Annotated in this window: 51 protein-coding genes; 16 read left to right on the top strand and 35 right to left on the bottom strand. The window is 61.2% G+C overall.

All coding sequences use genetic code 11. The annotated features are described in order from the left end of the window. Positions 1-119 precede the first annotated feature (119 nt). From A462_RS26650 to A462_RS26690, 9 genes are all read right to left on the bottom strand, one after another. Positions 120-884, bottom strand: coding sequence for an ABC transporter ATP-binding protein (locus A462_RS26650; protein WP_008432141.1), 765 nt, complete (start codon positions 882-884; stop codon positions 120-122). Positions 885-897: 13 nt separating this feature from the next. Further along, positions 898-2,016, bottom strand: a complete 1,119-nt coding sequence (locus A462_RS26655) for a succinylglutamate desuccinylase/aspartoacylase family protein (RefSeq protein WP_008432138.1) — start codon at positions 2,014-2,016, stop codon at positions 898-900. Between the two features lie 9 nt (positions 2,017-2,025). Beyond that, complete coding sequence (locus tag A462_RS26660; RefSeq protein ID WP_003209532.1) at positions 2,026-2,736, bottom strand: ABC transporter permease; 711 nt, start codon at positions 2,734-2,736, stop codon at positions 2,026-2,028. Then, positions 2,733-3,461: an ABC transporter permease gene (locus A462_RS26665; RefSeq protein ID WP_008432134.1), complete on the bottom strand. Its 729-nt coding sequence runs from the start codon at positions 3,459-3,461 to the stop codon at positions 2,733-2,735. Before A462_RS26665 ends, A462_RS26660 begins: the two co-directional genes overlap by 4 nt. A 57-nt stretch (positions 3,462-3,518) precedes the next feature. Continuing rightward, complete coding sequence (locus A462_RS26670; RefSeq protein ID WP_003213667.1) at positions 3,519-4,298, bottom strand: transporter substrate-binding domain-containing protein; 780 nt, start codon at positions 4,296-4,298, stop codon at positions 3,519-3,521. Between the two features lie 329 nt (positions 4,299-4,627). Then, the gene (locus A462_RS26675) at positions 4,628-6,262 is read right to left on the bottom strand and encodes an ATP-dependent DNA ligase (protein ID WP_008432132.1); all 1,635 of its coding nucleotides are present in this window, start codon (positions 6,260-6,262) and stop codon (positions 4,628-4,630) included. After that, on the bottom strand, positions 6,259-7,263 hold the full coding sequence (locus tag A462_RS26680) for a ligase-associated DNA damage response exonuclease (RefSeq protein ID WP_008432130.1): 1,005 nt from the start codon (positions 7,261-7,263) through the stop codon (positions 6,259-6,261). Before A462_RS26680 ends, A462_RS26675 begins: the two co-directional genes overlap by 4 nt. Positions 7,264-7,462: 199 nt before the next feature. Then, positions 7,463-9,904, bottom strand: coding sequence for a penicillin acylase family protein (locus A462_RS26685; protein WP_008432127.1), 2,442 nt, complete (start codon positions 9,902-9,904; stop codon positions 7,463-7,465). A gap of 233 nt (positions 9,905-10,137) precedes the next feature. Continuing rightward, positions 10,138-10,782 carry a glutathione binding-like protein gene (locus A462_RS26690; protein WP_003213676.1) on the bottom strand — a complete coding sequence of 215 codons (645 nt, stop codon included), beginning with the start codon at positions 10,780-10,782 and terminating at the stop codon, positions 10,138-10,140. A 96-nt stretch (positions 10,783-10,878) separates the two neighbouring features. Between A462_RS26690 and A462_RS26695 the strand changes: the two genes are divergently transcribed. Further along, complete coding sequence (locus A462_RS26695; protein ID WP_008432123.1) at positions 10,879-11,430, top strand: cysteine hydrolase family protein; 552 nt, start codon at positions 10,879-10,881, stop codon at positions 11,428-11,430. A gap of 168 nt (positions 11,431-11,598) precedes the next feature. On the opposite strand, the gene A462_RS26700 is transcribed toward A462_RS26695, so the two are convergent. The 5 genes from A462_RS26700 to A462_RS26720 all read right to left on the bottom strand — a co-directional run bounded on the left by A462_RS26700 (position 11,599) and on the right by A462_RS26720 (position 17,813). Further along, positions 11,599-12,387 carry an ABC transporter ATP-binding protein gene (locus A462_RS26700; RefSeq protein WP_008432120.1) on the bottom strand — a complete coding sequence of 263 codons (789 nt, stop codon included), beginning with the start codon at positions 12,385-12,387 and terminating at the stop codon, positions 11,599-11,601. Continuing rightward, positions 12,384-13,442: a FecCD family ABC transporter permease gene (locus A462_RS26705; protein ID WP_008432118.1), complete on the bottom strand. Its 1,059-nt coding sequence runs from the start codon at positions 13,440-13,442 to the stop codon at positions 12,384-12,386. Before A462_RS26705 ends, A462_RS26700 begins: the two co-directional genes overlap by 4 nt. A gap of 161 nt (positions 13,443-13,603) precedes the next feature. Further along, positions 13,604-14,719, bottom strand: coding sequence for an ABC transporter substrate-binding protein (locus A462_RS26710; protein ID WP_008432116.1), 1,116 nt, complete (start codon positions 14,717-14,719; stop codon positions 13,604-13,606). 28 nt (positions 14,720-14,747) lie between these two features. Further along, positions 14,748-15,428 carry a Fe2+-dependent dioxygenase gene (locus A462_RS26715; protein WP_008432114.1) on the bottom strand — a complete coding sequence of 227 codons (681 nt, stop codon included), beginning with the start codon at positions 15,426-15,428 and terminating at the stop codon, positions 14,748-14,750. A 3-nt stretch (positions 15,429-15,431) separates the two neighbouring features. Next, complete coding sequence (locus A462_RS26720) at positions 15,432-17,813, bottom strand: TonB-dependent receptor (protein ID WP_008432111.1); 2,382 nt, start codon at positions 17,811-17,813, stop codon at positions 15,432-15,434. Positions 17,814-18,009: 196 nt separating this feature from the next. On the opposite strand from A462_RS26720, the gene A462_RS26725 reads away from it, so the two are divergent. Together A462_RS26725 and A462_RS26730 are read left to right on the top strand one after the other, a co-directional pair. Further along, positions 18,010-18,720, top strand: a complete 711-nt coding sequence (locus tag A462_RS26725; protein ID WP_003213692.1) for a response regulator — start codon at positions 18,010-18,012, stop codon at positions 18,718-18,720. Further along, positions 18,717-20,108 carry an ATP-binding protein gene (locus A462_RS26730; RefSeq protein ID WP_008432109.1) on the top strand — a complete coding sequence of 464 codons (1,392 nt, stop codon included), beginning with the start codon at positions 18,717-18,719 and terminating at the stop codon, positions 20,106-20,108. Before A462_RS26725 ends, A462_RS26730 begins: the two co-directional genes overlap by 4 nt. A gap of 140 nt (positions 20,109-20,248) precedes the next feature. Here A462_RS26730 and A462_RS33095 read toward each other — a convergent pair whose 3' ends face one another. The 4 genes from A462_RS33095 to A462_RS26750 form a co-directional block, all read right to left on the bottom strand. Beyond that, on the bottom strand, positions 20,249-20,449 hold the full coding sequence (locus A462_RS33095; protein WP_003213695.1) for an SEC-C metal-binding domain-containing protein: 201 nt from the start codon (positions 20,447-20,449) through the stop codon (positions 20,249-20,251). Continuing rightward, positions 20,446-20,946 carry an LEA type 2 family protein gene (locus A462_RS26740; protein WP_003213697.1) on the bottom strand — a complete coding sequence of 167 codons (501 nt, stop codon included), beginning with the start codon at positions 20,944-20,946 and terminating at the stop codon, positions 20,446-20,448. The genes A462_RS33095 and A462_RS26740 overlap by 4 nt, the downstream gene beginning before the upstream one ends. A gap of 61 nt (positions 20,947-21,007) precedes the next feature. Further along, complete coding sequence (locus tag A462_RS26745; protein WP_003213699.1) at positions 21,008-21,478, bottom strand: YchJ family protein; 471 nt, start codon at positions 21,476-21,478, stop codon at positions 21,008-21,010. A 4-nt stretch (positions 21,479-21,482) separates the two neighbouring features. After that, complete coding sequence (locus tag A462_RS26750; RefSeq protein ID WP_008432105.1) at positions 21,483-21,980, bottom strand: DUF6231 family protein; 498 nt, start codon at positions 21,978-21,980, stop codon at positions 21,483-21,485. A 180-nt stretch (positions 21,981-22,160) separates the two neighbouring features. Here A462_RS26750 and A462_RS26755 point away from each other — a divergent pair, with 180 nt between their 5' ends. From A462_RS26755 to A462_RS26765, 3 genes are all read left to right on the top strand, one after another. Next, on the top strand, positions 22,161-22,856 hold the full coding sequence (locus A462_RS26755) for an OmpA family protein (protein WP_008432103.1): 696 nt from the start codon (positions 22,161-22,163) through the stop codon (positions 22,854-22,856). Between the two features lie 128 nt (positions 22,857-22,984). Beyond that, on the top strand, positions 22,985-23,278 hold the full coding sequence (locus tag A462_RS26760; protein WP_003213705.1) for a DUF1145 domain-containing protein: 294 nt from the start codon (positions 22,985-22,987) through the stop codon (positions 23,276-23,278). Next, on the top strand, positions 23,271-24,029 hold the full coding sequence (locus A462_RS26765; protein WP_003213707.1) for a hypothetical protein: 759 nt from the start codon (positions 23,271-23,273) through the stop codon (positions 24,027-24,029). Before A462_RS26760 ends, A462_RS26765 begins: the two co-directional genes overlap by 8 nt. 102 nt (positions 24,030-24,131) lie before the next feature. Here A462_RS26765 and A462_RS26770 read toward each other — a convergent pair whose 3' ends face one another. Then, entirely contained in the window at positions 24,132-24,596 is a 465-nt protein-coding gene (locus A462_RS26770) for a CopD family protein (RefSeq protein WP_008432099.1), read from the bottom strand. A gap of 99 nt (positions 24,597-24,695) precedes the next feature. On the opposite strand from A462_RS26770, the gene dinG reads away from it, so the two are divergent. The 6 genes from dinG (at position 24,696) to A462_RS26800 (ending at position 33,221) form a co-directional block, all read left to right on the top strand. After that, positions 24,696-26,840, top strand: coding sequence for an ATP-dependent DNA helicase DinG (dinG, locus tag A462_RS26775; protein ID WP_008432096.1), 2,145 nt, complete (start codon positions 24,696-24,698; stop codon positions 26,838-26,840). Positions 26,841-26,935: 95 nt separating this feature from the next. Beyond that, positions 26,936-29,263: a beta-galactosidase gene (locus A462_RS26780; RefSeq protein WP_008432094.1), complete on the top strand. Its 2,328-nt coding sequence runs from the start codon at positions 26,936-26,938 to the stop codon at positions 29,261-29,263. Between the two features lie 91 nt (positions 29,264-29,354). Beyond that, positions 29,355-30,500 (top strand): EstA family serine hydrolase, encoded by a 1,146-nt coding sequence (locus A462_RS26785; protein ID WP_003211696.1) that lies wholly within the window; start codon positions 29,355-29,357, stop codon positions 30,498-30,500. A gap of 142 nt (positions 30,501-30,642) precedes the next feature. After that, positions 30,643-31,800: an OmpA family protein gene (locus tag A462_RS26790; protein WP_032898895.1), complete on the top strand. Its 1,158-nt coding sequence runs from the start codon at positions 30,643-30,645 to the stop codon at positions 31,798-31,800. 27 nt (positions 31,801-31,827) lie between these two features. Further along, the gene (gene pdxH, locus A462_RS26795) at positions 31,828-32,475 is read left to right on the top strand and encodes a pyridoxamine 5'-phosphate oxidase (RefSeq protein WP_008432090.1); all 648 of its coding nucleotides are present in this window, start codon (positions 31,828-31,830) and stop codon (positions 32,473-32,475) included. A gap of 281 nt (positions 32,476-32,756) precedes the next feature. Continuing rightward, the gene (locus A462_RS26800; protein WP_003189251.1) at positions 32,757-33,221 is read left to right on the top strand and encodes a glycine zipper 2TM domain-containing protein; all 465 of its coding nucleotides are present in this window, start codon (positions 32,757-32,759) and stop codon (positions 33,219-33,221) included. A 75-nt stretch (positions 33,222-33,296) separates the two neighbouring features. Here A462_RS26800 and A462_RS26805 read toward each other — a convergent pair whose 3' ends face one another. The 3 genes from A462_RS26805 to nhaA form a co-directional block, all read right to left on the bottom strand. Then, positions 33,297-33,632 carry a hypothetical protein gene (locus A462_RS26805; protein ID WP_008432085.1) on the bottom strand — a complete coding sequence of 112 codons (336 nt, stop codon included), beginning with the start codon at positions 33,630-33,632 and terminating at the stop codon, positions 33,297-33,299. After that, a complete protein-coding gene (locus A462_RS26810; protein WP_008432082.1) occupies positions 33,629-34,858 on the bottom strand; it encodes an S-type pyocin domain-containing protein in 1,230 nt (409 codons plus the stop codon). The genes A462_RS26805 and A462_RS26810 overlap by 4 nt, the downstream gene beginning before the upstream one ends. 156 nt (positions 34,859-35,014) lie before the next feature. After that, the gene (nhaA, locus tag A462_RS26815; RefSeq protein WP_008432080.1) at positions 35,015-36,202 is read right to left on the bottom strand and encodes a Na+/H+ antiporter NhaA; all 1,188 of its coding nucleotides are present in this window, start codon (positions 36,200-36,202) and stop codon (positions 35,015-35,017) included. Between the two features lie 213 nt (positions 36,203-36,415). Between nhaA and A462_RS26820 the strand changes: the two genes are divergently transcribed. Then, a complete protein-coding gene (locus tag A462_RS26820; RefSeq protein WP_173406096.1) occupies positions 36,416-37,513 on the top strand; it encodes a PLP-dependent cysteine synthase family protein in 1,098 nt (365 codons plus the stop codon). A 135-nt stretch (positions 37,514-37,648) separates the two neighbouring features. On the opposite strand, the gene A462_RS26825 is transcribed toward A462_RS26820, so the two are convergent. Then, the gene (locus A462_RS26825) at positions 37,649-39,262 is read right to left on the bottom strand and encodes an NAD(P)/FAD-dependent oxidoreductase (RefSeq protein WP_008432075.1); all 1,614 of its coding nucleotides are present in this window, start codon (positions 39,260-39,262) and stop codon (positions 37,649-37,651) included. A gap of 107 nt (positions 39,263-39,369) precedes the next feature. Further along, complete coding sequence (locus A462_RS26830; protein ID WP_003211681.1) at positions 39,370-40,041, bottom strand: COG3650 family protein; 672 nt, start codon at positions 40,039-40,041, stop codon at positions 39,370-39,372. Between the two features lie 172 nt (positions 40,042-40,213). Here A462_RS26830 and A462_RS26835 point away from each other — a divergent pair, with 172 nt between their 5' ends. Further along, complete coding sequence (locus tag A462_RS26835) at positions 40,214-40,573, top strand: hypothetical protein (RefSeq protein WP_003211679.1); 360 nt, start codon at positions 40,214-40,216, stop codon at positions 40,571-40,573. A 16-nt stretch (positions 40,574-40,589) separates the two neighbouring features. On the opposite strand, the gene A462_RS26840 is transcribed toward A462_RS26835, so the two are convergent. Then, positions 40,590-41,189: a short chain dehydrogenase gene (locus A462_RS26840; protein ID WP_008432071.1), complete on the bottom strand. Its 600-nt coding sequence runs from the start codon at positions 41,187-41,189 to the stop codon at positions 40,590-40,592. Positions 41,190-41,293: 104 nt separating this feature from the next. Between A462_RS26840 and A462_RS26845 the strand changes: the two genes are divergently transcribed. Next, positions 41,294-42,202 (top strand): LysR family transcriptional regulator, encoded by a 909-nt coding sequence (locus A462_RS26845; RefSeq protein ID WP_003211675.1) that lies wholly within the window; start codon positions 41,294-41,296, stop codon positions 42,200-42,202. Here A462_RS26845 and A462_RS26850 read toward each other — a convergent pair. The 10 genes from A462_RS26850 to A462_RS26895 form a co-directional block, all read right to left on the bottom strand. Next, complete coding sequence (locus tag A462_RS26850) at positions 42,199-42,684, bottom strand: DoxX family protein (protein ID WP_008432068.1); 486 nt, start codon at positions 42,682-42,684, stop codon at positions 42,199-42,201. The genes A462_RS26845 and A462_RS26850 overlap by 4 nt on opposite strands. Then, the gene (locus A462_RS26855) at positions 42,681-43,457 is read right to left on the bottom strand and encodes an HvfC/BufC N-terminal domain-containing protein (RefSeq protein ID WP_008432066.1); all 777 of its coding nucleotides are present in this window, start codon (positions 43,455-43,457) and stop codon (positions 42,681-42,683) included. Before A462_RS26855 ends, A462_RS26850 begins: the two co-directional genes overlap by 4 nt. Continuing rightward, positions 43,454-44,329 carry an MNIO family bufferin maturase gene (gene bufB, locus A462_RS26860; protein ID WP_008432064.1) on the bottom strand — a complete coding sequence of 292 codons (876 nt, stop codon included), beginning with the start codon at positions 44,327-44,329 and terminating at the stop codon, positions 43,454-43,456. Before bufB ends, A462_RS26855 begins: the two co-directional genes overlap by 4 nt. A 26-nt stretch (positions 44,330-44,355) precedes the next feature. After that, positions 44,356-44,661, bottom strand: coding sequence for a BufA1 family periplasmic bufferin-type metallophore (locus tag A462_RS26865; RefSeq protein ID WP_003211666.1), 306 nt, complete (start codon positions 44,659-44,661; stop codon positions 44,356-44,358). A 260-nt stretch (positions 44,662-44,921) separates the two neighbouring features. Next, positions 44,922-45,623 carry an ABC transporter ATP-binding protein gene (locus A462_RS26870; protein WP_003211664.1) on the bottom strand — a complete coding sequence of 234 codons (702 nt, stop codon included), beginning with the start codon at positions 45,621-45,623 and terminating at the stop codon, positions 44,922-44,924. 1 nt (position 45,624) lies between these two features. After that, positions 45,625-46,392: a high-affinity branched-chain amino acid ABC transporter ATP-binding protein LivG gene (livG, locus tag A462_RS26875; protein ID WP_003211663.1), complete on the bottom strand. Its 768-nt coding sequence runs from the start codon at positions 46,390-46,392 to the stop codon at positions 45,625-45,627. After that, the gene (locus tag A462_RS26880; RefSeq protein WP_003211661.1) at positions 46,389-47,642 is read right to left on the bottom strand and encodes a high-affinity branched-chain amino acid ABC transporter permease LivM; all 1,254 of its coding nucleotides are present in this window, start codon (positions 47,640-47,642) and stop codon (positions 46,389-46,391) included. Before A462_RS26880 ends, livG begins: the two co-directional genes overlap by 4 nt. Continuing rightward, on the bottom strand, positions 47,639-48,562 hold the full coding sequence (gene livH, locus A462_RS26885) for a high-affinity branched-chain amino acid ABC transporter permease LivH (protein WP_003211659.1): 924 nt from the start codon (positions 48,560-48,562) through the stop codon (positions 47,639-47,641). Before livH ends, A462_RS26880 begins: the two co-directional genes overlap by 4 nt. Beyond that, positions 48,562-48,744, bottom strand: coding sequence for a hypothetical protein (locus A462_RS34195; RefSeq protein ID WP_003211657.1), 183 nt, complete (start codon positions 48,742-48,744; stop codon positions 48,562-48,564). The genes livH and A462_RS34195 overlap by 1 nt, the downstream gene beginning before the upstream one ends. 45 nt (positions 48,745-48,789) lie before the next feature. Next, the gene (locus tag A462_RS26895) at positions 48,790-49,917 is read right to left on the bottom strand and encodes a branched-chain amino acid ABC transporter substrate-binding protein (RefSeq protein ID WP_003211654.1); all 1,128 of its coding nucleotides are present in this window, start codon (positions 49,915-49,917) and stop codon (positions 48,790-48,792) included. A gap of 340 nt (positions 49,918-50,257) precedes the next feature. Here A462_RS26895 and A462_RS26900 point away from each other — a divergent pair, with 340 nt between their 5' ends. After that, positions 50,258-50,560 carry a DUF2288 domain-containing protein gene (locus tag A462_RS26900; RefSeq protein ID WP_003211652.1) on the top strand — a complete coding sequence of 101 codons (303 nt, stop codon included), beginning with the start codon at positions 50,258-50,260 and terminating at the stop codon, positions 50,558-50,560. The last annotated feature ends 299 nt before the right edge of the window (positions 50,561-50,859 follow it).

Genomic DNA, 50,859 nt, shown 5'->3' with positions numbered 1-50,859 from the left:
CGAGTGGTGGGGCAAGAGCGTTTTGCTTACTTTTGCGCTGTTCAAAAGTGAGCCGCTGTAAGAGCGGAACCATAAGTGGCCGTTACCTAAATAACGGATATACACCCAACCCCTGCGGGCTACTTCAAATTCCCACTCAAAAACTGCTGCAACCGCTCGCTCTTCGGATTACCCAGCACATCCTCCGGCGCACCCTGTTCCTCCACCAACCCCTTGTGCAAAAACAGCACCTGGCTCGACACCTTGCGCGCAAAGCTCATCTCATGGGTCACCATGATCATCGTCCGGCCTTCCTCAGCCAAACCCTGGATCACCTTCAACACCTCACCCACCAACTCCGGGTCCAGCGCCGAAGTCGGCTCGTCAAACAGCATCACCTCCGGCTCCATCGCCAGCGCCCGGGCAATCGCCACCCGCTGTTGCTGGCCACCCGACAAAAACGCCGGATATTGACCGGCCACCCGCGCCGGCAACCCAACCTTGTCCAGATACCGGCGAGCGCGATCCTCGGCGTCCTTCTTGCTGCAACCCAGCACCCGGCGCGGCGCCATGGTGATGTTCTCCAGCACACTCATGTGGCTCCACAGGTTGAAATGCTGAAACACCATCGCCAACCGCGTACGCAGGCGCTGCAACTCAGCATCATCCGCCACGCGCATCCCATGGCGGTCACTGACCATGCGAATCTGCTGCCCATCCAGCGTCATCGCGCCATCATTGGGCTGTTCAAGAAAATTGATACAACGCAAAAAGGTACTCTTGCCCGAGCCACTGGCGCCGATCAAGCTGATCACATCACCGGTCCTGGCCTTGAGCGAGACACCTTTGAGCACCTCATTGTCGCCATAGCTTTTATGCAGGCCTTCAACGGTCAATTTGTACATGGGGCGTGCATCCTCAAGGCGAAAGTAGGTAGCCGCTGCGATAGGCTTCAGTGCCTGCGACATGGGCAATGACCATCCCGGCAGTGGCCATGCGCCGCAGCGAACGAGCGTAAAGCAGCCCGGCATTGCGGCAATGCACTGGCGTTACGCGGTCGGAAATGGGGTCGATGATTTCGGCGATCAGTTGCCCGGCGTCCACGTATTCCCCAGGCAGCGCGCTGAATACCAGCAAGCCGCCCACGGGTGTGGCCACCGGCTCGACGCCCGCCAGCGGTGTGGCGGGGTAGGGCAATTCCGGCAGCGGTGCCGGCTCGCCGCTGATTGCGCCGAAGTGAATCAGGTAATCGATGATCGCCTGGCAGTCGAGGCTGGCCAGGCCGTGGTTGACGTCGCCCTGGCCGCGCAACTCGACGGTGACGGAAAAGCTGCCCATCGGAATCGGGAAGCGCTCGCCAAACCGTTGTTGCAATTGCCACCACACCAGCGTGAAACACTCATCGAACGACTGCCCACCGGAATCGGTAGCCAACAGGCTGGCTTCCGAACCGATATAGCGCGCCAGCGGCTCCACCTGCGGCCACGCCTCGGGGGTGGTGTACAGGTGTGCAACGGCTTCGAAGTCGCAGTGCAGGTCCAGCACCATGTCGGCATCACACGCCAGGCGTTGCAGCACCAGGCGTTGGGATTCCAGTTGTGTGACGGGCGTTTGCGCCGCCAGGGCCATGGTCAGCGCATCGCGGATCAGTTCGACGTTGTGCGCAGGATCATCTGCCAGCAGGCCTTCGACTTGATTGCCAACCTCGTCGGACAGGTCGACAAACAGGCGGTTGAAGTTCTGCCCGCTTTCCAGCTCGTAGCGGCCCAGGGGGATGTCCATCAACACCTGTTCCAGGCCGGTCGGGTTGGCGATCGGCACCAGCACGATCTCGCTGCGCAGGCGGCCGGCCGCAGCCAGCTCCGCCAGGCGCGCCTTCAAGTGCCAGGCCACCAGCATGCCCGGCAATTCGTCGGCGTGCAGCGACGACTGGATGTAGACCTTGCCTTCGGCCTGCTCCGGCCCGAAGTGGAAACTGTGAATTTGTCGCTCCGTGCCCGGCACCGGCGCCACAAGTGGATGAATCTGATGACGCATGAAGGCTCCTTAGTGGCTGGGGCCGAGAAAGGCCAGCCAGCGACGCTCCGCCAGACGAAACAGACCGACCAGGGCAAAGGTCACGGTCAGGTAGATCAGCGCAGCGATACCGAATGATTGAAAGGTCATGTAGGTGGCCGAGTTGGCGTCCCGGGCGACTTTCAGGATATCCGGGATGGTCGCGGTGAAGGCCACCGTCGTCGAATGCAGCATCAGGATCACTTCATTACTGTAGTACGGCAGCGAGCGGCGCAGGGCCGACGGCATGATCACGTAGGCATACAGCTTCCAGCCGCTGAGGCCGTAGGCTTTCGCCGCTTCGACTTCGCCGTGGGCCATGCTGCGGATCGCCCCGGCAAAAATCTCCGTGGTGTAGGCGCAGGTGTTGAGGGCGAAGGCGAGAATCGTGCAGTTCATCGCATCACGAAAGAACGCGTCCAGCACCGGCTGCGCGCGAACCGCCGCGATGCTGTAGATCCCGGTGTAGCAAATCAGCAACTGGATATACAGCGGCGTGCCGCGAAACAGGTAGGTGTAGAACTGCACCGGCCAGCGTACCCAGCGATTGCGCGACACCCGCGCAATGGACAGCGGGATCGATACCAGGAAGCCGATGAAGATCGACGCGCTGAGCAGCCACATCGTCATGGCCAGCCCGGTGATGTGCTGGCCGTCGCTATAAAGGAAGGGGCGCCAGTATTGCTGGATAAGTTCGATCATCGCACTGCCTCCCGGGAGCCTGCGGAGTAGCGCCGTTCGAGGCGGCGCAGGACGAAGTTGGACGCGCTGGTGATCAACAGGTAGATAAACGCGGCGATCACCAGGAAATAGAACAGCTGATAAGTACTCTTGCCGGCATCCTGCGCGGCCTTGACCAGGTCGGCCAGGCCGATGATCGACACCAGTGCCGTGGCCTTGAGCATCACCATCCAGTTATTGCCGATGCCCGGCAGGGCGAAGCGCATCATCTGCGGGAAGGTCACGAAGCGAAACCGCTGGCCACGCGTGAGCCCGTAGGCCGTGGCGGCCTCCAACTGGCCACGGGGCACGGCGAGGATCGCGCCGCGAAAGGTCTCGGTGAAATACGCACCGTAGATAAAGCCCAGGGTGATCACCCCGGCGCTGAATGGGTCGATCTCGATGTAGTCCCATTCCATAAAGTCGGTAAAGCTGGTCAGCCAGATTTGCAGGCTGTAGAAAATCAGCAGCATCAGCACCAGGTCGGGCACGCCGCGAATCAGGGTGGTGTAGATCTGCGCGGGAATCCGCAGGAACGGCAGGCTGGACAGTTTGGCAGTAGCCCCGAGCAGGCCCAGCAACACGCTGACGGCCAGGGAGAACACCGACAACTTGACGGTCATCCAGGTGCCTTGCAGCAACAGCGGGCCGAAACCCTTCAAGCTGAAGGCACTGAGCCCCAGGGTTTGCAAAAGATCTTCGAACATAAATCAGGACCTATGGCGATAAAAAAGCGCCCCTCCAGAGGAAGGGCGCCCCAGGCATTATTTGCCGCTGTACAGGTTCAGATCGCCAAAGTGTTTCTTCTGGATGGTGGCGTAGGTGCCATCATCGTGTAACGCTTTGATACCTTTATCCAACAAGGCCTTGAGGTCTTTGTTACCTTTTTTGATACCGACCGCAGTTTTGGACGGCAGCAGTGGATCGTCGATGGCCTTGCTGACTTCGTAGTCAGCACCGGCTGGCGACTTCAAAAAGCCCAGTTCGGCTTGCAGCATGTCCTGCACGGAAGCGTCCAGGCGGCCGGAAGTCAGGTCGGCGTACACCTGGTCCTGGTTGGCGTAGGCCTTGGTGGTGACACCGGCCTTGTCCAGTACGGCCTTGGCGTAGGCTTCCTGGATGGTGCCTTGCTCGTAGCCAACGCTTTTACCCTTGAGGGACTCAGGCGTGGAGTAGTTCGCGCCCTTTTTGAACACCAGGGAAGTCGGGCCGGAGAACAGCTCGTTGGAGAAGTCGATCGCCTTTTCACGGGCTTCGGTCACGGTCATCGAGGAAATCACGCCGTCAAACTTGTTGGCGTTGAGGCCTGGGATCATGCCGTCGAAATCACTTTCGACCCACTTGCACTTGACCTTCAGCTCGGCACAGATGGCATTGCCCAGGTCGATATCGAAGCCCACCAGGCTGCCGTCAGCGGCTTTAGACTCAAACGGCGCGTAGGACGGATCGACACCAAAACGCAATTCCTTGTATTCCTTGGCCAGCGCGGAACCGGCGGCCATGCACAGAGCCAGTGCAGAAAGGGTCAGCAATGCTTTTTTCATTATGTAATCCCTGGAAACCAAGATAAGCGCTTGTGGCGCGGTTAGGACTGTTACTGAACGGTGTCAGACCGGACTCAAGTAGCAATTTCTGCACCATAGTTCCGAATGGTCGTTTTAAAAGGTGAGATTAAGGAGTTGTGCCAGTAGGAAATGCCCGAAAATGGGCATTGATCAATCTATGCATTATTTTGGGGCGTGTGAGGTTTTCAAATGTGGGAGCGGGCTTGCTCGCGAATGCGGTGGATCAGTCGGTACATGTATTGACTGACACACCGCATTCGCGAGCAAGCCCGCTCCCACATTGATCGGTGGCGTTCGTGAGAGGCGTGTCAGGCCAGTAAATCCTGCAGGGTCGCCAGGTTGTCGGCTTCCTCGACGGCCTTGTCCTGGCGCCAGCGCAACATCCTCGGGAAACGCACCGCAATTCCGCTCTTGTGCCGCTTGGACAGGGCAATCCCTTCAAAACCCAGTTCAAACACCATGCTCGGCGTGACGCTGCTGACCGGGCCGAATTTCTCCACGGTGGTCTTGCGCACGATGGCGTCGACCTTGCGCATTTCCTCATCGGTCAGCCCCGAATACGCCTTGGCGAACGGCACCAACGTACGCTCAGTACCGGGCGGGCCGTCCCACACCGCAAAGGTATAGTCGCTGTACAGGCTGGCGCGCCGGCCATGGCCGCGCTGGGCGTAGATCAACACCGCATCGACGCTGAACGGGTCGACTTTCCACTTCCACCACACGCCCATGTCCTTGGTCCGGCCCACGCCGTAGAGCCCGTCCCGGGCCTTGAGCATCATGCCTTCCACGCCCAGGCTGCGGGACGCCTCACGCTGCTCTGCCAAGTCTTGCCAGCTATCGCCGATCAGCACTGGCGACGTGCGCAACGTTGGCTGGTCGCAGTCGCTGACCACCAGCTCCAGTTGCGCCCGGCGTTCGGCCTGGGTGTGGTTGCGCCAGTCTTCGCCGTGGTGTTCCAGCAGGTCATAAGCGAGCACGGCGACCGGCGCGTCTTCGAGGATTTTCTTGCCCAGGGTCTTGCGGCCGATACGCTGTTGCAGCAGGGCGAAGGGTTGCACCGAGTCCTTCCACACCACGATTTCGCCGTCGATCACCGTGCCATCGGGCAGGCTGTTTTCCAGGTCATGAAGCTCCGGAAAGCGCTCGGTGACCAGTTCTTCGCCCCGAGACCAGACCCACAAGCGGCCTTCGCGCTTGACCAGTTGTGCGCGGATACCGTCCCACTTCCATTCCACTTGCCAGTCAGCAGGGGAGCCGAGCAAGGCATCGAACTGCTCCACCGGCTGGGCCAGGCCATGGGCCAGGAAAAACGGATAAGGCTGCCCGCCACGCTGGGCGTGTTCGTCGGACGATTCGGCGGCAATCAGCTTCAAGTAGCCTTCGGCCGTCGGACGGTTCGACAGGTCGGTGTAGCCCACCAGCCGCTGGGCCACGCGTTTGCTGTCCAGCCCGGCCATGGCGGCCAGGGCGCGGGTGACCAGCAACTTCGACACACCGACCCGGAAGCTGCCGGTGATCAGCTTGATGCAGAGCATCAGGCTCGGCTGATCCAGCTGTGCCCACAACGCGGGCAGGCGTTCTGCCAGTTCTTCTGGCGGCAGGCCGCGCAAGGGCAGGAGTTTTTCTTCCAGCCACACGGCCAGACCATCGTCCGAGGTGTGGGGCGATTCCGGTAACAGCAGGGAAATGGTTTCCGCCAGGTCGCCTACCGACTGATAACTCTCTTCGAACAGCCACGGCTCAATGCTCGCGGCTTCGGTGGCCATGTCCCGCAGCAACCGGGTGGGTACCAGTTGTCGGGGCCGGCCGCCGGATAAAAAGTACACCGCCCATGCCGCATCTTCCGCGGGCGCCTGTAGGAAATAAGCCTGCAAGGCGGCGAGCTTGGCGTTGCTGGAGGTGGTGGCGTCGAGGTTGGCGTACAACTCGGCGAAGGCTTTCATGACGTGGCCTCCTCTTCGTCATCGCCGTATTCGGTGGTGAATCCCTGGGCATCCAGGCCCTTTTCCCGCAGGTGCCTGACCAATACGCCCACAGAACCGTGGGTGACCATTACCCGCTCGGCACCGGTTTGCTCGATGGCCCATAACAGTCCGGGCCAATCGGCGTGGTCCGAGAGCACAAAGCCGCGATCCACGCCGCGCCGCCGCCGGGTGCCGCGCAGGCGCATCCAGCCGCTGGCGAAGGCGTCGCTGTAGTCGCCGAAGCGGCGTATCCAGGTGCTGCCGCCGGCCGAGGGCGGGGCGATGATCAGGGCCTGGCGCAATAAAGGGTCGGTCTTTTTGAAGTCGCCGGCGTAGAGGGTTTCAGGGATATAGATGCCAGCTTCGCGGTACACCCGGTTCAAGGGTTCGACCGCGCCATGGCTGAGGATCGGGCCGATGCTGGCGTCGATGCCGTGGAGAATCCGCTGGGCTTTGCCGAAGGAATAACAGAACAACACGCTGGCCTTGCCGGCGGCGATATTGGCCTGCCACCAGTCGTTGATCCCGGCAAAAATCTGCGCCTGGGGCTGCCAGCGGTAGATCGGCAGGCCGAAGGTCGATTCGGTGATAAACGTATGGCAGCGCACCGGTTCGAACGGCGCGCAGGTGCCGTCGGGCTCGACTTTATAGTCGCCGGAGGCGACCCAGACTTCACCCTGGTATTCCAGGCGCACCTGGGCGGAGCCGAGGACATGGCCGGCGGGATGGAAACTCAAGGTGACGCCGTGGTGGCGCAGGCTTTCGCCGTAGGCCAGGGTTTGCAGGTTGATGTCCTGGCCGAGGCGCGAGCGCAGGATGCCTTCGCCGGGGGCGGCGGCCAGGTAGTGTTGGTTGCCGGTGCGGGCGTGGTCGCCGTGGGCGTGGGTGATGACCGAACGTTCCACCGGGCGCCAGGGGTCGATGTAGAAATCCCCGGCGGGGCAGTAGAGGCCTTCGGGCCGGGCGATAACAAGGTCCATGGGCGTGCCGTGGAGGTGGGCTTGTTAATTATGAGGCGGGGGCGGGTGGAGAAGTTCTATCGGAATGCATGCAATCAACTGTGGGAGCGGGCTTGCTCGCGAATGCGGTGTGTCAGTCAATAGCTCTGGTGACTGATCCGCCGCTTTCGCGAGCAAGCCCGCTCCCACATTTTGATCCGGTTGAGGCTGGGAAACCGGGTTACTTGCCCGGCACCAGCGTCAACCGCGTCTTCCCGTACACCCCGTCAAAGTTCTGTGGCTGCATCGGGAAGCTCAGGTATTGCGCCTTCAGCCACGGGTCGATGCCATTGGCATAGTTCGGGCTGGCCGGGTTGCCGGATTGGCCGATGCCGCTTTGGCCCATCATCGGTTCCGCCAGGCCGAAGTCGACAATCATCCGCAGCGCCGGCACCTGGGTCGTGTCGAAACTCTGGCCCCAGCTATACGGTGCGCTGTTCAGGGTGTTGTGATCGCCGCCCGCGGCCAGTGGGCCGCGAATGGCCTGGCCGCTGGTGTTCTTCCAGGTGTAGCTGTGCAGTTTGCCCCACTGCCAGGCCTTGTGATCGGCGCCCAGCGCGCTGTCGCCTGCGGTGATCGCGGCGGCCAGGCTGCGGGCGAGGATCGCCGGCTTGTCGGTTTTCTGCCCGGTGCGGGCGTCATTCCAGAACGGGCTGTCTTCGCGCCCCAGCAAGTGGTCGGCCACCGCCGAGTACGACAGGTTGGCGTTACCGATGAAGGCTTTCCAGGTGACGCTGTTTTCCGGACCGAGTTCGTCGAGGAAAATCTGCTTGGCGCTTTCCTGCAGGAACAACTCATAAATCGCCGCGTCGGCGGAGGTGGATGCCAGCCGACCGTCGAAGGCCATCAGGCGGCCCAGTGCTTCCCGCGCCTTGGCCTGGTCTGCCACCGGCAATCCATCGATCGCCTGTTTCAGCGGCTGGGCCATGCCCGGCGCCTGGAACATGCTCTTGAGCTTGGCGGCAAACGTGGTGGTCTGGTCGTACTGCATGGCAATCATGCTGCGGCTGTCATGCTTGCCGCTGCCGGCCAGTTGCGCGATACGTTCGGCGCGTTCCGGCGCGGCCCACGAGTTGGACAGTTGCATGCCGTAGCCACGGGGAATGGTGCGCTGGTTGGCCGTGCCGATCCAACCCTGGGCCGGGTCCTGATCGTAGGGGTGCAGCATCGCGTCGGCGTAGCCATCCCAGTCGAAACGCCCGTCCCAGCCCGGCGATGGCACCAGGCCTTCGCCTTCACGGCGGTTGGGGAACCGCCCGGTCACTTGCCAGCCAATGCTGCTGGCGTCGGCGAAGACCATGTTCAAGGCAATTGCGCGAATTTCCCGGGTGGCGTCAGACGCTTTACCGGCGGTTTGCGCACGGGACAGGTCGAAGAACGCGTCCAGGCTCTTGTCGTCCTTGAAATCGGCGGTTTGCAACGCCAGGCCGTAGCCGCTGGTCAGCGACTGGGCACTGTTGAGCAGCGGCCCGTGGCGGGTTTCGTACACCGCTTCGCGAATCGGCCGCTGGCCCTTGGCGAAGTAGGTTTCGTTGCGCACGATGGCGGGTAGCCATTTGCCGTTGTTCTCGTAGTACAGCGCGTTGCCCTGGCGCTTGACCTTCTCCAGGAATACGTCCTGGGTGTCACCCGAGACCTGGCTCATGCTCCAGGCCACCTTGCCGTTGAAGCCGGAAAGCAGGGTTGGCAAACCGGCGATGGACACACCGGCGGCCTGGTATTTCGGCGAGCGGATCTGCACGTAGTTCCACAGCGACGGGGCCTGCATCGAGGTCGACAGGTCATTGGCCAGCAGGCTCTTGTTGCTGCGGCTGCGCTGCGGGCCGATCGCCCAGTTGCTGGAGCTGGACGTGCCCAGGGTGTTGAGGGTGCCGAGGTGCTCGCTGAGGCTGGTCAGCGCAGCGAGGCCCGGGATCTGGCCCAGGTTGATGCCCTTGAGCTTGTCGGACTCGGCCACTGGCAGCGGTTCATCCGGGTAGCTCGGGGTCAGCCAGGCGAGTTTGTCGGCACCGACTTTTTGCGCGAGCACCAATGACGACAGCTCTTCCTGCAAGTTGGTCGACTCGCTGAAATTCAGCAGGCAGAACAGCAGCGCCGAATCTTCCGGCTTCCAGTATTCAGGCTTGTAGCCAGTCTGGGCCAGGTCTGGCGGCAGCTTGTCGCGGTAGCGGAACAGGTAGGCGTTGACCCCGCGTGCATACACTTCAAAGAAGCGCTTGAGGCGCGGCGACGAGGCGTTATATAGCTCGCCGGCGCTTTTGCGCAGGTTGACCGCCCGCATGAAACGGTCGACATCCAGCACATCCGGCCCGGACATTTCCGCCAGGCGGCCCTGGGCCAGCAGGCGCAGGGTGACCATCTGGGTGATGCGGTCGCTGGCGTGCACGTAGCCCAGGGTGAACAGCGCATCGTGGAAGGTGCTGCTTTCAATCAGCGGGATGCCCTGGCTGTTGCGGCGCACCGAAACGTTCTGCGCCAGGCCCTTGATCGGCTGTACGCCGGAAACCGGAGGCAGGGTGTCTTGGGTGCTCTGTAACTGGCAACCGGCCAGGCCCAAGGCACTGGCAATTGCCGCGGCAACGCCGAACCGGGGAAGAAAATGTGAGAGGGCTGGCGAGGCCATGGCAAAGCTCCTGCGGGGGGTAGCGTCAGTAAAGGCGCTACGTTAGTGAGCGCGGCGAAACGACGCAAGCGGGAGGCGATGCTTATTTCAGGATTTGCGTAAGGTTTCTAGTCGGGCACAAATCAGTGTGGGAGCGGGCTTGCTCGCGAATGCGGTGTATCAGCTAAAAGAGTTGTGGCTGATCCACCGCATTCGCGAGCAAGCCCGCTCCCACATTTTGATCCCGTTGACCTTCAGGATTTTGGCGGATTGACCTTCTGCACCAGCTCATAGGCACGCACCGTCGCCGGGCGTTGCTTGATGTGGTTGAACCAGCGTTCTACATGTGGGAAGTCTTCCAGCTTCTGGCTCTGCCACTTGTGGGAAACGATCCACGGGTAGATCGCCATGTCGGCAATGCTGTATTCCTCGCCGGCCACGAACGTGCGGTCGGCCAGGCGCCGGTCCAGCACGCCATACAGGCGGGCGGTCTCATCCACATAGCGTTTGATCGCGTAGGGAATCTTTTCCGGGGCGAACTGGCTGAAGTGGTGATTCTGGCCGGCCATCGGGCCCAGGCCACCCATTTGCCAGAACAGCCATTGCAGCGCTTCCTGACGACCACGCAGGTCCTGGGGAATGAACTTGCCGGTTTTTTCCGCGAGGTAGAGCAGGATTGCGCCGGATTCGAACAGGGAAATCGGCGCGCCGCCGTCGGTCGGGTTCTGATCGACGATGGCCGGGATGCGGTTATTGGGGGCGATCTTCAGGAAGTCGGGCTTGAACTGATCGCCCTGGCCGATGTTGATCGGGTGTACCTCGTAAGGCAGGCCGGCTTCTTCCAGGAACAACGACACTTTGTGACCGTTGGGGGTGGTCCAGTAATACAGGTCGATCATGAAGCTCTCCAAGGGTGGTGACGCTTGAGCGAATGCCTGTAGGTATAGGTGATGTTAGGGTGACGAAAATTCAATGAAACATTTGGGTCTATCGATATGGAAATTCGTGCGGGCGCAGCGTTGATTCTGATTGACCAGCAAAAAGGCATTCACCATCCCAGGCTGGGACGGCGCAATAATCCGCACGCCGAGGAGCGCATGCAGGCGTTGCTGGCGCATTGGCGGCGCGAAGGCTGGCCGGTGATTCATGTGCAGCATCTGTCCCATTCGCCGGAATCGGTGTTCTGGCCGCAGCAGTCGGGGGTGGAGTTTCAGGATGCATTTATTCCGCAGGCGGGTGAGCAGTTGATCCAGAAACGGGTGCCGGACGCATTTTGTGGGACGGGGCTGGAAGCGAGGTTGCATGAGGCCGGGCTTCGGCAAGTGGTGCTGGTGGGCGTGGCCACCCATAACTCGGTGGAGGCCACGGCCCGCAGTGCCGGCAACCTGGGGTTTGAGACGTGGGTTATCGAAGATGCCTGCTACACCTTCGACAAGGCGGACTTTTTCGGGCAGATGCATTCGGCGCAGGCGGTACATGCCATGTCGTTGGGTAACCTGCACGGCGAGTACGCCACAGTGATTTCCTCCAAACAGTTGCTGGAGTGACCGTTGTGGCGAGGGAGCTTGCTCCCGCTGGACCAGGCTGGACCAGGCTGGAGCTCCAGTGCGAAGCGCTCCCGAGTGCCTCACCTCAGTCCGCCTGAAGACGCGCGTGCACAGATTTTGGGGCTGCTACGCAGCCCAACGGGAGCAAGCTCCCTCGCCACAGAGGATCTAAGCCACCGCGCCGTCCACCAACACCTGCAACGTTTGTTGTGAGCATCGTTCGATGCGTACCCGCACACCATAGACTTCGGCAAACAGCGCCGTATCCAGCACGTCATCCGCCGCGCCACTGGCGTACAGCCGGCCCTGGCGCAGCACCGCGATATGGTCGGCATAGCGCGCCGCGAGGTTGATGTCGTGCAGCACCACCACGGCGATCAGGTTGTGTTCCCGCACCAGGTCACGCACGCAATCCATGACCTTCAACTGGTAGTTCAAGTCCAGCGCACTGGTGGGTTCATCCAGCAGCATCACCTGTGGCCGGCGCGCAATCAGTTGCGCCAGGCTGACCAGTTGCCGCTGGCCGCCGGATAACGTGCTCAATAGCTGATCCGCCAGATGAGCGATGCCAATCCTTTGCAACGCATCAAAGGCCTCGCGCATGCACGCGTCGCTTGAAAGCGCAATGCCCTCGACGTTCGCCACCCGCAGCGCGGCGATCACGCTTTCCATCACACTCAGGCTCAAGCCCGGCGGAAGGTTTTGCGGCATATAGGTCACACGCCGGGCGCGTTCACCGACGGACATTTTCGTCAGGTCCAGGTCACCCAATCTGACAACGCCCTGCATCTTTTCCAGCCCCGCCACCGCCCGCAGCAACGTCGACTTGCCCGCACCGTTCGGTCCGATCAACGCGGTCAAACTGCCGTGGGCCAGGGTTGGCAAGCTCAGGTCATGCACAATCTGGCGCCGGCCATAACTGACCTGGGCGTTCTGAATCGACAGCCCGCTGCTCATAACTGCCTCCCGCGCTTGAACACCAGCAACACGAAAATCGGCACGCCCACCAGCGCGGTGACGATACCCACGGGTACGATCACCCCGGGCATGATCAGCTTGCTGGCGATGGATGACAGCGACAACAGTAACGCGCCGACAAGCGCGCTGGCCGGCAGCAGGAAGCGCTGGTCTTCACCCACCAGAATCCGCGCGATGTGCGGACCCACCAAGCCGATAAATCCGATGGTTCCCACAAACGCCACGGCGGTGGCCGACAGCAGGCTGATGCGCAACAACGAGAAAAACCGCAGGCGCTTCACATCGACACCGAAGCTTTGCGCGCGGTCTTCGCCCATGCGCAACAGGGTCAGGCGTGGCGCGGCCGCGAAGGAAAAGGGCATGACCACGGCGACCACCAACGCGAGGATGCCGAGCTTGTCCCAGTTGGCCCGGGTCACGCTGCCCAGGGTCCAGAACACCAGTTGTTGCAGCACATCTTCGGTGGCGACCAGTTGCAACAGGGCGACCACCGCGTTGCAACTGAACACCAGGGCAATCCCGAACAGCACCAGGCTTTCCACCCCGGCACCGCGCAGGCGCGACATGGCCTGCAGCAAAAAGACCGAGGCGGCGGCAAACACAAAGGCTGAAATGGAAATCGCCGTATTGGCCGACACCCACAGCGTCGTCACCGGAAACACAATCACCAGGGACGCGCCCAACGCCGCCGCCGAGGAAACCCCCAGGGTGAATGGACTGGCGAGCGGGTTGTTAAGGATCGCCTGCATCTCGGCGCCCGCCAGCGACAGCGCACAACCGACCAACACCGCCATCAAGGCGTAGGGCAGGCGCACGTTCCAGATGATCACCTGGTCGGTGGCGCTCAGGTGGGCCGGGTGCAGCAAGCCATCGAGCAGGGCGCCAAGGCCCATGCCCGACGGGCCGCTGGCCAGGTCCACGAGGATCGCGCACATCAGCGCGCCACCCAGCAGGGCCAGCAGCCAGAAGCGGCGGGCGAGCAGGCGGCGATAGCCTTGGCTGGCGGTGGCGAGGTCGAGGGTTTGAGTGGTCATTGGATTCGCAGCCTTGAAAACGACGAAAATCCCTGCCGGTACACGGTCAGTGTGGGAGCTGGCTTGCCTGCGATGGCGATGGTGAATCCAACACCGCTATCGCAGGCAAGCCAGCTCCCACAGGAACCGTGTCCAGGCAGGGAATGGGTTGCGAGCCTTAGTTACTTGGCCTTGCCATCAATCCAGTAAGCACCCTGCAGCGGCATGCCGAGGAACTGTTGGTTCATCGCTTCCATGGTCGCCTTGGGATCCAGCTTGGCGAACAATTCCGGATGCACCCACTTGGCCAGCGCTTCAATCGCCAGCAGGTTGTACGGCGAGTTGTAGAAGTCATGCCACAGACCGTGGGAATTGCCCTCACGAATCGCCCGAAGGTTCACAAACTCAGGGCGGGCCAGCACGGCGTCAAACGCGGCACGCGCGTCTTCGTTGCTCACGCCAGCACCCAGAATCAACCCGGGCTTGTGATTGCCGGTGGCCACATACACATCCGGGTCAGCTTTCAGCGCGTACTCGACACTGATATCTCCCAGCGCCCCCGGCACCACCTCGGCGGCGATGTTGCGCCCGCCCACCAGCTTGATCACTTCACCCATGCCGCTCTTGCCAGTGGTGTGCCCCGGTGCCTGCCAGGCGCCGGCCAGCAATTCCAGGAACACGCTCGGGCGCGGCCCGGCCGGCAAGGTGGCGACGGCGTCGGTGATCACCTTGATGTGCTGGTCATAAAAGTCGAGGAACGCCTTGGCCTGGGTTTCCCGGCCCAGGGCCTGGCCCAGGGCGGTCATGCTGGCGTGGGTGCCTTGCACCGGGTTGATGCGGAAGTCGACGAACAACACTGCAATGCCCGCCTTGGCCAACACGTCCGCCACCGGGCTGTGTTCAGTCGGGCCATGGCCGGAAATGCTGAACACCGCCAGGTCCGGCTTCAGCGAAAGAATTTCCTCGGCGCTGACGCTTTGCTCCGACGCCTGGCCAATCAGCGGAATGTCTTTTACCGTCGGAAATTTCGCCACGTAGGCGTTATAGGTGTGGGCGTCCAACAGTTTCAAATCATTCTGCCAGCCGACAATCCGTTGGAATGGCGCGTCCTTGTCCAGCAAGGCAAAGGCCGAAATCAGCCGGCCTTCGCCGAGCACCACGCGCTGCACGTGGTCTGGCACCTCGACCTTGCGGCCCAGCACGTCGGTGACTTCATGGGCGGCGGCGGTTTCGGCGTGGCCGAGGATCAGCACGGCAAACAGCGCGCCCAGCTTGAGGAAGTTGCGGGGTTTCAGCATGGCGAGAACTCCAGGTGAAGGCGGCGCATCAGACATCGCTCCAGCGCCGCAAAAGGTTGTGATAGGCGCCGCTCAGTTGCAGCAGCGCGTGGTCGTCGGCGTGTTGCGCGGTGAGGCGTTGAATCGCCACGTCCATGTCCAGCAGCAGTTGGCGCTGGCTGTCTTCGCGCACCAGGCTTTCGACCCAGAAGAAACTGGCGATGCGCTCGCCGCGGGTGACCGGGTTGATCTTGTGCAAACTGCTGCCGGGATAAATCAGCAGGTGCCCGGCGGGCAGCTTCACCGCGTGCTCGCCGAAGGTGTCGCGGATCACCAGTTCGCCGCCGTCGTAGCTGGCCGGATCAGCCAGGAACAAGGTGGCGGAGATGTCGGTGCGCACCCGTTCGCGCACACCCTTGAGGCCGCGAATCGCATTGTCGATATGCCAGTCGAAGGCTTCGCCGCCGCTGTAGCGGTTGAACAGCGGCGGGTAGATTTTCTTCGGCAGGGCGGCGGACATGAACAGCGCGTTGTCCGACAGCCGCGACAGAATCTGCTCACCCAGGCGAATCGCTACCGGCGCGTCTTCCGACAGCTGCCGGTTGTTTTTCGCCATGGCCGAGCGTTGCCCGGCAGTGACCTTGCCGTCGACCCACGGTTGATCGAGCAGGGTGGCGACGGCCACCTCGACTTCTTCGGCACTCAACAGGCCGGGGATTTCGATCAGCACGGCTTAAAACTCATAGTCGACACTGGCGGTGAGCGTGCGCCCGGCGCCCGGAATGCCGTAGAGCTGGAAGCCGTCCAGGGACGCGCCGATCTGGCTGTAGTAGAACTTGTTAAACACGTTGTTCAGGTTGAGGTTGACCGTGGTTTGCCTGGTCACTTTGTATTGCGCAGCCACGTTGTTGAGCCAGTAGCCGGGGGCCTTTTCGTGGTCACGGGTGTAGATCGCGTACACGCCGGACGGGCCGGTGGCGTAGCTGCTGTTGTTGTTCAGGCCGCCGACGTATTTGTTGTCGCTGTAGCGGCGGCGTCCTACGTATTGCGCGCCGTAACTCAGGCTCAGGTCGTCGGTGACGGCGTAGGTGGTCCACAGGTTGGCGGTCAGGTCGGGAACGTTCTTGGCTTCCTCGCCTTTGTTGGCACCTTTGGTCTGGGTGCTTTTCAGCGCGGAGAACCCGCTGTACACCGTCCAGCGCGGGCTGATATTGCCTTGCAGGCCCAGTTCCACACCGTCTACGCGCTTGGCGGGGAGGGCGCGTACCGGAGCGCTTTCGCCGTCCTGGTATTCCCAGGAGTTGTCCAGTTCGGTGCGGAAGATCGCGGCGGTGACGTTCAGCAGGTCGTGGGCAATGTCCCACTTGGTGCCGATCTCGTAGGTCTTCGACTTGGCCGGGGTGTAGTTGCTGGTGCTCGCGGCGCCGTAGATCTGGTTGTTGGTCGACGCGCCCAGGGCTGACGGTTGTGCCGCTTCGCTGTAGGACACGTAGATGCTGCCGTTAGGCAACGGCTTGTACACCGCGCCGATCCGGCCGCTCACGGCACCGTCGGTGCTGTCGATGGACGCTTGGCCACGCTGGGTGGTTTTGGCCTGCCAGTTGTCGTAGCGCAGGGAGCCGAGCACTTGCCACTGTTCATTCAGGGTGACGGTATCGCCCAGGTAGATGCCGGCGTTGTCGATCACCGAGCGTGGCTGGCCTTCACCCTTGGTCACTTCGGTGCTGGCAAAGCTGTGGCTCGGGTCGTTCATGTCGAAGAACAGATCGCCGGCCGGCACTTCGGCGTTGCGTTTCAGGCCGCCGTAGGTCTCGTGATAGAACTCGAGCCCGCTGACCACCGCGTGTTCCAGCCCGCCGGTATTGAGCTTGAAGGCGAAGTCGGTCTGGTTGTCGAGGATGGTGTAGCGCGTCGACTGGCCGAAGTCGCTCCCTCGCAAAATACCGTAGGCGGTGTTACCGCTGTTGGCGTATCCCGGGTAGGCATTTACCGTGCTGCCGGGCACTTGGCTGATCGGTCCTACGCCGGTGTAGCCCAAGGTCGCACAGCGCGTGCCGGTGCAGGTTTTTTGGCCATTGCCGTTGGCGGCGAAGAAGCGCGCGGGCGAGAGCACCGCGAAGTTGTCGGTACGCTCCCACTTGGTCTGGTTCTTCAGGGTCGCTTCGTTCCAGTCGAAATCATGCTCGAAGCGGGTGGTCAGCGAAGTGGTTTTGGTCTGCTGGGTGTACAGGTGCGAGTCGCCATACCAGTTGGAGCGCTTGACTCCCGGCATGCGGTCGCCGTCGGTGCCGCGCTGGATCGGCACGCCGCCGTCCGGCGTGTTGTCGTCCTTCTGGTAGAAGGTGTCGATAAACAGGCGGGTGTCGGTGCCCAGGCCGAAGCCGAGGGAGGTCGCGATGCCCCAGCGGTCGTAGTCCACGTCGTCACGCTCGGCCACCTGGTTGTAGTGCTTCATCAGGTTGATGCGCAGGGCGCTGGTGTCATTCAGTTGTTGGTTGAAATCGCCGGTGAGGCGGCGGTAGCTGTCGGTGCCGATGCCGGCCGAGAGTTTGTTGGCATCCCCCAGGTGCGCCTCTTTACTCACCAGGTTGACGCTGCCGCCTACCGCGGAAACGCCGGATTCGATCGAGCCGGTGCCCTTGAACACTTCTGCCTGTTGCAGGTTGAAGGTGTCGGTGCGGGTCGATTGGCCGGCATCGCGCACACCGTCGACGGTCAGGCTCTGCTCCGAGGAAAACCCGCGAATCGAAAACAGGTCGCCCCAGCCCAGGTTGCCTTCGCCGGACATGAAGGTGATGCCCGGCACGTTGCGCAACACTTCCTGCAAGGTCTGCGCGTTTTGCTCCTTGAGCACTTGCTGCGGGACGATGGTTACGCTTTGCGGGGCATCAAGCAGCGGCTGGCTGATTTTTGCCGAGGTCACCCGGTCGACTTTAAAGGTGGAAGTGGCTTCACCGTCGATCTTGATTTCCGGCAGGTTCAGCACTGAATCATTCGACGCCGCCACCGGCGCATCGGCCCAGGCGGTGGGAGAAACGCTGCCGGCGGCAAGCAGGCCGAACATCGGCGCAAGGGTAGATTGCAGCGACAGGGCGCGCGGGGTAGGCAATGGCATTCGGAGTGACCTAGGCTAAATTACAATTAATCTCATTTAGATTCGGTAGTCTAAAGACCGATACCGGCCGCCATGCCGTGGCTTTGTAATGTGGATGCGTGATTACCGCTTCCCACAACATTCCATTACATTTGCGCGTACTCCTGGCTGAAGTTTCGGCTATCTCCTGCCTTTTGAGTTTCGGACGAATTGCCCCATGGCCAAGCAAGACCACCTGCTGATCGTTGATGACGACCCGCAAATCCGCCAATTGCTGTGCGACTACCTGAGTGACGCCGGCTTCCAGGTGTCCACCGCCGGCGACGGCAAGGAAATGCGCCGCCGCCTGGCGCTGAATGTCATCGACCTGATCGTCCTCGACCTGATGTTGCCCGGCGAAGACGGCCTGAGTTTGTGCCGCGAATTGCGCGTCAGCTCCAACACGCCGGTGATCATGCTCACCGCCAAGGGCACGCTGATCGACCGGATCGTCGGCCTGGAAATCGGCGCCGACGATTACCTGCCCAAGCCGTTCGACCCGCGGGAGTTGCTGGTGCGGATCAAGGTGGTGCTGCGCCGGGTGCAGAGTTTTCCGGACCGGGCGCGGCTCGATGAAGCACCGAGCATCAGCTTTGCTGGCTGGCAGCTGGACACCCGGGCCCGCCAATTGCTTTCGCCGGAAGGCGTGGTGGTCAGCCTCGGCAACTCCGATTACCGGGTGTTGCGCCTGTTGTTGCAGCATCCCAACCGGCCGCTGAGCCGCGACTTTTTGCTCAACCACGTGTTCGACAAAGACAGCACGCCGTTCGACCGCTCGATTGATGTGTGCGTCAGCCGACTGCGCTCGCAGTTGCCGGCCGGGTTGATCAAGACCGTGCGCAACGAGGGTTACATGCTCACCGCCGACGACGTGGCGCTGCAATCGTGAAACTGCTGCCGCGTTCGCTGTTCGGCCGGCTGGTGCTGATCCTGGTCAGCGGCATGCTCGCGGCCCAGGCCCTGACCAGCAGCATCTGGTACGACATGCGCCACGGCCAGGTGCTGGAAATCCCCAGCCGGCTGATCGCCACGCGGCTGGCGGACGTGGTGCGGCTGGTACACAGCGATCCGGCGCAGGCGGATCTGCTGATCAAGCTGCTCGATACGCCGCGCTTTCGCCTGACCCTGAGTGACCAGGCCAGTGATGTGACAAGCAGCATCAGCGACAGCGACCAGGCCACCGAGCGCTTGCTGAATAAAGTGCTCTCGGAGAAAACCGGCTACACCCAGAACCTGCATCTGTTGAGCCTCAAGTTGCTGGATGCCGAGGGCCAGCATGCCGGGCTGTCGACTCTGCTCAGCTCCAGGCCTGTGGTGGGGCAATTCCTGATTGACCTGCGTTTGCCGGACGGGCGCTGGCTGCAGGTGCAGGCCACCGAGGAACAAGGCTGGACCAGTACTTCGCCGATGGACTTGCTGTTCGATTACGTGATGCGCATTTATCTGCTGCGGGTATTGGTGCTGGTGATCATTGCCCTGGTGGCGGTGCGCCTGGCCATTCGCCCGCTCAACGCCCTGGCCAAGGCTGCCGAAGCCTTGGGCCGGGACATCCAGCGGCCACCGCTGGCCCTCGATGGGCCCACCGAAGTGCGCCGTGCCGCCCAGGCGTTCAACGCCATGCAGCAGCGGCTGATCGCCAATATCGCCGAGCGCACGCGCTTCCTGGCGGCGATTTCCCACGACCTGCGCTCGCCCATTACGCGCCTGCGGTTACGTACGGAAATGCTCGACGACAACCGCACCAAGGAACGTTTTCGCAGCGACCTGGAAGAAATGGAGCACATGGTTTCCAGCACCCTGGACTTCGTCAGCAGCGGCGAAATCAACGAGAAGCGCCAGAACATCGACATCAACGCCTTGCTGCAAAGCTTGCAGGCGGACCTGCAGGACGTGGGCGAGACGGTGACGATAGAAGGGCGAGCCAAACAGCCATTGCCGGGGTATGCCCGCAGTCTCAAGCGTTGCGTGCAGAACCTGCTGGAGAACGCGGTGCGTTATGGCTCCGAGGTGGTGGTGCGGGTAGAAGACAAGGCGGACAGCTTGAAGATTGTCATCAGCGACCGTGGGCCGGGGATTCCCCAGGAACAACTGGAACAGGTGATGGAGCCGTTTTACCGGGTGGAAGGCTCACGCAATGTGGAAACCGGTGGTTACGGGCTGGGGCTGAGTATCGCGCATACGATCGCCAGTGCCCATGACGGGCGGTTGAGCTTGAGCAATCGGGAGGGTGGGGGGTTGGAGGTGGTGGTGTTGTTTCAACGCAAATCGCAGCCTTGAAATGCAGACTAAATGTGGGAGCGGGCTTGCTCGCGAAAGCGGTGTATCAGTAACAGAGAGGTTGACTGACACTGCGCTTTCGCGAGCAAGCCCGCTCCCACATTTGGATGTGCAGTGTTTCGAGAATCGGGTTTCTTAACTCAAGCCCCGTGGCACTTCTTGAATTTCTTCTCGCTGCCGCACGGGCAAGGATCGTTACGACCCACGTCCTTCAACGTATTGCGCACCGGCTCCTGGTGAGCGTGGCCGCAGTTCGGGCCGTGGACATGGCCGTGGTCGTGATCATGATGATCGTGATCGTGGTTGCAGTCGGGACCATGGACATGGGGTTGCTGAGTCATCGATGTCGCTCCGGAATAAAATCGCCGGGGATTATCTCGCCATTGCGCAACACCTGCACGTCGTTCCCGATAAATAAACCGGTTTTCAACTCGCCTTCAAGACGATAGGGCACGGGATCGCGCGGATTTTTCAGCATGTCGACCACATCGCGGATCTGCGGCCACAGGTTGGTGCGCACCGATACCCGGAAAAAAGCGTGGCTGTGGGGTGGCACGGTCAGCCATTCGTTGGACTCGCCTTCGGTCAGCACCATCGTGCCGAGGCTGACCTTGTAAACCAGGCCGCGTACGGTCAGGTCGTTGTCGTCACGGTTATCCACGCGGAAATACAGCTTGAACTTCTGCTCCAGCAACTTGACCCGCACGGGGTCGACCTTGACCAGACGCACCTCGGGGGCGGGCGTATCGTCGGCGAACCACGACGCGCAGCCGGAGAGCCCCAGCATCAATGCCAGCAGAAGGCTGTAAGTCCTGAATACCCGCGCCTGAGAAACCATGCCGTTACTCCGTGTGAAGAGTCAGCATAGCAAGCGAGAGCCTGTCGGGTATCAATGAATGTCAGAGGTAGCCGGAACAGCACTTCTTGAATTTCTGCCCGCTGCCACACACGCAGGCGTCATTACGCCCGGCCTTCACGTCCACTGTCGGGTCGATAAAGTACCAGTGCTCATTGTTCTGTACGAAAGATGAGCGCTCGCGGTGGCTGTGTTCGCCGGTGCTGTCATGCCAGCGAGCGGTAAAGGTCACGAAGGCGTGTTCCGGCTGGCCGCCGAACACCTCGGAGCTTTCCACTGAAAGGCCCAGCCAGGTGCTTTGGGCGCTCCAGGCGCCGATGGCGGCCGTGTCCAGCCCGGCTTGCTGCGCAGGCAGGGTGGTTGCCACCAGGTAGTCCACCAGTCCCAACACGTAGGCGCTGTAGCGCGAACGCATCAGCGCTTCGGCGCAGGGGGCCGGGTGGCCGGCGTGATAATGACCGCAGCAGGCATCCAGCAGGTTGCCACTGCCGCAGGGGCAAATGGATGTACTCATCGGGTTACCACCAATACTTTCCAAAGTTTTGCGGGTTGGCCCAGAAGCGGGCGTTCAGCCAATCCGGCACCTGTTTATAGTCAAGCAGATCATAGGTAAACAGCGTCAAAACCTGATCGTCGCGCTGGAAACGCTCGCTGGCTTGCAGGGCCAGGGAGAAGAAATCGGTGTCTTTCCAGTGGCAGGCCTCCAGGTCCACCAGCACCGCAATGCGACTGGCATTGAGGTTGCGGATGCCCCCCAGCAGGGTCAGGCCCGCAGGTTTTGACAGGTGTTCCAGGCAACCGACCGCCAGTGCCAGGTCAAAACGCTGGGCCGCGAGGTCGGTGGGCAAGGGGCCGGGCTCGGCGAAGGACACCACGGTATCCGGGTGTGCTTCCTTAAAGGCATCCAGCGCCGGGAACTGGCTGGCGCCCAATAACAGCAGGCGTTTGGGCGCGTGAAGATCAAGCAGCGCAGCGAGCGCTTGCTGGGGTGTACGGGAAGAAATACCGGCAGTCATCGAAGATCCTCACATCAGGACCGTAGAGACTAGCCTGCCTGAGCGTGCGGGCCTAGAGCGGGCGGCGAGAATAAACCGCTCGGCCCAATGAATACTGGGGTGTGACACGCTGGCGCAGATGAAAAGAGCCGTCTTTACTCCACTCGTCGGCCCCCGCCGATCCCCTCAGGAGAAAGTCAGATGAGCATCATGCGGACAGCTCTACCCTTGGTTCTGCTAACCGGAGTATTGACAGGTTGCGCAGGCTTGCAAAAAACCGACTGGCCCACCTGTGCCGCCGTCGGCGGTGTGACAGGTGCTGCCATTGGTGCGACCCAAAGCTCGTCCTATGCAGGCTACGGCGCACTGCTGATTGGCGGCATGGCTGGCGCCTATTGCTGGGTGCATGGCGACGGTGACGAGGACGGCGATGGCGTACCGGACAGCCGCGACAAGTGCCCTGGCACGCCAAAAGGCGTGCAGGTCGACGCCAATGGCTGCCCTCCGGTGCCGGTAGCGGTGGTTCAAGAGGAAGTGGTGGTGGTCAAGGAAGAAACCATCGTGATTCGTGACGTGCACTTCGAGTTCGACTCCGCGAAGCTCACGGCTGCCGACAAAACCAAGCTCGACGTGATTGCCACCCGCCTGAAAAAAGAGGCCCCGAGTGCGCAGCTGCGCGTCAGCGGGCATACCGACAGTGTCGGTAAAGATGCCTACAACCAGAAACTCTCTGAACGACGCGCTCATTCGGTGACCGACTACCTGGTCAGTTCCGGCATCCCGCGCAGCAGTTTTGTCTCCGTGACCGGCGCCGGCGAAAGCCACCCCGTAGCCGATAACAAAACCGCTGATGGCCGCGCGCTGAACCGCCGCGTGGAAATTCAGATCAACCGCTGACCCCGCCTCAAGGCCCCTGTGGAATCCCCAGGGGCCCCTTCATCAATTTTTTAATCCTTCACTGGCACAACGCCTGTAGAAGTCGTTACTGTGCGCCCAAAGAATAATGTGCAAGGGGAGCGTGCGGGATGAAGGTGTTTTGGGGGCTGGGTAAATTATTGACGTTGCTGTTCTGGGGCGTGGTGGTGGTCAACCTGATCACACCGCTGATCAACCCGTTCCACCTGTTGGTCAACCTGGCCGGCAGCCTGTTGTTGCTGACCCATGTTCTGGAACTGCTGTTGTTCAACGGCAGTGTGAAAACCCGTGCCCATCCCTGGCGTGACCGCTTGCAGATCCTGCTGGTGGGTATGTTCCATGTGCAGAGCTTTTCGACGCCGACACCGGCTAATGATGTAAACAAGGAGGCCAATCATGCGTAAGGTTTTTCTGTTGGCCCTGCTGGTCAGCCCCATTGCCCTGGCCCAGAGCGTCAGCGTCGAGACCAACTCGTTGATGCGCCTGCCCAACAGCAGTGGTGTGTTGCAACTGGAGCGACTGGACGTGGCGGATTACGGCACCTTGCTGATTCCCGCCAATATCACCCAGGTGACGGTGGATGAACTGCACCTGGGCCGCGACGCGCGAATCGCCATCGTGCCCGGTAGCACCACGTTGCAACTGCAGGTGCGTCAGGCGCAGCTGGAGCAGGGCAGTCAGATCACCTCACGCGGCGCTCCCGGTACCCATGAGCGCCCGGCCAAGGCGGGGCGTGACCTGGTGTTGCGGATTAACTCGCTGACGGCCGATGAGCTGTCGGTGGATGCCCGCGGTGGCGCGGGTGCCCAGGGTTATGCCGGGCTGGATGGTGCCAACGGCGAAGACCCGGGCTGCACCTGGGGTTCGGCCGGGCGCGGTGCCAATGGCGACAACGGCGGCGACGGGCTGCCGGGCGCGGCGGGCGCGCAGGTCCGTGTGGAATTGCCGCAGGACTTCCCGGGCGAGAAGATCAAGGTCTGGGTGGACGGCGGAGCCGGTGGTTTGGCGGGCACGGCGGGCAAGCCGGGTAAAGGCGGGCAGTCCAAGGGGTGCCTGGTGTACCGCGCGGATGGCGGCGAAAAGGGCCGGGCCGGGCTGGAAGGGCAGCCGGGGCCAGCGGGGCCTGCGGGTGCTGTGACCATTCAGAGGCTCTGAGGCGACTGGCCTGACGCTTTCGCGAGCAAGCCCGCTCCCACATTTTAAACGCATTCCAAATGTGGGAGCGGGCTTGCTCGCGAAAGCGGTCTACTAGGCGCTTCAGAACATCGGCCGTGCCGAAGCAATCGCCACCAGCACCAACCCCACTATCAAGTTGATCCCCACCAATTTACGAATCTGCCCCAAGGCCGCAGCCCCGGCCGACCAATCCTCAGCCGCCACCGCCACGCGCAGCTCCGGCAACTTCAGCGCCTGAATCCGGATAAACAGCGCCGTCATCACCACATACAACCCCATCATGACCTGTACATAACTTGGCGCGGTCTCAAACCCGCTGAAGCGCAGTTGCAGCAGGCCGACACCGCTGATCGGCAACACCAGCACCGCCACCCAGACCCACACGAAAAAACGTTGAAACACATTTACCCAGAGTTTCAGCCGGGCCGGCCCGTCCAGCGCGGCCATGGCGGCGGGGCGCAGGATCATCCAGGCGAAAAACATACCGCCGACCCAGATCAGGGCGGCCAGTACATGCAGGGTGTAAGCGAAGCTAAAGACGGTCATTGGGGTACTCCGTTCTGCGCGGGATTAATTAGCGGGGTATGATAGCGGCCGATCCGAACCACTGAAAATTTATCCAGCGTTTTTTGCGCCCGACTATCCATGATCAGCACTGAACTCAAAACCACGATCCAGGGCGCCTACTCGCGTTTTCTCGAAGCCAAGAGCTTGAAACCGCGGTACGGCCAGCGCCTGATGATCGCCGAAGTCGCCAAGGTCCTCGGGGATATCGACACCGACGACGAAGGTCGGCGCAGTGGCGACCCCGCCGTGGTGGCCGTCGAGGCCGGCACCGGTACCGGTAAAACCGTGGCCTACAGCCTGGCGGCGATCCCCACCGCCAAGGCCGCCGGCAAGCGCCTGGTGATTGCCACCGCCACCGTCGCCCTGCAAGAGCAGATTGTCTACAAGGACCTGCCCGACCTGATGCGCAACAGCGGCCTGAATTTCACCTTCGCCCTGGCCAAGGGCCGTGGGCGCTATATGTGCCTGTCCAAGCTCGACGTGCTGTTGCAGGAAGGTCACGCGCAAACCGCCACGGCCTCGCTGTTCGAAGAAGAAGGCTTCAAGATCGAAGTCGATGAGGTCAGTCAGAAGCTGTTTACCAGCATGATCGAGAAACTGGCGGGCAATAAATGGGACGGCGACCGCGACAGCTGGCCCAATGCCCTGGAAGACGCCGACTGGGCACGCCTGACCACCGATCACAGCCAGTGCACCAACCGTCATTGCCCCAACTTCGGCCAGTGCGCCTTCTACAAGGCCCGGGAAGGCATGGGCAAGGTAGACGTTATTGTCACCAACCATGACATGGTCCTCGCCGACCTGGCCCTGGGGGGCGGCGCCGTGTTGCCCGACCCGCGCGACACACTCTACGTGTTCGACGAAGGCCATCACCTGCCCGACAAGGCCATCGGCCACTTTGCTCACTACACGCGGCTGCGCTCCACCGCCGACTGGCTGGAAACCACGGCCAAGAACCTCACCAAGTTGCTTGCCCAGCACCCGCTGCCGGGCGACCTGGGCAAGTTGATCGAGCAGGTGCCGGAGCTGGCGCGGGAGATCAAGACCCAGCAGCAATTCATGTTCAGCGCCTGCGAGCAGGTGGCAGACTTCAAGCCCGGCGAAGACGTGGAAGGCCGCGAACGGCCGCGCCATCGTTTCGTTGGCGGGCTGATCCCCGAGCACATGCGCGAAATGGGCGTCGAGCTGAAAAAGGGCTTTTCGCGCCTGACCGACTTGTTCACCCGTCTCACCGATTTGCTCAAGGAAGGCATGGATGGCGAGGTCAATATCGGCATCGCCAGCAATCAGGCTGAAGAATGGTACCCGCTGTTTGGCAGCCTGCTGTCCCGTTCCCAGGGCAACTGGGAGTTGTGGACCGCCTTTACCGTCGAAGACCCGGAAGACAACCCGCCCATGGCCCGTTGGCTGACCCTGTCGGAAAGCGGTGCGCTGTTCGATATCGAGGTCAACGCCAGCCCGATCCTGGCGGCGGAAATGCTCCGACGCAATCTGTGGAACGTGGCCTACGGTGCCTTGGTCACCTCGGCTACGCTGACGGCCCTGGGCACCTTCGACCGCTTCCGCATGCGCGCCGGGCTGCCGAAGAAGGCCGTCACCGCCGTGGTGCCCAGCCCGTTCCATCACGCCGACGCCGGTGTGCTGCGGGTACCGGACCTCAAGGCCGACCCACGGGATGCGCCGGCCCACACGGCGGCGATCATTCGTGACCTGCCCTCATTGGTAGAGGGTTCCCGGGGCACGCTGGTGTTGTTCTCGTCCCGCAAACAGATGCAGGACGTGTTCGACGGCCTCGACCGTGACTGGCGCAAGCAGGTGTTTATCCAGGGCAACCTGTCGAAACAGGAAACCCTGAACAAGCACAAGGCGCGGGTGGATGGCGGCGATTCCAGCGTGCTGTTCGGCCTCGCGAGTTTCGCCGAGGGTGTGGATTTGCCCGGTGCCTACTGCGAACACGTGGTGATCGCCAAGATCCCGTTCTCGGTGCCGGATGATCCGGTGGAAGCCGCGTTGGCCGAATGGATCGAAGCCCGGGGCGGCAATCCGTTCATGGAGATCTCGGTGCCGGACGCTTCCTTGAAACTGGTCCAGGCCTGCGGCCGCCTGCTGCGTACCGAAGAAGATCGCGGCACCATCACCTTGCTTGACCGGCGTCTGGTTACCCAGCGCTATGGGAAAGCTATCCTGAATGCTTTACCGCCGTTTCGGCGGGAAATTTCTTAAGGCCCAGTGGGCGAATTCGCCCACTTTGTGGTCTATCTCACCATCGCTTCACGTCATCAGGCCAGTCACCGGCCGTTTGGGAGAACCTTGTTCACATGATTCGCACGCTGCCCGCTGTTTTTGCCCTGTTGTTTGCCGCGCCATTGCTGGCTGCGCCTGCCGGGCAACAAACCTTGTTCAACTTTGTACGGCCCGCCGATGTGGTCAAGGTGGCGACCCAGGACGCCAGCCTGCCGCAATACAACGCCGAACAAACCGCTGAAGGCGAAGTACTGCGCCGTATCACCTTCAACCCGGCGGCCGAACCGAGCCTGGTGCTCAGCCCGCAGACCGGCGCCTGGGACTGGTCGCAATCCGGTGCCATGAGCCTGCGGATTCAAAGTGCGATGGACTGGGCGCTGACCCTGTACGTCAAGGTGCAGAGCAATGACGGCCGAACGCTGTTCAGCCGTATCGACCTGCCAGCCGGTCCCGCGCAAACGCTGTTGATTCCGCTGCAAGCCAACTCGCCCCTGAGCCAGGGGATGAAGGCCGGCCCGCCGATGCCGATCACTGTCGATGGCCAGCGCGTGCTGCTGGCCAGCAGCGAAGGGGAGATCGACCGCAGCCAGATCGTGTCGGTGACCCTGTCGATGATCAAGCCGAACGTTGCCCAAAGCATCTTGCTCGAACGCTTTGGCGTGCAGGACATCGCGCCGGTACTCAAGGCTACCTACAGCGATCTGGTGGACGCCTATGGGCAGTCCACCCGCGCCCGGTGGCCGGAGAAAGTCAGCAGCGACGAGCAGTTGAGGGCCGCAGCGGTCAAGGAACAGCAACAGCTCAAGGGCTGGCTGGCCGAGCGCGACAAGGCCTCCCTGGACAAATTCGGCGGCTGGAACAAGGGCCCGGCCTTTGACGCCAGCGGCTTTTTCCGCACCGAGAAGCGCGACGGGCGCTGGTACCTGGTGACACCGGAAGGCCATCCGTTCTACTCCCTGGGCGTCAACACCGTCGCCCCGGACAACAGCCAGACCTACGTGGCGGGCCGCGAATGGATGTTTGCCGCGCTGCCCAAGGCCGGCGAGCCTTTCGACAAATACTACGGCAGCGGTGACAGCCGCAGCGGCAATGGTGCCGATCAGGGGCGCAGCTTTAATGTCGGCCGCTGGTACGACTTCTATGGCGCCAACCTGCAGCGTACCTATGGCCAGCCGTGCGTGCCGCCGGCACCTTGTGCTCCGGAAGGTTTCGACCAGAAACGCTGGGTCAGCCACACCCTCGACCGCCTGCGGGCCTGGGGTTTCAATACTGTCGGCAACTGGAGTGCGCCGCAGCTGGCGACCGCCGACCGCGTGCCTTACACCTTGCCACTGTCGATCGTCGGTGATTACGCGAGCATCAGCACCGGCACCGATTGGTGGGGCGGCATGCCCGACCCGTTCGACCCGCGCTTCGCCATGGCCACCGAGCGTGCGGTGGCAATTGCCGCCCGTGACCATCGAGACGACCCGTGGCTGATCGGCTTCTTTGCCGACAACGAACTGGCCTGGGCCGGTCCCGGTGATGATGCGAAATCCCGCTACGCCCTGGCCTACGGCACCCTGCGCATGACCACCGACGTGCCGGCCAAGCGCGCGTTTCTCAAGCAATTGCGCGACAAGTACCGCAACCAGGAGGGGCTTTCCAGGGCCTGGGGCATCGAGCTGCCCGCCTGGGAACTGATGGAAGACCCAGGCTTTGTGCCGCCAATGCCAAGCCCGGAGCACCCGGAAATCGAAGCGGACTTCAAGTACTTCCAGAAGACCTTTGCCGACGCCTACTTCAAGACCATCTCCGATGCATTGAAATGGCATGCGCCCAACCAGCTGTTGCTGGGTGGCCGATACGCGGTCAGCACGCCGGAAGCGGTGGCGTCCTGCGCGCAATATTGCGATGTGCTGAGCTTCAACATGTACACCCTCAAGCCTCAGGACGGCTACGACTTTGCGGCCCTGCGGACGTTGGACAAGCCGGTGCTGATCACCGAATTCAACTTCGGCTCGGCGGACCGCGGCCCGTTCTGGGGCGGCGTGACGCAGTTGGCCCGGGAAGAGGACCGTGGGGTTGCCTACGCCAACTTCCTGAAGCAGGCCATGGCCGAGCCGTCGATTGTCGGCGTGCATTGGTTCCAGTACCTGGACCAGCCGGTTACCGGCCGTTTGCTTGACGGCGAAAACGGCCATTTCGGTCTGGTCGGCATCACCGATGTGCCGTTCCAAGGGTTTGTCGACAGTGTGCGCAAAAGTAACCTGGCTGCCGTCGATCAACTGGGCAAGGAAGCCGAAAAGGCCAAGGCTGCCGCAGCGGTCCACGCCGGTGAGGGCGGCAAGCCCGGGCGTGAAGGCAATGCAGCAGCGCCGGGTGCAGAGCATTCCGGCGGGCATTCCGGCAAAGGTCATTGATGGGGCTGATCGACGAGAGCGGGTTCACAAATCGCTCAATGGCTGGAACAATGTCGGCCACTTTCTGTAGTACTTTTCCAAGGGGGCTTAGGTGCAGATTCAGGGTCATTACGAGCTTCAATTCGAAGCGGTGCGTGAAGCCTTCGCCGCGCTGTTCGACGACCCTCAGGAACGTGGTGCCGCGCTGTGCATCCAGATTGGCGGCGAAACCGTCGTCGACTTGTGGGCCGGTACCGCCGACAAGGACGGTGCCGAGGCCTGGCACAGCGACACCATTGCCAATCTGTTCTCCTGCACCAAGACCTTTACGGCCGTCACGGCGCTGCAACTGGTGGCCGAAGGCAAGTTGCAGCTGGATGCGCCGGTCGCCAAGTACTGGCCGGAGTTTGCTGCCGCGGGCAAGGAAGCCATCACCCTGCGCCATCTGCTCTGTCACCAGGCCGGGTTGCCGGCCCTGCGTGAAACGCTGCCCGCCGAAGCCCTGTACGACTGGCAGATGATGGTCGACGCCCTCGCCGCCGAAGCGCCATGGTGGAAGCTCGGGGAAGGGCACGGTTATGCGGCGATTACCTATGGTTGGCTGGTGGGCGAGTTGCTGCGCCGCGCCGACGGTCGTGGGCCGGGCGAGTCCATCGTGGCCCGGGTTGCACGGCCACTGGGCCTGGATTTTCATGTGGGGTTGGCAGATGAAGAGTTTTATCGAGTTGCCCATATAGCCCGAGGCAAGGGCAATGTTGGCGATGAGGCGGCACAACGTTTACTTCAAGTAACGATGCGCGAGCCGACGGCGATGACTACCCGTGCATTTACCAATCCACCGTCTATTCTGACCAGCACTAATAAACCCGAATGGCGGCGTATGCAGCAGCCAGCGGCAAATGGTCACGGTAATGCGCGAAGTCTGGCGGGTTTTTATAGTGGGCTGCTCGACGGTAGTTTGCTGGAAGCCGATATGCTCGAAGAGTTGACCCGCGAACACAGTATCGGCCCGGATAAAACCTTATTGACACAAACCCGGTTCGGGCTGGGTTGCATGTTGGATCAACCGCACGTGCCAAACGCCACGTTCGGCCTTGGCCCACGGGCCTTTGGGCATCCCGGGGCCGGTGGTTCGGTGGGGTTTGCCGATCCGGAACATGATGTAGCCTTTGGTTTCGTGACCAATACATTGGGCCCCTATGTACTTATGGACCCGCGGGCGCAAAAGTTGGTAAGAATATTGGCCGGTTGTCTGTAAATAGCTTGCTGTCTTGCGTTTTTTTGTTACAAAGGCACATACAAAAAGACGCTAGGCAAAATGTTGTAACTTTAATGTTCCAAAAGCGTCTGTTTAACGGGTCATTCAGGCCCCTGGTTTTTTCTCATTTTGTGGATATCTCATGTTATCGAACAAGTCCTTGGCACTGGCGCTATGCCTCACTATTACTGGCTGTGCACAAACCCCACAAAATGATGCCGAGGGCGGGCATTGGTGGTCATTTGGCTCCGATAAGGCTGCTACCAAGGACGCAGTGAGCCAGGCCGACTCCAAACCGGATGCCAAGCCGGCGGTCGCGGCCAAGGCGCCAGCGCCGGTAGCACCGGCTGCTGCACCTGCACCGGTTGCGAAGGCGGATACCGGCTCCAGCTGGTGGCCGTTCTCGTCGAAAGCCGACGACGCCAAGGCAGACCTGAAGGCCGACCTCAAGGCGGCAACGCCTGCCTCCGGCGCCCCGGCTGATGCACCGGCCGCTGCACCTGCCGTTGCCAAGACGGATACCGATACCAAATGGTGGTGGCCGTTCGAAAGCAAGCCAAAGCCATTGGCCAAGGTCGACGTCGCCAACATCCCGATGCCTGATCCAAAAATCACCCAGGCCTGGCTGGACGACTACGAGCCACGCCTGCGTCTCGCGATCAAGGACAGCAACCTGCAACTGGAACGCCGTGACAACGTATTGGTGGTGATTGCCCCGGTTGATGGCTCCTACAACCCGAAACGCCCGGCGATGTTGCTGCCGGTGACCCTGGGTCCGTTCACCCGTGTTGCCAAGGCCGTTGAAGGCGATCCGAAGACCGCCGTACTGGTCCTGGGCCATGTAGATACCTCGGGTGCCGAGCCGGTGAGCCAGGCCCTGACCAAGGAACGTGCACAGTCCATCGCTTCGATCTTCAGCCTCAGCGGCCTGAAGCAGGACCGCCTGATGCTGCGTGGCATGGGCGACCTGATGCCGCGTGCCGCCAACGACAGCAACCAGGGCCGCGCCCTGAACCGTCGCATGGAAATCATGTTCACCCAGCGCACCACCATGCTGGCCTTGTTGAGCAAGTACAACTCGGCCAATCCGCCGAAGGCTGAAATGGTCGCTGTGCAGGACGTTCCTGCTCCAGCCGCTGCTCCGGTCAAAAAAGCTGCCGCTCCGGCGAAAAAAACCGTCGCCAAGAAAGCTGCCGCCAAGCCGGCTGCCAAAAAGGCCCCGGCCAAGCCTGCTGCTAAAAAGCCAGCACCTGCCAAGGCCGCCGCTCCAGCTGCTACCAACGACCAGGCGAAGAACTGATTATTTGAGCAAGAAGGATAAAGCCGCATGACCCAGGCACTGGCCGATATGCGCCGTGACTACACACGGGACGGTTTGAGCGAGGCCCAGGCCCCGGATGAACCGTTTGCCTTGTTCCACCAGTGGTTCGCCGACGCGGTGAAAACCGAACAGCCACCGGTGGAGGCCAATGCCATGACCCTGGCTACGGTGGACCAGGACGGTCGCCCGCACTGCCGGATCCTGCTGCTCAAAGGCCTGGATACACAGGGCTTTACCTTCTTCACCAATTATCAGAGCGCCAAGGGCGAACAACTCGCGGCGCGACCGTTTGCCGCCATGACCTTCTTCTGGCCGACCCTGGAGCGCCAGGTGCGCATCGAAGGTCGGGTGGTCAAGGTCTCGCCCGAGGAGTCGGATGCTTACTTCCGGGTCCGTCCCCTGGGTAGCCGCCTGGGTGCCTGGGCTTCACCGCAAAGCCGGGTAATCAGGGACCGCGAAGAGTTGCAGGCGCTGCTCAAGGCCACCGAACAACGCTTCAGCGATACCCAGCCTGATTGCCCCGAACACTGGGGTGGTTACCGCCTGCTGCCGGAGCGCATCGAGTTCTGGCAAGGCCGCGCGAGTCGTTTGCACGACCGCTTGAACTTCCGCTTGCAGGGGGCCGACTGGACCCGTGAGCGCCTGGCGCCCTGAGCCCACCTTTCGTCACCTCGCCTGAATGTAGCGCTGCACGCCGAAGTCTCTAGTCAGAGGCCTTGGATGGGTAGCGCTGCGCTGCGTTATGCGGCCGTTAGCTACAATGATGACAGCGTCCATCAAGATCCTGAGGGAGGTGGGAACGCTACCGTTCGTCGAGTTTTTCGGTACAGGTTCTCTGTACTAAGGCTGAATGAAAACAATTTTCTGCCCGGCATGCCGTGACAGGCGGCAAGCCACAGCGGTTTAATGGATACCTGTCCTTTGGAGTTGATGCTATGCGTAAGTCCGTTTTACTAGTTGCCTGCTTTACCACCCTGTCGCTGCTGCTGGGTGGCTGCGCCTCGAGTCTGACCGGCGACTCGTACTCCCGTGACGAAGCTCGTCGTGTACAGACTGTTCGCATGGGCACCATCGAATCCCTGCGTCCGGTGAAAATCGAAGGCACCAAGACCCCAATCGGCGGCGCTGCGGGCGCAGTCATCGGCGGCGTTGGCGGCAGCGCCATCGGCGGCGGCCGTGGCAGCATCGTGACCGCCGTTATCGGCGCAGTCGCCGGCGGCCTGCTGGGCTCGGCCACCGAGGAAGGCCTGACCCGCACCCAGGGTGTTGAAATCACAGTCCGCGAAGATGATGGCAGCATGCGCGCCTACGTCCAGGCGGTTCAAGAGAACGAAATCTTCCGCATCGGCGACCGCGTTCGCATCATGACGGTGGACGGAACCAGCCGCGTTACTCGCTAAGGGTAAGGTTGCAGGAAAAGAAAAACCCCAACCGGGTGGCCGGTTGGGGTTTTTTGTTGGGGTATATGTGGGATATCAGGTGAACATCTGAATGTCGTCAAGCGTGTCTTGTACGACTCCGCTCAGAGAAGGAGATTTCCTTTTTGCCTGTTGCAGTACGGGCGTAACTTTCGCCATGTCCAACTCGCCGAAACGGCGTGCAATGTGGCCTATCGCGATGATGGCAGCCGACGCGATGTCCTCGTTGTCATTGTTTGCGTACTTGAGACAGGTTTCTTGTGCCCAGATAGCATCTGTCTCGTTAAGGCCGATGGATATTAGAGCTTCTGTGACCTTGGTCAGGTCATTAGTGGCTATAAAGCTTATAGCTTCATCCTGACTTAAAGAAGGGTCGTGATAGCGCAAACTCATTTTTCGGCTCCCAGAATCTTTCCTTTTCGATCTGTTTTGTTCGCTTTTATTAAAGCATTTTTCATCTCTTGTCTTAGCTCACTCCACAGTCTCACATGACCGTGGTAAACGCCTTCTGAGGTGCGATCGATCACTACAAACTCTTTTGTGTGTGGGTCAATCCCTATGCGTCTACGTGAGTTTGGCGGATTCAGCTCTACCGAGTTATTAAGCGCATCCAGGCCGTTAGTCGGCTTTCTGCTTTTGACAGCGTTATCTTTTTTTCCGTGATAGGGGGCGTCCTCATACCTCAGGCTTACGACGATATACAGAGGTCGAATACCCGAACCCGCCGGAAACACCAGAATAAAATCCCTGTATTCCGGCGGATAGATCGGATCAACGATGATGTTGTCGGCCTTCTCGGTTGGCGGATACACCCAGATTTGCGGCGCCTGCGGTGCAGCCTCCAACGCAGGAATGCCGAGGGTGTCAGCGGGGTCGACAGCAGGCGTCCAGATCAGCTCGACGCCGTCGCCCAAGTCCGCGACCTGCTGCGTGCCGCGCTGGCCAAACTGCACGACATCAACCATTTCCCAGTCGCGATTTTTCCCGGTGTAGAAGGCGTATCCCTTGAGCGTGCCGTCAGCAAGTTGCTCGATATGCAGGCGGGCTCGGGTGCGTGCCCGTGGCATTGAGCGCAGTTGACGGTCGCTGTAAAGCGCACTATCGCCCAGGCTGGAGGGCCAGACGAGGGCTGCAACCCCAAGCATCAGTCCGGCCCCAGCTGTTCCAACACTCGCTGCGATGCTGGAGGCGCCACTAACCGCTGAGCCACCCAGTGCCAATGTCCCTAGCCCAGCCGGGAGTGCGCTGCCGCTGATCTTTTTGAGTGACAGCAGCCCCTCGATGTCCGTTTCACGACCACCCAGCAGAACGTGCTCGCCATAGTCTCCTATGGGGTCAAGCGGTACATAGCCGGATGGATTGTTGTAGTCGATGTGGGCGTCCGGCAGGTTGCAGGACTTGGCGAATACGCAGCCCGCGATGGGCAATGTTGCTGGCGGTCGCTCCACTTTGCGTCTGGCCTCGTAGACCTCCTGACGGGCAAGCATGGCTTCGTATGCTCGCTGCCTGGCCTCACGATCAGCCAGCTCGCGCTCGCTCATGTACTCGAGCCGACGGTAACCCCCCGTGCCGGTCCCGTAGCATCGCCAGACTTGGGGGATATCCTTGCTGTTTGCCATCGTGCCCTCCTGGCGTGTTGCATAACGACGTCCGGCGGCGGAGCCGGGAGCACGACGTTATTGCAAGCCGCGGAGGGGGGATGTAGGACGCTTCTGTGAGATGGCGCCGAATGGGCCGAGAGGAGACTGGAGCCGGCAAGCCGGCTCCAAAAGTGATTAGACCTGAGCGAGTGCCTGCTTGCGACTGGCCATCGCCGTTACTGCATACCCGATCAGCGCCGCCAGTATCGACCCGGTCAGGATGCCCATCCGGTCCATACCCGCGTATTCACTGCTGCCCGGCAAAAACGCCAGGGAGCCGACAAACAGGCTCATGGTGAAGCCGATGCCGCACAGGACCGCCACGCCCAGTACCTGGCCCCAGTTGGCGCCGGCGGGCAGTGCGGCAAGGCCGGTTTTTACCATGACCCAGGTGAAGCCCAGTACGCCAACGGTCTTGCCCAGCAGCAGGCCGGCGGCGATGCCCATTGGCACGTGGTGGGTGAAGCTTTCCAGGTTGACGCCCACCAGCGAGACGCCGGCATTGGCAAAGGCAAACAGCGGCAGGATCGCGTAGGCCACCCAGGGATGCAGGGCGTGTTCCAGGGTCAGCAGCGGCGATGGTTCGGCGTTTTTGGTGCGCAGCGGGATGCAGAACGCCAATGTCACGCCCGCCAGGGTGGCGTGTACGCCGCTCTTGAGCACGCAGACCCACAGGATCAGCCCGACAATCATGTAGGGCCCCAGCTTGACGACACCCAGCCGGTTCATCGCAATCAAGGCGATCAGGCATGCCGCTGCGCCGGCCAATGACGCCCCGGACAGGTCGGTGGAGTAGAAGATGGCGATCACGATGATTGCGCCAAGGTCGTCGATGATGGCCAGGGTCATCAGGAACAGCTTCAGCGAAACCGGCACGCGCTTGCCCAGCAGGGCCAATACGCCCAGGGCGAAGGCAATGTCGGTGGCCATGGGGATTGCCCAGCCACCCAGGGCGGCCGGGTTGTCCTTGTTCAGCGCCCAATAGATCAGCGCCGGCACGACCATGCCGCCGATGGCTGCCGCTCCCGGCAGTACTACTTGCGAAGGCTTGGACAGTTGGCCGTCGAGCAACTCGCGTTTGACCTCAAGGCCGATCAGCAGGAAGAACAGGGCCATCAGGCCGTCGTTGATCCACAGCAGCGCCGGCTTGGCGATTTTCAGGGCGCCGATTTGTGCGACCACCGGCACGTCGAGAAAACTCGCGTAGAGGTGCGACAGCGGTGAGTTGTTGATGATCAGCGCCAAAGCGGCAGCAGCGATCAGGAGCAGACCGCTGGCGGCTTCCAGCTGGAAGAAACGGGTGAAAGTGCTACGCAGAGGCAAGGGATGCTCTCCAATCAAAGTTCAATAGGTGGGTACCCTAACCCGTACCGTTAGTTGTTAAAACAAAAGTTATATTCTTATTTGTTATAAGGAATCGGTCTGATCACTTGCGCGCCAGACCCCGAAAATTGTGTGTCCAATTGAGTCATGACTGTATCTGTGTGGAGTGTAGGAAACATCCTAAGATCAGGTCTGAAATCCTTAGAGAAACCGATCATGAGCGACAACCGCCAATGGGCCCGCGAAGCCATTCGCATTATTGAAGCGGACTTCCAGCGTAGCGCCGACACCCACCTGATCCCCTTGCCAATGCAGGGTTTGCCAGGTATCGAGTTGTATTTCAAGGATGAGTCCAGCCATCCCACCGGCAGCCTGAAACATCGGTTGGCGCGTTCGTTGTTCCTCTATGCGTTGTGCAACGGCTGGCTCAAGCCCGGTGCACCGGTGATCGAAGCCTCCAGCGGTTCCACGGCGATTTCCGAGGCGTACTTCGCCAGGCTGTTGGGCTTGCCGTTTATTGCGGTGATGCCGGCCACCACTTCCCAGGAAAAGATTGCGCAGATCGCGTTCTATGGGGGCAAGAGCCATCTGGTGCAGGATCCGACGCAGATCTACGCCGAATCCGAGCGCCTGGCGCAGGAAAGCGGTGGTCATTTCATGGACCAGTTCACCTATGCCGAACGTGCCACTGACTGGCGCGCGAACAACAACATCGCTGAATCGATCTTCCAGCAACTGCGCTTTGAGCGTTATCCGGAGCCGAGTTGGCTGATTTCCAGCCCCGGCACGGGTGGCACCACGGCGACGTTGGGGCGTTATGTGCGTTATCGCCAGCACTGCACCCGAGTGTTGTGCGCGGACGCGGAGCGTTCGGTGTTTTTCGACTACTACCTGAGCGGCGACGCCAGCCTGCGCCTGGACTGTGGCTCGCGCATCGAAGGCATTGGCCGGCCACGGGTTGAGGCGTCGTTCCTGCCGAAAGTGATTGATGCGATGGTCAAGGTGCCGGATGCGCTGTCCCTGGCGGCCATGCATTACCTGGCGCAGCGCTTGGGGCGGCGAGTAGGCGGCTCAAGTGGCACCAACCTGATCGGTGCATTGATCGCGGCGCAGCAGATGAAGGCGGCAGGGGAGTCGGGCTCGATCGTGGCGATCTTGTGCGACGGCGGTGAGCGCTATGCCACGACCTATTACGATCAGGCCTGGCTGGCAGGGCAGGGGTATGAGTTGGAGGGTTTGATTGCGGCCGTTGCGGCGAGTGTCGAGCGGGGGCAACCGTTGCCGGAAAGCATCCTGCGCGCCAATATTTGAAACACCGCATTACCAATGTGGGAGCGGGCTTGCTCGCGAATGCGGTGGATCAGCCAATACATGATTCGGCTGATCCACCGCATTCGCGAGCAAGCCCGCTCCCACATTTGATCTGCTGCGTTTTCAGCGCAGTGGTTAAGCCTCCAGGCCCAACATATCCCGCGCCAGCGCCTCGGCAATCCGAATCCCGTCGACACCCGCCGACAAAATCCCACCGGCATAACCGGCACCTTCGCCCGCCGGGAACAGGCCTTTCACGTTCAGGCTCTGCATCGACTCGTTACGGGTAATCCGCAGCGGCGAAGAAGTGCGGGTCTCGATCCCGGTAAGGACCGCGTCGTGCAGCGAGTAGCCCTTGATCTGCTTCTCGAACGCCGGCAACGCTTCGCGGATGGCTTCGATGGCAAACTCCGGCAACGCCAGCGCCAGGTCACCCAGGGCTACGCCGGGCTTGTAGGATGGCTCCACGGTACCGATGGCGGTGGACGGCTTGCCGGCGATGAAATCACCCACCAGCTGCGCCGGTGCTTCGTAGTTGCTGCCGCCGAGGATGAACGCGTGGGATTCCAGGCGTTCCTGCAACTCGATCCCGGCCAGCGGGCCGCCCGGGTAATCCACTTCCGGGGTGATGCCCACCACGATCCCGGAGTTGGCGTTGCGTTCGTTACGGGAGTACTGGCTCATGCCGTTGGTTACTACGCGGTTCGGCTCTGATGTCGCCGCGACCACGGTACCGCCCGGGCACATGCAGAAGCTGTACACCGAACGGCCGTTCTTGGCGTGGTGCACCAGTTTGTAATCGGCGGCCCCGAGTTTCGGGTGGCCGGCGTACTTGCCCAGGCGTGCAGCGTCGATCAGCGACTGCGGGTGTTCGATACGGAAACCCACCGAGAACGGCTTGGCTTCCATGTACACGCCACGACCATGCAGCATGCGGAAGGTATCGCGGGCGCTGTGGCCGAGGGCCAGGATTACGTGCTTGGACAGGATCTGCTCGCCGCCATCCACCACCACGCCATTCAACTGGCCGTCTTCGATCAGCACGTCGGTGACCCGCTGCTCGAAGCGCACTTCACCGCCCAGGGCGATGATCTGCTGGCGCATGTTTTCCACGACGCCGGTCAGGCGAAACGTACCGATGTGCGGCTTGCTGACGTAGAGGATTTCGTCTGGCGCACCGGCCTTGACGAACTCGTGCAGCACCTTGCGACCGTGGAATTTCGGATCCTTGATCTGGCTGTAGAGCTTGCCGTCGGAGAAGGTCCCGGCGCCGCCTTCACCGAACTGCACGTTGGATTCCGGGTTCAGCACATTCTTGCGCCACAGGCCCCAGGTATCCTTGGTGCGTTGGCGCACTTCGCGGCCGCGCTCGAGGATGATCGGCTTGAAGCCCATCTGTGCCAGCAACAGCCCGGCGAAGATCCCGCACGGGCCAAAACCGACGACGATCGGCCGCTCGGTCATGCCTTCCGGCGCATGGCCCACGACCTTGTAGCTGATGTCCGGCGCCGGGTTGACGTTGCGGTCGTCGGCGAACTTGAGCAGCAGGGCCGCCTCGCCTTTGACTTCCAGGTCGATGGTGTAGATGAAGCACAGCTCCGACGATTTCTTGCGGGCGTCGTAGCTGCGTTTGAACAGGGTGAAATCGAGCAGGTCATCACTGGCGATGCCCAGGCGTTGCACAATGGCAGGCCGCAGGTCTTCTTCGGGATGGTCGATGGGCAGCTTGAGTTCGGTGATTCGTAACATGACAGGAATCCGGTAGGCGGCGGGCAAAGAGGCCGGCTGTTTTGCAAACCGGCGATTATAAGCCCCAACAGCGGTTTCCCGTCATGCTAAAACAGCGCAGGGCGCAATCAGTCGTCTCGCGAACCGCCGAACGACGCGCAACCGCGTTGCACCTGGCCGTTGACCCGAAGCTCAGCGGACATGTGCTGCAGGCTGCCGCTGGCGCTGTCGACACAGCGTTGCGGGGCCACCCAGAGTTCGATGTGCTGGTTATTCGCTTCGGTCATCAGGTTGAACCGTCCGTCGCCCGATTGCTCTTCCACATACGGCACGGCCAATGGTGGCTGGCCTTCGCGTTCCAGCACCATGCCCTTGGCGGTGACATTCATCGCCCAGGCCGGCTTGTGGCCGTTGGCCCGCAGGATCATGCGCTTGAAATCCGGGTCATCGCAGGCCGAGGTCGAGCGCTCGACGCGATACACCTGTTGCAGGTCCACCGTGCCCTGGGTGCCGCTGGCGACGCCGGAGAACTTGCCACGCAGGTCGGCAAACAGTGCGCCTTGCTGGCCGGCCAGGGAGGCGGCCTCCTGCAGGATGCTGGTGCCACCGGTGTCGTTGACCACGTAGTTGCGTTTGTCGTTGCAGGGCTGGAACAGCAGTTTGTCACCCTGCGCCGTCAACTCGCCCTGCATGCGGGTCATCCCGGCGAGAGAGGGCTTGGCCGGCTCGTTATCGAACATCTGGCAGGCGGCGAACAGGGGCAACAGGGCAAACAAGGCTAGGGTACGGGCGGCACGCATTATCGGGTCTCCTGATAAGTGCCGCCACGTTACGCAGGCTGGCGGTGCATCACAAGCCCGGGACACAGGTTGAATAAGGTGTGCCGGGGGCGATCATCCCTGCTGGGACTTTTCCTATAGAGGGATGTGAACGGTCATGGGAACGTCTTTCTCTTTTATTCGGAAAGCCGCGATGACTATTCGATGGAATCTGTGGGGGCTGTTACTGGTGACGGGTTCTGCACTGGGCAGTGAACCGGCGCGGCTGGAGTACTCCTCTGCCACTGACTTTACCGAGATCTCGATCACCGTGAAGAGGACGCCTGACAGTAGCCCGGACTTTATTTCGGTCAATGTCACGCTGAGCCCGGAGGCCAGGGCCCGCACGGCTGCAATTACTTTACTGGCTTACAACAAGCAGGTTTCGACATACGTAGACGGCTACAACGTGAGTGATGGCGCCACTGTCATGGGTGTGCTGAACACACGAGAAATACAGTTTTCCGTCCCCCAGGACATGCTCCGTAAATGGATGCCCTGGGTTCAACGGTGACGGCTTTTCAGGCTGGTCAACCAACGATAAACGTCTGCCCGGTCTGCAAGCCTTCCACGCTTTTCGCGTAGGCCAGCGCCACGTCTGCACCCGGAGCCGGTTTGTACCCACGGAAGTACGGCGCGTAGCTGCCCATGGCTTCCAGCAGGACGGTAGGGCTGACCGAGTTGATGCGCAGGCCGCGGGGCAGTTCGATCGCAGCGGCTTTCACGAATGCATCCAGCGCGCCGTTGACCAGGGCAGCCGAAGCACCGGTGCGAATCGGATCGCGGTTGAGAATGCCGCTGGTGAAGGTGAACGACGCGCCGTCATTGGCGAACTCGCGGCCAATCAGCAGCAGGTTGACCTGGCCCATCAGCTTGTCTTGCAGGCCCAGGTCAAAATCGGTTTCGCTCATGTCGCCCAGGGGCACGAAGTTGACGCTGCCGGCGGCGCAGATCAGTGCGTCGAATTTGCCGGTCTGTTCGAACAGTTTGCGGATCGAGGCGCTGTCGCTGATATCGACCTGGAAGTCGCCACTTTTGCGACCGATGCTGATCACTTCATGCCGTTGGGACAGTTCTGCCTTCACCGCCGAACCCACGGTACCGCTTGCGCCAATCAACAGGATTTTCATCGTGCCTTCCTCCAGATGTTTAGGTGAGGTTTCAGTCTAGAGTGATTTTTTGCGCGGATAAGTGCACTAATAGGCAACCTTTGGTTTTCAATTGGAAACAATCCATGAGCGAAATGGATGACCTCGCCGCGTTTGCCGTGTTGATCGAAGCCGGCAGCTTTACCTTGGCGGCCCAGCAACTGGGCTGCAGCAAAGGGCAACTGTCCAAGCGCATCAGCCAGTTGGAAGCGCAGTTTTCGGTGGTGTTGTTGCATCGCACCACCCGCCGCCTGAGCCTGACGGCGGCGGGTGCGGCGCTGTTGCCGCAAGCCCAGGCGTTGGTGGTCCAGGTGGAGCGGGCACGTCAGGCATTGGCCAGGCTCAAGGATGATCTCGTCGGCCCGGTGCGTATGACGGTTCCGGTGTCCCTGGGCGAAACCTTCTTCGACGGTCTGTTGCTGGAGTTTTCCCGGGAGTACCCACAGGTGCAGATCGAGTTGGAACTCAACAACCAGTACCGGGACCTGGCGCGGGATGGCTTCGACCTGGCGGTACGTTCGGAGGTCGCCAACGACGAGCGTCTGGTCGCCAAGCCGTTGCTCGCCTGGCACGAGATGACCTGCGCCAGCCCGGCTTACCTGGAACAGCACGGCGAGCCGCTGACGCCGGCGGAACTGGTGGGCCACAACTGCTTGCTGAACAGCCACTACAGTGGTCGTGAAGAGTGGCTGTATCACCAGCAGCATGAGCTGCTGCGGGTTCGGGTATCCGGGACCTTTGCCTCCAACCATTACAACTTGTTGAAGAAGGCTGCACTGGTGGGGGCGGGCATCGCGCGCTTGCCGTCCTACGTGCTGCACGCGGAATTGGCTGACGGTCGCCTGCGCTGGCTCCTGCGGGATTATCAGACCCGCAGCATGCCGATGTACCTGGTCCATCCGTATCAGGGCGGCCTGCCGCGCCGCACCCAGGTACTCGCAGATTATCTGGTGGGCTGGTTCAAGCGCAGCGGCGAAGCCCTCGATCGCCTTTAGCGGTAGCGTCGCGCAATCAGGTGATCAATCGAGAAGCTGCCCGGCCCCTTGGCCATCAACAGCAGCAGCAATGCGATCCAGGTGCCGTGGGTCGGGTAGGCGTCCGGGTAGACGAAAAGCTGGATGGTCAGGGTCATGCCCAGCAGCGCCAGCGCCGAGAATCGCGTGGCAAACCCCACGAGGATCAGCACCGGGAAAAAATGCTCGGCGAACGCAGCCATGTGCGCCGCCACTTCCGCAGACAGCAGCGGCACGTGGTATTCGCTGCGAAACAGCGGCAGGGTGGACGGCGCCAAGTGCGGCCAGCCCAGTTGGAACGTGCCGCCGATCAGGTCCACGGCGAAGCCTTCGACCTTGGTCTGTCCGGATTTCCAGAACACCGCCGCGATAGAGAAGCGTGCGACAAAGGCGATCAGGCTGTAGGGTATTTTCTCGAAGCACTGGATGATCCGTTGGATCAGCCCGGGAGCGGTGGTGTTCATGGCGATACCTTGGGTTCTGTGTGCAAGTGGGTGATGGCGCCGTGACCGATCAGCAGGGCCAGGCATTGGTGCAGGTCAAATTCGGCGGCCGCATCGAGGGCGTAGGCCACGGCCATTTCCAATGGCCAACCGTTGTTCAGGCTGTTGATAAACGTCGCTGAGCCGCTGTCGATGTGAAATACCTGCACGTGCAGGCCATTGCGTAGCACCAGCGTGCTTTGGGCATGGAAGGGGTCGAGGGTGGCGAGGGATTCGCCGGTCTGATGCGCCGCCCATAAAGCCACCACGGCGTAGGCCGAGTTCAGGGTGGCCAGGGATGGATGCAGTTGCAGGCGCAGTTCGCCCAGGTCCGACTGTTGTTGCAGGGTGGCGATGACCTCCTGTTGATCCAGTGGCTGTGCGTCTGCCGCGTGGTAGGCCCTCACCCGCAATCGCTCCAGGCGCGCCACATCAGCCAGGTAAGGCACGCTGGCGGCGGGCGCGAAGCCCTGGATAAAGTCCGCCAGGTCGCTGCCGTACTCATTGATCAGAGGGCTTGTCGGCGGGAAACCCTGGACATACACACCGGCCATCGCCCGAAAAAACTCATCGCCCACCAGTTGCAGGGTGACCGGGTAGCCGGCGGCCAGCGCGTTGATCAGCGAGCTATGGACATTGTTGCGATACACCGCAAAACGACCGGCCGGATCGGCGCCGTTGCGGCTGAACAAGCCTTGCGGGCAGTTTTCCTCGGGGGACAGCAGGGCGCGGCTAAAGACGTCCTGGCGGCTCATGCACGCACCTCCAGCAGAAACCGGTCGGCCTCGCGTGCTTCAGCGTGCAGCACGCTGAACGCCGGCACCTGGTTGTCGCGCTCGATCAGCGTGGCGACCGGCCCGGTGCGGCTGAGCACGTGCTGGTAGAGCTGCCATACCGCGTTGTCGATGGGGGCGCCGTGATCGTCAATCAGCAAACGGTCGCCGAGGCTGTCGGTGTCTTCGGCAAACCCTGCCAGGTGAATCTCGCCCACGGCGTGCAGCGGCAAGGCCTCGATGTACTTCAGCGGGTCTTGCTGATGGTTGATGCACGACACATACACATTGTTCACGTCCAGCAGCAGCCCGCAGCCGGTGCGGCGAATCGCTTCGCTGATGAAGTCGGTCTCTTCCAGGGTGGAGCACTGGAATTGCAGATAGGTCGACGGGTTCTCCAGCAGCATGGTCCGCTGCAGGCGGGTTTGTACCTGGTCGATGTGTTCGCACACCCGCTTCAGGGTTTCATCGTCATACGCCAGCGGCAGCAAATCATTGAGAAACACCGGGCCGTGGCTGGACCAGGCCAGGTGTTCGGAAAAGGAGTGGGGTTGATAGCGTTCGATCAGCGTGGCCAAGCGCGCCAGGTGCTCGTCGTTCAGCGGACCTTCGCCGCCAATGGACAGGCCTACACCGTGCAGCGACAGCGGGTACTGTTCGCGGATCAAGCCCAGGTAGTGATGGAAAGGCCCGCCGGCCACCATGTAGTTTTCGGCGTGGACTTCAAAAAAACCGATATCGGGGGACGTCTCGAGCACTTCACTGAAGTGCTCGTTCTTGAGCCCCAGCCCGGCCCGAGGGGGGAGGCCGGGCGCCTGAGCCTGGGAGATGGAGTGGGTGAATGAGAGCGTCATCGTCAGTACTCAGGCTGTGCAGGGTTTCAGGACTTGGCGGTGAAGGCAGCTTCCTGGCCGAAGCCGGTTGGCGAGGTGGTGCTTGGGGTTTTCAGGCAGGTACCGGCCGGGACCAGTTTCCAGGCGTTGGCCTGATCCTTGACCTTCGAGGTGCCCGCGCAGGAAGTGCCCGCGCCTGCAGCGCAATCGTTCTTGCCGGCTTCGGCTACACCGAAGCATTTCTGCATGTCATCGGCGGCGTGGGCGGTGGTGGTCAGGGCGGACAGGCTCAGGGCCGAACCCAGGGCCAGGACGAGGGTGGCGGCGGACAGCGAGCGGGTTTTGGTAGTCATGGTGTATCTCCAGCAGTGGGTTGAGTTGGCAAGCATGTTCGCCTGCTTACACCACTAGAGAAAGGGGGAAGGGATTCGTTACAAAGCCGGGGAAAATAATTTCAGGTTTCGCCAAAGTCTTTGGTTCACACCAAACAAATGTGGGAGCGGGCTTGCTCGCGAAGGCAGTGGGTCAGTCACCAAACAAGTTGGCTGATCCACCGCCTTCGCGAGCAAGCCCGCTCCCACAAAAGCCCGCTCATACATTGACCAGATGGGCATCAACCGCCCAGATAAGCCTCACGTACTTTCGGATCGGTCAGCAGTTGTTCGCCGCTGCCCTGCATCACCACTCGGCCGTTTTCCAGCACGTAGGCGCGGTCGGCAATCTTCAGCGCCTGGTTGGCGTTCTGCTCCACCAGGAACACCGTCACACCGTCCTTGCGCAGCTGTTCGATGATGTCGAAGATCTGCTGGATGATGATCGGCGCCAACCCCAGGGACGGTTCGTCCAGCAACAACAGCTTGGGCTTGCTCATCAGCGCGCGGCCGATGGCGAGCATTTGCTGTTCGCCGCCGGACATGGTGCCGCCGCGCTGGCTGAAGCGTTCCTTGAGCCGCGGGAACAGGTGCAGCACCTTGTCCATCTGCTCCTGGTAATCGCCCTTGTCGGTGAAGAACCCGCCCATGGCGAGGTTCTCTTCCACGGTCAGGCGGGCAAATACCCGGCGGCCTTCCGGAACCACGGCAATGCTCTTGCGCATGATCTCGGAGGAGGCCTGGCCCACCAGCTCCTCACCCATGTAGCGGATGCTGCCGCTGTGAGCCTGGGGCGAACCGCACAGGGTCATCAGCAGCGTGGATTTACCGGCACCGTTGGCGCCGATCAGGGTAACGATTTCGCCCTGGCGCACTTCCACGTTGACGCTGTGCAGCGCCTGGATCTTGCCGTAGAAAGTGGAAACGTTTTCGAATTGCAGCATTTTACGCTTCCCCCAAATAGGCTTTGATCACTTCCGGGTTGTCGCGGATCTGCTCCGGCGTACCGTCGGCCAGTGGCGTGCCCTGGTTGATCACGACGATATGGTCGGAAATGCTCATGACCAGTTTCATGTCGTGTTCGATCAGCAGCACGGTGGCGTTGTTTTCTTCACGCAGCACACTGATCAGCGCCTTGAGGTCTTCTGTTTCCTTCGGGTTCAAGCCGGCGGCCGGTTCGTCGAGCATGAGGATCCGCGGGCGGGTCATCATGCAGCGGGCGATTTCCAGGCGCCGTTGCTGACCGTAGGCCAGGGTGCCGGCAGGACGGTTGGCAAACTCGGTGAGGTTGACCTTGTCCAGCCAGTACGCTGCATATTCCATGGCCTCGCGCTCGCTCTTGCGGAACGACGGCGTCTTGAACAGGCCGGCAAAGAAGTTGGTGTTCAGGTGGCGATGCTGGGCGATCAACAGGTTCTCGACCGCCGTCATGTCCTTGAACAACCGCACGTTCTGGAAGGTCCGCACCACGCCCTTGCGGGCGATCTCGTGGCCGGCCAGGCCCTGGATCGGCTGGCCGTCCAGCAGGATGGTGCCGCCAGCCGGCTTGTAGAAGCCGGTCAGGCAGTTGAACACCGTGGTCTTGCCGGCGCCGTTGGGGCCGATCAGGGCCACGACTTGTTTCTCTTGCACGGTCAGGGCCACGCCGTTGACCGCCAGCAAACCGCCGAAGCGCATGCTCAAGTTTTCGACTTTCAGGATCTCGCGGCTCATTTGCGCAGCTCCATGTGGGGACGTTGCATGGGCAGCAGGCCTTGAGGTCGCCAGATCATCATCAGCACCATCATGGCGCCGAACATCAACATGCGGTATTCGCTGAATTCACGCATCATTTCCGGCAGCAGGATCATCACGATCGCCGCGAGGATCACGCCGAGCTGCGAGCCCATGCCGCCCAGTACCACGATGGCGAGGATGATTGCCGACTCGATGAAGGTGAACGACTCCGGGGTCACCAGGCCTTGGCGCGCGGCGAAGAAGCTGCCGGCGAAACCGGCGAAGGTGGCCCCTAGGGTGAATGCCGAAAGCTTGATGACGGTCGGGTTCATGCCTAGTGCACGGCAGGCGATTTCATCTTCGCGCAACGCTTCCCACGCGCGACCGATCGGCATGCGCAGCAGGCGGTTGATCACGAACAGCGCCGCCAGTGCCAGCAGCAGGGCCACCAGGTACAGGAACACCACTTTGCTCACCGGGTTGTAGTCGATCCCGAAGTACTCGTGGAACGTCTGCATGCCTTCGGCCGCGGTGCGGTCGAACGTCAGCCCGAAGAACGTCGGCTTGGGAATGCTGCTGATGCCGTTGGGGCCGCCGGTGATATCGGTGAGGTTACGCAGGAACAGACGGATGATTTCACCGAAGCCCAGGGTCACGATCGCCAGGTAGTCACCGCGCAAGCGCAGTACCGGGAAGCCCAGCAGGAAGCCAAATGTGGCCGCCGCCATGCCGGCCAGTGGAAGGCAGATCCAGAAGCCCCAGCCCAGGTAATGCGAGAGCAGCGCGTAGGTGTAGGCACCCACCGCGTAGAAGCCCACATAGCCCAGGTCGAGCAGGCCGGCGAGACCCACCACGATGTTCAGGCCCAGGCCCAGCAACACGTAGATCAGGATCAGCGTCGCGATATCCACCGCACCACGGGAGCCGAAGAACGGCCAGATCAACGCGGCCACGATCAGGCCGATGATGATGTAGCGCTGGGTGCGCGGCAGGGTCAGGAACTGGCTGACCTTGGGCGATACCAACGGGCCACGGTTGGACTTGAGGAGTGCCCCGACCTGCTGAGTGAACAGCACGCGCAGGAACATCAACACCGAGCACAGGGCAATGATGGTCAACGTCACGGGACCGGTGCCATGCACTTCAAGGTTGATCCCGACAATGCTCAACTTGAGCCCGAGTACCGGGAAGGCCACGGCCCAGACCAGCAAGGCGCTGAAAAACGCCGATTTAAGATATCTGCTCATACTTTCTCAACCTCCGGACGGCCCAGAATGCCGGTCGGCCGGAACAACAGCACCAGAACCAATAGACCGAATGCCACCACGTCCTTGTACTGGTCACCGAATACGTCGGCGCCAAAGGCTTCAGCCACCCCCAGCACCAGCCCGCCGAGCATCGCACCCGGAATGCTGCCGATGCCGCCCAATACCGCTGCGGTGAAGGCCTTGAGGCCCACCAGGAAACCGGCGTTGGGGTTGATCACGCCGTACTGCATGCTCAGCAATACGGCAGCGATGGCCGCCAGTGCGGCACCGATGACGAAGGTCAGGGCGATGATGTTGTTGGTGTTGATGCCCAACAGGTTGGCCATCTTGATGTCTTCGGCGCAGGCCCGGCAGGCGCGCCCCAGACGGGAGCGGGAGATGAACAGGGTCAGGCCGAGCATCGCCACCAGGGTGACGACGAAGACCAGGATCTGCATATAGGAAATCAGCACTTCCTGTGCGCCGCCTGGGCCGAAGGAGATGCTCCCCGGGATCAGGTTGGGAATGGATTTGTCCTTGGAGTCCTGGGACAGCAATACGGTGTTCTGCAGGAAAATCGACATGCCGATTGCGGAGATCAGCGGGATCAAGCGGTTGCTGCCACGCAAGGGGCGGTACGCAACGCGTTCGATACTGTAGCCATAGGCACTGGTTACGACGATGGACGCCAGGAATGCGGCGGTCATCAACAGCGGCAGGGAATGGATACCCAGCATGGCCAGCCCGGCAAGGGCGATGAAGGCCACGTAGGAACCAATCATGTACACCTCGCCATGGGCGAAGTTAATCATTCCAATGATGCCGTAAACCATTGTGTAGCCAATGGCTATCAAGGCATAGGTGCTGCCAACGGTCATGCCGTTAACCAGCGTTTGGAAAAAATGATAGATCTCAGGCATTACAGCGCTCCTAAAAACCCGATACGCATTTCACTGGTGGAGTCAATTTCCGGCTCGGTGCCCTGTTCTGTGATCAGGTTGCACAAAGCGTTTGCCAGCGAACCGCTGGTGACGGTTTTAAGATTTTCAGGTGAGCCAGCGCCCGGATCGCGGGTGACAGGCCCATAAACCTCGTAAAACAAAGCCCACTGCTTGCACAGTGGGCTTGTTGACCAGTAACGCCTGGCTTACTGAGGGGAAACTTCGGTTTTTGGTTTGCCGAAGTGCCATTCGTAGACCACGAACTTGAAGTCCTTCAGGTCGCCCTTGGCGTCGAAGCTCAGGTCGCCGGTCGGGGTCTTGAAGGTACCGGCGTGGATGGCAGCAGCCACCTTGGCGGTGTCTTCGCTCTTCGCGGCAGCGATACCGCCGGCGATCACTTCAACTGCCGAGTAGGCCGGGAACACGAACGGACCGGTTGGGTCCTGCTTGTTCTTGGTGAACTCTTCAACGATTGCCTTGTTGGCAGGATCGGTGTCGAAGGATTTCGGCAGGGTAACCAGCAGGCCTTCGGAAGCGCCCTGGGCGATTTGCGAGATGGAGTCGTTGCCGACGCCTTCAGGGCCCATGAACTTGGCGTTCACGCCTTTTTCCTTGGCTTGGCGCAGGATCAGGCCCAGCTCAGGGTGGTAGCCGCCGTAGTAGACGAAGTCGACGTTGGCTTGCTTGAGCTTCTGGATCAGCGAGCCGAAGTCTTTGTCGCCAGCGTTGATGCCTTCGAAGAGGGCAACTTTCACGCCTTTCTTCTCGAGGGTTTGTTTAACGGCGGTGGCGATGCCTTCACCGTATTGCTGTTTGTCGTGGATAACGGCTACGACTTTCGGCTTCACGTGGTCGGCGATGTAGTTACCGGCGGCAGGGCCCTGGGCGCTGTCCAGGCCGATGGTGCGGAAGACCAGCTTGTAGCCACGGGACGTGATTTCCGGGCTGGTGGCAGCCGGGGTGATCATGATCACGCCTTCGTCTTCGTAGATGTCGGATGCTGGCTGAGTGGAGCTGGAGCAAAGGTGACCGACCACGAACTTGACGCCGTCGTTGACCACTTTGTTGGCTACGGCCACGGCTTGTTTTGGATCGCAAGCGTCGTCGTATTCCTTGGCTTCGAGCATTTTGCCATCTACGCCGCCCTTGGCGTTGATGTCGGCGATGGCCTGCTTGGCACCCATGAACTGCATGTCGCCGTACTGGGTCACAGGGCCGGTTTTAGGGCCGGCAATACCGATCTTGATGGTGTCAGCTGCGAACGAATGGCTGGCAACCCCGGCCAGGACCATAGCGGCAAACAGTTTGGAAATCTGCTTAGTAGCCTTATTCATAGTGCTCCACTCTTACTGTTGTATTTTTTATAGTTCTAGCGGCCTTGTGAGCTGCAGAACCGGATCAGATATCTCGGATATCCCCCGGCAGCGGCCTGGCAACTGTACCGGTACAGTGTAGAGCGCCGGTTGATCGCTTGAAAAGCTGGCTGCTGGGGGCAAAACCCGGGTATGTCGCTTAAATGAAAGAAAAAGACAGAATTGCGGCGGGGTGATGCCAGAGTTTCGGGCAATCCTTGGCTTTCCTGACACTTTCGTTCGGTGCCTCATTTGCAACTGGGTTTTTCTGCCTGGGGCTCGACGGTATGATTGCGCCGATTTTTTCTTCAGGTGAACTCCCATGACGCAAGAACCTAGCACCCTCTATGCCAAGCTGCTTGGTGAAACTGCCGAAATTTCCTGGAAGGAGCTTGAGCCGTTCTTTGCCAAGGGTGCCCTATTGTGGGTCGACGCCGGGCTGGATTTGATCGAGGCCGCCGAGGGCATGGCTGAGGACAACCGTGAGAAAGTCGCTGCCTGGCTGGCTGCGGGGAGTCTTGGCGAGGTGTCTGCGACGCGGGCATTGGACCTGGTTGAGCGGGACCCGAGTTTGTGGGCGGTGGTGGTTTCGCCGTGGATTCTGATCCAGGAAAGGGCAGTGTAGGAAATGCATGCGCGAAAAAGGTGCGTGATTTTTCCGAGTTTAAGTGTGTAGGCGGGTAACTGCATTTGCGGTGATGGCACCTTGCCGTAGAGAAAGGTCACAGGCGGGGGTTACGTGCGCGTCATGGGAACAGTTTTGGTAGCGGCGGAGTGCGGGGGGAATTGTTTCTGGGTGTGAGTTTTTTTGAGTACATATCCGTTATTTAGGTAACGGCTACTTATGGTTCCGCTCTTACAGCGGSTCACTTTTGAACAGCGCAAAAGTAAGCAAAACGCTCTTGCCCCACCACTCGGCTCCTC

This window comes from Pseudomonas sp. Ag1, from assembly GCF_000278565.1.
Taxonomy (GTDB): Bacteria; Pseudomonadota; Gammaproteobacteria; order Pseudomonadales; family Pseudomonadaceae; genus Aquipseudomonas.
Note: the sequence above shows the minus strand (reverse complement) of the source record. Positions and strands in the feature narration are given on the sequence as shown.

Bases quoted from the DNA above. Each gene is read 5' to 3' on its own strand.
- A462_RS26765 (WP_003213707.1), top strand. From the start codon at position 23,271: ATGCGTAAGGTTTTTCTGTTGGCCCTGCTGGTCAGCCCCATTGCCCTG.
- dinG (WP_008432096.1), top strand. From the start codon at position 24,696: ATGATCAGCACTGAACTCAAAACCACGATCCAGGGCGCCTACTCGCGT.
- pdxH (WP_008432090.1), top strand. From the start codon at position 31,828: ATGACCCAGGCACTGGCCGATATGCGCCGTGACTACACACGGGACGGT.
- A462_RS26750 (WP_008432105.1), bottom strand. From the start codon at position 21,980: ATGACTGCCGGTATTTCTTCCCGTACACCCCAGCAAGCGCTCGCTGCG.
- A462_RS26840 (WP_008432071.1), bottom strand. From the start codon at position 41,189: ATGAAAATCCTGTTGATTGGCGCAAGCGGTACCGTGGGTTCGGCGGTG.
- A462_RS26705 (WP_008432118.1), bottom strand. From the start codon at position 13,442: ATGACCACTCAAACCCTCGACCTCGCCACCGCCAGCCAAGGCTATCGC.
- A462_RS26685 (WP_008432127.1), bottom strand. From the start codon at position 9,904: ATGGCCTCGCCAGCCCTCTCACATTTTCTTCCCCGGTTCGGCGTTGCC.
- A462_RS26770 (WP_008432099.1), bottom strand. From the start codon at position 24,596: ATGACCGTCTTTAGCTTCGCTTACACCCTGCATGTACTGGCCGCCCTG.
- A462_RS26830 (WP_003211681.1), bottom strand. From the start codon at position 40,041: ATGCGTGCCGCCCGTACCCTAGCCTTGTTTGCCCTGTTGCCCCTGTTC.
- A462_RS26855 (WP_008432066.1), bottom strand. From the start codon at position 43,457: ATGAGCCGCCAGGACGTCTTTAGCCGCGCCCTGCTGTCCCCCGAGGAA.
- A462_RS26810 (WP_008432082.1), bottom strand. From the start codon at position 34,858: ATGGCAAACAGCAAGGATATCCCCCAAGTCTGGCGATGCTACGGGACC.
- A462_RS26880 (WP_003211661.1), bottom strand. From the start codon at position 47,642: ATGAGCAGATATCTTAAATCGGCGTTTTTCAGCGCCTTGCTGGTCTGG.
- A462_RS26870 (WP_003211664.1), bottom strand. From the start codon at position 45,623: ATGCTGCAATTCGAAAACGTTTCCACTTTCTACGGCAAGATCCAGGCG.
- A462_RS26680 (WP_008432130.1), bottom strand. From the start codon at position 7,263: ATGGACCTTGTTATCGCCCGGCCCGAAGGCCTCTACTGCCCCGCCGGG.
- A462_RS26665 (WP_008432134.1), bottom strand. From the start codon at position 3,461: ATGTTCGAAGATCTTTTGCAAACCCTGGGGCTCAGTGCCTTCAGCTTG.
- A462_RS26695 (WP_008432123.1), top strand. From the start codon at position 10,879: ATGGAAATTCGTGCGGGCGCAGCGTTGATTCTGATTGACCAGCAAAAA.
- A462_RS26895 (WP_003211654.1), bottom strand. From the start codon at position 49,917: ATGAATAAGGCTACTAAGCAGATTTCCAAACTGTTTGCCGCTATGGTC.
- livH (WP_003211659.1), bottom strand. From the start codon at position 48,562: ATGCCTGAGATCTATCATTTTTTCCAAACGCTGGTTAACGGCATGACC.
- A462_RS26755 (WP_008432103.1), top strand. From the start codon at position 22,161: ATGAGCATCATGCGGACAGCTCTACCCTTGGTTCTGCTAACCGGAGTA.
- A462_RS26845 (WP_003211675.1), top strand. From the start codon at position 41,294: ATGAGCGAAATGGATGACCTCGCCGCGTTTGCCGTGTTGATCGAAGCC.
- A462_RS26745 (WP_003213699.1), bottom strand. From the start codon at position 21,478: ATGAGTACATCCATTTGCCCCTGCGGCAGTGGCAACCTGCTGGATGCC.
- A462_RS26720 (WP_008432111.1), bottom strand. From the start codon at position 17,813: ATGCCATTGCCTACCCCGCGCGCCCTGTCGCTGCAATCTACCCTTGCG.
- A462_RS26760 (WP_003213705.1), top strand. From the start codon at position 22,985: ATGAAGGTGTTTTGGGGGCTGGGTAAATTATTGACGTTGCTGTTCTGG.
- A462_RS26740 (WP_003213697.1), bottom strand. From the start codon at position 20,946: ATGGTTTCTCAGGCGCGGGTATTCAGGACTTACAGCCTTCTGCTGGCA.
- A462_RS26675 (WP_008432132.1), bottom strand. From the start codon at position 6,262: ATGAAAGCCTTCGCCGAGTTGTACGCCAACCTCGACGCCACCACCTCC.
- A462_RS26900 (WP_003211652.1), top strand. From the start codon at position 50,258: ATGACGCAAGAACCTAGCACCCTCTATGCCAAGCTGCTTGGTGAAACT.
- A462_RS26865 (WP_003211666.1), bottom strand. From the start codon at position 44,661: ATGACTACCAAAACCCGCTCGCTGTCCGCCGCCACCCTCGTCCTGGCC.
- A462_RS26650 (WP_008432141.1), bottom strand. From the start codon at position 884: ATGTACAAATTGACCGTTGAAGGCCTGCATAAAAGCTATGGCGACAAT.
- A462_RS26800 (WP_003189251.1), top strand. From the start codon at position 32,757: ATGCGTAAGTCCGTTTTACTAGTTGCCTGCTTTACCACCCTGTCGCTG.
- A462_RS26660 (WP_003209532.1), bottom strand. From the start codon at position 2,736: ATGATCGAACTTATCCAGCAATACTGGCGCCCCTTCCTTTATAGCGAC.
- A462_RS26835 (WP_003211679.1), top strand. From the start codon at position 40,214: ATGACTATTCGATGGAATCTGTGGGGGCTGTTACTGGTGACGGGTTCT.
- livG (WP_003211663.1), bottom strand. From the start codon at position 46,392: ATGAGCCGCGAGATCCTGAAAGTCGAAAACTTGAGCATGCGCTTCGGC.
- A462_RS26725 (WP_003213692.1), top strand. From the start codon at position 18,010: ATGGCCAAGCAAGACCACCTGCTGATCGTTGATGACGACCCGCAAATC.
- A462_RS26655 (WP_008432138.1), bottom strand. From the start codon at position 2,016: ATGCGTCATCAGATTCATCCACTTGTGGCGCCGGTGCCGGGCACGGAG.
- A462_RS26780 (WP_008432094.1), top strand. From the start codon at position 26,936: ATGATTCGCACGCTGCCCGCTGTTTTTGCCCTGTTGTTTGCCGCGCCA.
- A462_RS26700 (WP_008432120.1), bottom strand. From the start codon at position 12,387: ATGAGCAGCGGGCTGTCGATTCAGAACGCCCAGGTCAGTTATGGCCGG.
- A462_RS33095 (WP_003213695.1), bottom strand. From the start codon at position 20,449: ATGACTCAGCAACCCCATGTCCATGGTCCCGACTGCAACCACGATCAC.
- A462_RS26670 (WP_003213667.1), bottom strand. From the start codon at position 4,298: ATGAAAAAAGCATTGCTGACCCTTTCTGCACTGGCTCTGTGCATGGCC.
- bufB (WP_008432064.1), bottom strand. From the start codon at position 44,329: ATGACGCTCTCATTCACCCACTCCATCTCCCAGGCTCAGGCGCCCGGC.
- A462_RS26850 (WP_008432068.1), bottom strand. From the start codon at position 42,684: ATGAACACCACCGCTCCCGGGCTGATCCAACGGATCATCCAGTGCTTC.
- A462_RS26790 (WP_032898895.1), top strand. From the start codon at position 30,643: ATGTTATCGAACAAGTCCTTGGCACTGGCGCTATGCCTCACTATTACT.
- A462_RS26805 (WP_008432085.1), bottom strand. From the start codon at position 33,632: ATGAGTTTGCGCTATCACGACCCTTCTTTAAGTCAGGATGAAGCTATA.
- A462_RS26710 (WP_008432116.1), bottom strand. From the start codon at position 14,719: ATGCTGAAACCCCGCAACTTCCTCAAGCTGGGCGCGCTGTTTGCCGTG.
- A462_RS26825 (WP_008432075.1), bottom strand. From the start codon at position 39,262: ATGTTACGAATCACCGAACTCAAGCTGCCCATCGACCATCCCGAAGAA.
- A462_RS26690 (WP_003213676.1), bottom strand. From the start codon at position 10,782: ATGATCGACCTGTATTACTGGACCACCCCCAACGGTCACAAAGTGTCG.